This is a genomic window from Agrobacterium vacciniicorymbosi (genome assembly GCF_040427045.1).
GTDB lineage: Bacteria > Pseudomonadota > Alphaproteobacteria > Rhizobiales > Rhizobiaceae > Agrobacterium.
On record NZ_JBETMF010000011.1, the window covers coordinates 115344 to 173014 of the forward strand.

The following is a 57671-nucleotide window of genomic DNA, read 5'->3' on the forward strand; positions in this document are numbered from 1 at the left end:
AGCCGCCGTCCCCAGATATCCCCTCCTCGACCTTTCGTTCACAGCAATGCTACAGCTCGTAAGAGCGCGCTCGCTCTACGCCCGAACGCTTTGGATAGAGGGAGAGACGGACAGGGCCCTTCAGGAAGTCGAGCTTGCGCTAGAGGAATCTCGCACATACGGCAATCCCGTCTGCCTCGCGATCGCGCTCACGCATGGAGCGGGCGTTCTTCTTTGGGCGGGATATCTCGACAGAGCGCAGGAACTCGCCGCGGACCTTCACAAAATCACCACAAGCAACGGACTTCCTGCCTTCGAGGCCTTGGCAATCGGCATAAAGGGTGAATTGGCTTTGTCGGATGGTCGGCTGGAAGAAGCCGAGGCGATGCTTAACGAGGCTCTCGTCCGCGCCGACGCGCAAATGCATGCTAACACCGCGACCACCATCGCCGCCGCCCAGGCCGAGTGCGCATTCCGTGCGGGACGAACGAGAGAATCCCTTGATCTGATCGACAGCGCGATCGGCCGGGCGACTGAAACGGGTGAGCGGTTCCAGGTTGCCGAGCTCCTGCGGCTCAAGGCGACGTTCATCGCTACATCGAATGCGGAATTGGCGGTCGAGACCTTTCGCGTTGCGATCTCAACAGCGCACCAGCAGGGTGCGCGTGCCTTCCAGCTCAAGGCCGCGGTCAGCTTCCGCGACGCGCTACTACCGGGTACGGAGGATGAAGCACACGCCGCGGTGGCTGAAGCTTCCAGCTCCACGCGACCGGATGGTGCCTTGGAAGCGGTCGATAGGCCGAGCGTCCCGGCCGCTTGAAATCAAAACCCTTTCTCGAACCTTCGGCTGATCTCGGCCTCGTCAACCATGTCTGCGGTCAAACGGTCGCCCGGACGGATGTCGAGAAGGAAGGGATAGGTGCCGGATGTCACTATATCCCCTTTTTTCAGCCGAGAACCGTCTTCCCGCAGACGTTCGGCGGTCCACAGCAATGCCCTCAGCGGGCGAACAAGGATGGAGGTCACATCCAATGCGGTGCGGCCTTCTCTATGCACAACAGCACGCACGTCCACATCCCCGGAAATGTCCATGCACGGGATTGGCATGCGCTCCATAGTGAACTCCGCGTGATCAATACGCGTAAGACGGCCTGAGTGGTGTCGGGAGCCGTTAAAGGCAACCAGGACCGGATACACGCCAGCGATGGCCTTCGAACCGGACTCGGCGGTGATATCCTCGCCGACAAACGGATATTCACGCGCGATTTCGAAAGCGATGTCGATCTGGTAACCGACGGTGTTCTCGTGAACCGACCTGTCGTGGTCCGTAAGCCGTCTACCGCCGTCGGCCTGCATAAGCCGGGGGCGTGACGCTCCGAAATGGCGCTGGACGGGTTCGGAGAAACCGAGGACGGCATAGTCCGTCCTCCTCGCGCCGTCATTCCCGCTGCCGCGGTGATCTTCACCGCTTGAGCCGGGTTTTTCCGGCCTCCCAACAGCGAGAGAAGCGTCGTTCGACTTGCGACGAGACCGCAACGTATGAGCGGGAAGTTCAAAGAGGCGTCGGTCACGAACACGGTTTTGAAATTGATATTCCCTGCCAATCTGGATTCCTGATGCAGTCGTCATGTACGTCGCCCTCACTGCGATTTGGTTCGCTGAAACTGCTCGGAAGCAACGCTTTGCAATCCGGCGGAACCACACTGACGTCGAACCACGGGTTACGTAATTGAACTTAGGTATGCCATCGGGGTCAAGGGTGTATCCCATGCTCGTTCCATGGTGATTTTCTATGCGCGAGCGCTGAATACACCAAAGTATGCTAGCCGGGCGGTTCTCGTTAAATTAGTCTGACTTCGTTCGGCGACAACCTTTGTTCATCGGACTGCAGCCCGTTTACAAGGGAAAAGACGATGACGGCAACGCTCACCACCCATCCGCGATCTTCGGCCTTCGACTGGTCGGTTATTGACGCGCTCCGGATAGCCGATAACTGCGCCAGTGGCGATCAGGAGCTGCCTTTGCATTCTTTGCCTCATCATTCGGTACGGTTCAATTCGCCGATCGTAGAGTTGACCCTGATAGACCTCATCCACGACCCTTTGATCGCCAGCCTCAACCGGGCGGACGGCGTCAGCTTCGAAACGTACATGCAGATGCTTCTGAGCGCGGCACGGGTCAAGGCAGAGCGCCTTTTTTAAGCGAATTCTTTCACTCTCCCACGAAGATCGGCGAAGTGATCGACGCCCAAACTGCTAGACGTGATTCATTCGGAACAGTATAAAGCTTCCGTCCAGGTCGGGAGAAGCAGTTGACCGAAATACCGTCTGATGCCTTCTACGAGCTCCCGATCCCACTTCGCGATAGACTTCTCGCCTTTTGGGGCAAGGCACAGAAAGCGTTAGACAGTAGCGCGGGCTTCACGGGTGAAATCGTCTTTCTCGATAACGGCGATAGCGCCTTTCCCCGACTGACCTGCGCCAAATTTCCGCAACGGCGCGAAGACCTTTCACCAGCTGAACGCGCGGAGCGTTTCCTGCGTGAGATCAAGCTGCAGACGGCGGCACATTATCACCCTAACGTACATTGGCCGTTTGACGTCATGTTTATCCTTGGCGCGCCAGTCGCCTTTTTTCGGCGCTGGGAGGGTGATCTGTCCGATTTCATCGAGGATAGTCATTGGGGTGATCTCGGGCGATTGTCGTTGTTAATCCAGCTGTCGGCAGGTCTCGCGCACTGTCACAGTCGCGGCTTGGTTCACCAAGACCTGAAGCCGCAAAACATCTTCGTTCGAGACCTCCAGACGACCTTTTCATTGCCACCGTCCGATTTATGGTTTCGCCCTTTGGTCGCGGACTTTGGCAGCGTCAATCTTGCCGCGGATATCGGCGTGTTTACGGGTTCGCGCCCGTACATGGCACCCGAACAATGGCACAAGACTGAGCTTGGTGAATGGACCAGCGTGTTCGCGTTTGGAATTATGCTTCACGAGATTATGTCGCGTGGAATCCATCCGACGGGCGAGCGCAGTCGCGACTGGCATCGTCAGATCAACCCCGGTTTCAATCGCTGGCAGAAGAACGATCGTTGGCGAAGATGGGTGGGAGACGGCTGCCCGATCGCGCGACCGCTCCCCGATCACGATCTGGCGGAATTGGTGGCGGCTTGCCTCGTAGCGTCCCCCGCCGACCGCCCGTCCCTGCGCGAAGTCCAGGCAGTGTTGCTTGACCTGCTATCCAGACGATCTGCCACCGTGGCGCAAGAAGTCCATCTTGTTCTGAATCTGGCCGAAAGCCAGAGCGCGGCAGAGGAGTGGCAGCATCTTAAAGGCCGTGTCGAAGGCCTCGAGCGGGAAATCAATGATCACTACGCCCGATACGCGGGATAGGCATTGTCTTCTGGCCACCGAGACACAAGCGGGAAACACCTTTCCCGGCACGGTCAGGCCAGCGATGGAATAACGCAGAACCATCAACCCGTGCTGGCTGTCGACTGCGGTCTGACATCCGGGGCTATCGTTCTTCGCGTCTTCGTTTGCGGGTTCGTCTTCGGCTTCCTGAATGACCTTCGTCACGTCATTGGATTACTGCTCCGTTAGCTCATGCTGATCCTGGGCCCGTTTCCAATGGTCTTCATAGGCAACATCCGGGCGGCTTTCCCTTTTTTCAAGTTCCTTACGCACGTTCGCAACGCTAACGCCCTACGTGGTCCAAAACAGTTTCCTCCTGTTGACTTGGAACAAATCCGGTCTCTGCTGCACCGATGGTCACGGTTGTCGGCAGAAATCCCTCGAGTTACGGCTATGTAACGACGGTGGCAAGACCGAGAGTTATCGTCCGCTCCTCATGGCGTCGAAGGGCCACCTCTCGTGTCGATGCTCGGAACCACCGACATACCCGATCGCAGACGGCCGACATACTCCTGGCTATCGATCACGATCTTTACTGGGATACGCTGAACGATTTTGGTGAAGTTCCCCGTGGCGTTGTCGGCGGGCAACAACGAAAACTCGAGTCCGCTTCCCGGTGAGACGCTATCGACGCGCCCGTTGATAATCGCATCCGGAAAACTGTCCACCTTGACCGCGACCCGCTGCCCCGGCACGACGTCGGTCAGCTGTGTTTCCTTGAAATTGCCCACGACGTAGACAGCGTTGAGCGGCACGACTGCCATGAGCTGTGTGCCGGCGCTTACGAGTTGCCCCAGACGTATGGTACGCGCGCCGACCGTTCCGTCGATCGCCGATACGATCTTGGTATAGGATAGGTTTAGCTCGGCTTGGTTTACTCCGGCCTTTGCGCGGTCCCTCTGGGCGATGGCCTGGTTGCGTTGGGTCTCAAGCACTGGAACCTTGTTTTCCGTTGCCACGACGGCCGCCTTGCTGTTGTCCACCGCCGCCTTTGCCTGTTCGCTCACCGACTTTGTTTGCTCGGCTCGCGAGAGCGTCCCGGACCCGCTTGTGTAGAGATACTCGGACCTCTTGGCATCGGACGACGCAAAGGCGAGATTGGCTTCCGAAGAGGTAAGCGCCGCTTTCGCCTGATCGATCAGCGCATTCTGGAGCACGATTTGCGCATCGATGTTTGCGATGGCCGCCTCGGCGGCTGCGAGATCACCGCGCGCCTGCGAGAGCGCGGACTGGAAGTCGCGATCGTCGATCCGCGCGACGATCTGCCCGGCCTTCACGTGCTCGTTGTCCGTCACGAGGACCTCGCTGATATATCCGGAGACCTTCGGCGCGACCGACGTAAAGTCTGCCTTGAGATACGCGTCGTCGGTCGTGATAATGAAACGGCCGAGGGTGAAGTACTGGAACCCCGCGTATACGCCATAGGCTCCGGCAAGGAGGATCGACCCGCCGAGCATGAGACGTCGTATCAATCCACGAGCTTTTGAACATGGCTTTACGGGAGGGTTGATCGTCTCCGATGCCGGAGAGGGCTTCGCTTCCCGATCCGGCTGTGGCAGCCTTATGACGTCGGGCGAAGATATGACTGAAGACTCTGCCATTGAAATTCTCCTCATCTAAATGACGTTGATCGCATTCTGGAGAAGTCGGCGTGGATCGACAGCTATACATTCGGGTACTGGGGTCTCGGCGCTGAGCGGAAGCACCATGGATGATCAGCCCCGCGAAGCGGCGCGACCGATGGATTCATGGATCAACTGAAGAAGCAGTGAAGTATCGATCGGTTTGGCAAGGAAGCCTGCCGCGCCGTGTTTTAGGGCCGTCGCCTGCATTTGATTGTCCGAGTAGGATGTCATGATCAGGATTGGAGGGCAATCTTCCCGAGACTTCAGCAATCTGAGCATTTCGATGCCCGAAGTGCCGGGCATCCGCACGTCGGCGAGGACGCAACGAAACGATCGGTAGCGGCCACTGTCCAAGAAAAAGTCGGCTGAGCCGAAAAGTTCGCTGATGTATCCGGCGGTATCGAGAAAGTCCTTGATCGAATTCCGTAGGTGAACGTCGTCTTCGATGATCGCGATATGTGCGGTTTGCAAGCCAGCCATTTTTGAAACTTATCACTTTCCGCAACGGGACTTCAGATAAACGTGTAAAAAAATCTGTGCTTGCAACGCGTGACGGCACATCAGGTCTTTTTTAGGTCAGCATGGAAAGCGCTACGGTATGGGCCCAAACCCCTGTGGCGAACCAAGTACCACGCAACAAAGGCATGACGGTATATATACCACCGTTTGGTTCCCGGTAGGGAAGCAGCTGCGGACGAAGATCGAAGGTGTCCAGGGATGTGCGGATACGACCGTGGCTCAGCGCCGAACGCTTTAGCCCAGTCCGGGAAGAAGCCATCTGAACGCCTGTGGCGGTACTTGAGGGAGAATGACGTCCGCGTGGCGAAGAGCCGTTTCACTGTCGCCCTCACGTCCTGCTGTTCCTCGGGGTGAACAGCATCCATGAGCAGGCTCTCCAGCCATTCGACATCCCTTCCCCCTGTCGATAAACCAAACCATTCGATCAATTGGTCATTCACGTAGGTCGTGTTCCCGTCCGGCCCCGCGTGCCAAATGAGTGCGGGGACAGTGTTGATAAGCTCGCAAAGCTGCTGTTCGCTGGCTTTCAACGCCGCCTCAGCGTTCTTTTGTCGGTGACGTCGACCGTCGAACCGTACCAGGCGGTGATCTTCCTGTTTTCGTCCCGAGAGGCGATCGCGAAATCCCGGAACCATCTGTAGGTCCCGTCAAAGCGGCGCACGCGTTGCTCGTCGCTAAGGGGTTCACCAGTCTTGAGCCTGTTGCGCCAAAGTGCCAAGCTTCTTTCCCGGTCATCGGGATAAACGAAGGGTATCCACCAGGCGGTGTCGGTCCCTTTCGCTCTCTTCTTCATTTCCTCTCGGGTGATCCCGACAAACTCCGTGGCGGCGGGGTTCACAAACCTCATGCGGCCGTCGGGAAAGGCCGACCAACTAAGTCCGGGGATGTCCTCCAACGTCGGGCGGACCGTCTTATAGACCTGGTCGTAGAATGATATCGTCCGATAGGAGGTGATGACTGCCCAAATGCCGAATGCGCTTTTCGCGTAGACAGACCAGCCGCTGATGCTCAAGCTGGCAAGATCGCCCTCTGCCCAAATGAGCGCGGCGGCTGCTGCGCTCATGAAGATGGCCATAGCGACACCCCACCTCAAGCCAAAGCATATCGTCGCGAAAGCAAACCAGCGGCGCTGCTGTGATGTCTGGAAATCCATCACGCCTTCCAAGATGATGACAGGACGCGCCGGGCTACGGTAGCGGATCGTTTATGACCGACTTCAAACTATACGGATGGTTCGGTCGTCGGAACCTATCTCGTAGGACAGGTAAGAGACACTGTCAGCGCCGCTATTCGACGTTTTCTCGTATATGGGAGGGTAGCGCCTGCCAGGCGGTGAAGAGCTGGTTGAATGTCGTCACCTGCATCTTCTTCATCATGTTGCTGCGGTGCAGCTTTACCGTGACCTCCGAAATGCCCAACTCGAAACCGATCTGCTTGTTCAGGCTGCCTTCGACCACAAAGCGTAGTACCTGACGTTCGCGGGCGGTGAGACCTTGATAGAGCGTGATATGCTTTTGCGAGTTCGTGTGAGCTTCGCGCCGTTCGAGATCGGCGCTGATCGCCCTCGAAATGGCATCCAGAAAAGTTTGATCTCTCACAGGCTTCGTAAGAAAGTCTTTAGCTCCGGCCTTCATGGCCTCGACGCTCATGGCGATGTCGCCGTGGGCCGTGAGAAATATGACCGGGGTGTGGTTGCCTTGTTTCAGGAGATGATACTGTAGCTCTAGCCCGCTCAATCCCGGCAAACGGACGTCAAGCACGAAGCATCCCGGCCGATCCGGCAAGGTGGCGTCGATTACCTCGCGGGCTGACGCAAAGGATACGGTGTCGATGCCAACTGAGCAAAGTAGATTTTCCATCGCCTCCCGCACGCGCGCATCGTCGTCAACCAACGTCACGATCGGTAGCTCCGATGGCCGCGCTACAGCCTCCTCCATGGTCATCCCCTCAAAGCAGCGCGCGCCCACGCGAGTCTATCGGACGATGATTTTAACAAGAGACGAGTCGTTTTGGAACCCTACCCCACCCTCTTGGATCCGAGGTCCGAACAGAACAAGGTTACCCGCGGAAACAAACACTGACATCGGATGAATGCGGCGTCACCGTGGAACCGCAGAAAAATTAGTGCATATCGCTCAGCTTGACGAGGCCGTTGATTTCAGGCCGTATAAACAGGCGATTTACAACTTATTAGTTTTTTACGGAAAAGTGCGAGCATCAACGTGGATCGAAGAACAGACAATTGTCCGTAACGATGCAGGGCCTCCAGATACCACCAAAACGACGATCCCGTCTGGACGGTCAGGTTGGACCTAGATGAGCTTTGACGAATAGCCTGCTAGCTATGGACGACACCCCAAAAACCACGGCGGCGACACAGTGTATGGCATATTTTTTTTCAAAGCCTTTGAAACCGAGATCGGTGCTTTGATAGGAAGTAGTGAAGTCCATGAGTTATCCCTACACATAGCAAACTTCGAGGAAATGCCACACGATATTCACGAGGTTTCGACACATCGGTTCGACCTAGCCGACACGCTTGAAAACAGGCCTGTGCGGTCAGTCGTACCGATGATTTCAGCGTGGAAACGCCGACGTTCGTGTTACTAGGATTACAGTTTTCTCGCTAAGGCGACAGCCGGCAAAAGGGTCGGGGGATCAATGCAGATGCTCTTCGGTCTTGCGATGATCGAAGTCATCGGTGCTTCCGCGGCCAAGTTGATCACGAGGAAATCAGGCCCAAGATCGTCTCGTTGGTAAGGCACACGATCTCGTGATCTGAACGATGTGTGTCCGTTGAGGTGGCTAGAAGTAGCCACAAACATCTGTATTTATATCTGTGCGCAGCCATTCTTTTCGAAGGGAAATCATATGTCCAAGGTCCTAGTTCTTTACTATTCCGCGTACGGTCACATCGAAACGATGGCAAACGCCGTCGCAGAGGGTGTTCGTTCCGCGGGCTCCGAGGCTGTCGTCAAACGGGTGCCTGAACTCGTCCCTGAAAACGTCGCCAAGTCTTCGCACTTCAAGCTCGATCAACAGGCCCCGATCGCTACTGCCGATGAGCTGACTGAGTACGACGCAATCATAATCGGCTGCGGGACTCGCTTTGGAACAGTTGCCTCCCAGATGCGCAACTTCTGGGACCAGACCGGTAGTCTATGGGCGCAGGGTAAACTTGTCGGCAAGGTCGGATCGGTGTTTACGTCGTCGGCCACACAGCACGGCGGGCAGGAATCCACGATCCTCGGCTTCATTCCAACACTCCTACACCACGGCATGGTAGTCGTGGGACTTCCCTACGCATTCCAGGGTCAAATGGGCGTCGAGGAGGTTAAGGGCGGCTCGCCTTATGGAGCGTCCACGATTACGGACGGCGACGGTTCTCGCATGCCGTCGCAGGTCGAACTAGACGCCGCCAAATTCCAGGGCGCACACGTGGCAAAAATCGCAGCGAAGCTCTCCTGAACTCGATAGGGTGGCAACAAAATCCAACCGACTGAGAACGAACGGAGATAGCCATGGCGAAACCTTGGCTATCCTCTCGCCTCGTCTTGAACCGGCCCGCCTCCGCGAACATTCTCTGTGGCACCCATCGGCCCTGCTCACTGAAAATTCCGCGCCTTCACCTTCAGCGTGTCGATGTGCAGTTCGGGAATGAAAATATCCCTGGCTGAAACGGAAGCCTTCGGGTTATCTCTGGGATCGGGGCCGCCGCCCCTCGAGAACTCGTCCCCCCGCCCGTGTTGCAACGGGAACGCCGTGTCGCGTTCGCCGAGGCTACTGAGGTCGCGGGAAAAGTCAAACAGGCGCTGGGCGACCAGATGAACGACGTCGCCTTCCCGCTGTATCTTACCGTTCACCCCCAGCATCGAAGCCGACAGGACGACCCGCCGCTGGCGTTCGAACAGGCTTGGCCAGATCACCACGTTCACCACTCCAGTCTCGTCCTCGATCGTTGCAAACATCACGCCCTTGGCGCTTCCCGGTTTCTGGCGGACCAGCACGATGCCTGCGGTCCAGAGCCACTTGCCGTCGTGTTGGCTCACGGCTTCGGCGCAGGTGACGATATTCTTCCGCCTTAGGTCCTCTCTGAGGAAGCTCATCGGGTGATCCCGTAGCGTCAGCCCCGTGTGTCCGTAATCTTCGACGACCTGTCGGCCTTCGACCATCGGGACGAGTGAAACCTCCGGTTCGACCATTTCCGGGACCGTCTCGGCTTCACGCTCGGCGGCCGCCGCAAACAGTGGCAGCGGGTCGTTGCGCAGTGCCTTGAGTGCCCAGAGCGCGTCCCGCCGCTCGAGCTTCAGCGAAGGCCTGAAGGCATCCGCCTCGGCAAGCTGGACCAGGGCTTCAGTCGGCACTCCCGACCGCCGCCAGACATCGTCGGCGGAGATGAACGGTTGGTCCGCCCGAGCGACGACAATGCGGGCAGCATCGCGCATGGCCAGCCCCTTCACCATCCGCATCCCGAGCCGAACCGCGTGGCGCTCAGTACCGGGAATGGCTTCCATCGTGCAATCCCATCGGCTGGCATTCATACAGACAGGCCGGATTTCGACACCGTGCGCGCGGGCATCCGCGACGATCTGCGCGGGCGCATAAAAGCCCATCGGTTGGGAATTGAGCAGCGCCGCACAGAACACGTCGGGGAAGTGGCATTTGAGATAGCAGGAGGCGTAGGAGATGAGCGCGAACGACGCGGCATGGCTTTCGGGGAAGCCGTAAGACCCGAACCCCTCCAGCTGTGAAAACGTCTTCTCGGCGAACTCGGGCGTATAGCCGTTGCGGACCATGCCGTCGACGAGCTTCGTCTTGAAACGGGAGACCCCGCCCGTGAACTTGAATGTCGCCATGGATTTGCGCAGCTGGTCGGCCTCGCCAGCGGTAAACCCGGCGCAGACCATCGCCACCCTCATCGCGCTTTCCTGGAAAAGCGGAACGCCAAGGGTTTTGCCGAGGACCGCCTCCAGCTCCGGGGTCGGGTAATCGACGGCCTCCCTGCCCTCGCGGCGACGCAGATACGGGTGGACCATGTCTCCCTGGATCGGGCCGGGGCGCACGATGGCCACCTGGATGACGAGATCGTAGAAGGTCCTCGGTTTCAATCTCGGCAACATAGCCATCTGTGCACGGGACTCCACCTGGAACGTCCCGAGCGTGTCGGCTTTCCGGAGCATCGCGTAGGTCGCGTTGTCTTCCTGCTTGATATTCGCGAGGTCGATCACGTCGTTTTTGTGTTCCTTTATGAGCGCGAACGCCTTCGACATGCAGGTCAGCATTCCGAGCGCGAGAATGTCGACCTTCATCATCTTGAGCGCTTCGACGTCGTCTTTGTCCCATTCGATGATCTGGCGATTGTCCATGGCGGCCGGCTCGATCGGCACCAGCTCGTCCAGGCGGTCGTTGGTCAGGACGAAACCACCGGGGTGCTGGCTCAGGTGTCGAGGCGCGCCCATGAGCTGTTGCGCGAGTTCGATCGCCAGTCGAAGCCTTCGGTCGCCCATATTGAGGTTGTTGTCCTTGACCTCCTTTTCGGAGACACCTTCCTTGCTCCAACCCCAAACACCGGACGACAGCTGACGGATCATATCCTTCGGTAAGCCCAGGGCCTTCCCGACATCCAGCAAAGCTCCCTTGGCGCGGTAGCGTGATACGGCCGAACACAGGGCGGCCTTTGTTCTCCCGTAGGTATCGTAAATCCACTGGATGACCTCCTCGCGCCGCTCGTGCTCGAGGTCCACGTCGATGTCCGGCGGTTCGGCCCGCTCCTGGCTGACGAATCTTTCGAACAGCAGGTCGTTGGTCTCCGGGTCGATGCTCGTGACCCCGAGGGCGTAGCAGACGGCGCTATTGGCCGCCGACCCGCGTCCTTGGCACAGAATGCCCTTGGATCGCGCGAAACGCACGATGTTGAAGACGGTCAGGAAATACGGGGCGTACTTCATGGTCTCGATGAGCTGGAGCTCGTGCCGGATTGTTTTCACAACGGTTTCCGGCACGCCCTCGGGATAACGATCCGCCGCTCCCTCCCAGGTAAACTTCTCCAAGGTGGCCTGAACACCGAGACCGGGAATGATAGCCTCTGACGGATACTGGTATTCGAGTTCGCTCAGGGAAAACGTGCAGCGCTTCGCGATCTCGACCGTACGGGCCAGCGCCTCCGGATAAGCATCGAACAGTCGGTGCATTTCGTCAGCATGTTTGAGGTATCGATCCGCATGCCGCTCGCGGTTGAACCCGATGTCGTCGATGGTCTTGTTATGGCGGATGCAGGTGACGATGTCCTGTAACTGCCGCCTGCCCGGTTCGTGGAAAAGGGCGTCGTTAGTCACGACCGTACGGACACGATGCTTGAATGCGAGGTTCGCAAGGTTGTGGATGCGGAGCTTGTCGTTTGGCCTACGTCTGAGGCATAAGCTGACATAGGCTCTGTCGCCGAAAAGCTTCGACATCTTGCGCAGCTGGATCGCGCACGTCTCGTCGGCCTCGTCCGGGATCAGGATGCCGATCATGCCCTCGGCGTACAGGCTGACATCGCTGAAATCCAGGATGCACTTCGCCTTGCCGCCGCGCGACTTGCCGAGAGAAAGAAGACGGCACAGCCGCGCGTAGGCCGCCTTGTCGGTCGGATAGACCAGGATCGCCATGCCGTCGGTCAAATCGAGGCGACATCCCACGATCAAGCGCACGCCTGTCGCTTTCGATGCCTCCCACGCCCGCACGATGCCCGACAGTGAATTCCTGTCCACGATACCGAGCGCCTCGATCCCGAGTTCCGCCGCCGCGGCGAACAACTCGTCTGCGCTGGATGCTCCCCTTAGAAACGAAAAATGGGTCGTCGTCTGAAGTTCGACGTATCTCATCCAAATATCCCGTGTATGAATCACCTGTGTGAGCCTGTCGTCGTGTCCACGCCGTCGCCTGCGCGGTAGACCCAGAGGCGCTCGCCGCTGTCGTCCTCGACGACGTAGTAATCGCGGACGGCGTGGAACTCGGCATCCCGTAACCACCACTCCCCGAAGACCCTTTCCGGGCCGTCGCCGCGCACGATGCGACGACGCTTGCCGCGCCAGGTCATCGTTCGGGGCGGACTGTCCGGCAAGACCGCCAGGACCTCGATCTCCTCAGGACGCGCGAGGAGCCTGCTGGGCCGCGGCCAGTTCGACGGCCAATCGAGGCCCTTCTCTTCCGACATGGGACCGACACGCTGGAAGCTCCGTTCGGGGACGTCGCTGGCGACGGGGGCCATCCTGTAGATGCGGTGGCCGCGGTTTCCGAGGATATCGACCAGCGGTGTCACGTCGACGACCGTCTCCTCGATCAGGGACGACGACTGCTGTCTTTCGACCAGAGGCTCCGCCCATGTCGGGACGAGCGAAAGCTTCTCGATACCGAAACCGGGATCGATATTCTCGATCCTGTCGGTCAGCAGGCGCGTCAGTCTCTTGTCGTCACGGACGGGTTTCGCGAGGCCAGCGCGGATCGCCTGTATTGTATTGTCGACACGGTGGACAATCAGGTCGCAACGGCGGACACCAAGGCCACGGGTCTCCAGCTCGAAGCAAAGCTGCTCGACGAGGCGGCCGACGTATTTCGCTATGGTCTCCGCAGCCCCGATCGGCTCGGCGAACGGGCGGTGGACTTCCACGATCTCCGGACAACGGATGGGTTCGATCGGCTCGGCCGCGCGACCGAACAACTGGTCGAGCCGTCTGCCGACCTCCGGGCCAAAGCGCAGCGTCAACGGCGCTCTCGGCATGGCCGACAATTGCCCGACGGTCTCGATGCCGAGAACCCGTAGGCTATTCACCGTTTCCGGCGCGAGCCGCAGACAGACGATAGGAAGCCCCAGAACGGCCTTCGTCGTCTCGGACACGGGAACGACCGTCCATTCGGCTGGAGTGCATCTGGCGATCGCGTGCGCCGCGCCCCACGTCTCTGCCACGGCGGCCCGCGCGACCACGCCGACACCGCGGAGGCGGTTGACCATCCCCGACACCATGCGTTCTTCGCCGCCCTGGAGATGATCCGCGCCCTCGGTGTCGATGACGATGCCGTCAATGCCGTCCACTGCGACGACGGGGCTGTATTGCCGGAGCATCCAGAGCGCCATTTTGTCGAGCGCAGCCAGATCGCCGACCGGGTCTGCATCGTACATGGCGAGATCGGCGACCAGCGCCTGGGCCTTGCTCGCGGGCATGCCGATGCGCAGACCGAGCTTTCGCGCGGCACCATCGGCTGCGCAGACGGTCCGCCTGGACCCTGACCGGGATATCACGACCATCGGCTTGTCAGGAGGCGGTGTGCCATCGGCCCCTGCCCTCCGTATCCTGTCCGTAGGCCATCTTGGGAAATATAGAGAGACGACCCTTGCCATCACATGCTCCAACGCAAAACTCTGCACACTCGCCCGCACGCGATCTCATCAACTCCGCCAGCCATCTCGGCCTCCCGACACCCGCAACGGGGATGTCTTCAGAAGGCAATTGGCTTATCCGCCATCTGGTCACCGAAGCGGTCGGCTGGCCGTAGTCGTTGGCTTCGGTCTGCCGTCGCCAGCGCCTCAGCGCCAACCCCATGGTTCCCGACTTCTCGGCCGCCAGCTGAAGCCGTCTCGAAGCCGTCATCGGCAACCGGACTATTTCACCAACGACCGCACCGAGGCCGCCGAAGCTCAGGCCCTCTTCAAAGGAAGCCAGGACATCCTCTTCCTTGTCCGCCTCGACGTAGATCACGCGGTCGGGATGTAGGCCTGCCTGCGAGATCGAGGGAGCGAACAAGTCGGGCCTGCTGAGGCACCAGAGAATTTGCCCCTTCGTCCTCGCGGCGATCCCGACCACCATCAGGGCTGCTGCCGCGCCGTCCACCGTTCCCGCACCGCCGCCAGCGAACTCGTGGAGCGCACCGAAAGCCAAGCCACCGCCAGGTAACTTGCCGTCGATCTCCGGAATTCCGAACGGTAGGCATTCCGCCTTCCTCGCGGACCCGCCTTCGAGCTTGGCTATCTGCTCGCGCAGGTCGTCGATAAGACCCGAAGACCGGACATGCGTTCTCATTCACGGACCTCCTCGGTTCGCGCTGGCAGGACTTCATATCCTGAAAATCGGTTGACGTTCTCTATCTGTTCCGTTCTATAAAGAGAGTCAAGCCGGTCAAATCGGGCATTTTAGGTGACGTGCATTTGCCATCGCGGGAAAACCGAGATGAATCAGGACTCTAACATGCCATGCTAAGTGACAGGTCAGATTGGACTTTTTTTCAGACAACCAAGGGAAGTATGGATCAGGAACCAACGTTGCGATCGGTCAAGGGACCAATCATCGCCGTCGAATGCAGGGTCTGCGGGGTCTATACCGAACTTGACCGAGAGAGGACGGTTCGGCGCTTCAAGGCATCGGCACCTATATCTCGCATTCGCCGCGTAGTCGCGGGTGCTTGTGATCGCATGTGCGTTGGTGGGGTGGACAGTTGTGAAGCCAGCCTGAAATCGAAGGGTGCTCCACGGAGCTTTTGATTTGCAAGGGCTGGCGAATGCCTGTGCCGTCGCCAACCATACGACCAGCTGGAAGTCGCATGAAAGCGCAAGTCCTTCTGCGACTTGCTCTCAACGCAGGTTTTCAGCTGCCGTTCTATTGCAGGCTTCCTCGTTGCCTATCTCGGTTTTGCTGATTGGCTTAAAGGCGTCCTTATCGAAATCGAAGAATTCAACGACGCATGTGCTGGTCTCGCTATTCAGCCACTGGGTGGCAACCAGCCGGCTATCGCGACGATAGTCCAGGCTCAAATACATATGCTCCTCGCCTCCACGGGGAAACGACGCGGGTCGACCAGTCTGGTTATCTGCGAGAATGACAAACGAGCAGCCAGCACCGCAACCGATCTGGATCAGGGTGTAACGGCCTGCGAAATTCGGACCTTCACGCATTCCGTCGCGGATACGCGTTCTGAAGCTGTTGAATTCGCGATCACGACCCCTGAATGTTGATTTTCACTGAGAAGTGACCCGGTATTTCCACCGAGATTTGACCCGCCTTTTAGATATGTTTCGGGTCTTGTGATTTGGTCAAGTCGCTGTTTTTCTCCTTTGTATTTTTCGGCTCGTGGGCGGAGCTGTTTTTGAAGCGGAAGCTGTCGTTTCCGGTTTCGAGAATGTGGCAATGATGAGTGAGCCGGTCGAGCAACGCGGTCGTCATCTTGGCGTCGCCGAAGACGCTGGCCCATTCACTGAAGCTGAGGTTTGTGGTTATAACGACACTGGTGCGCTCGTAGAGTTTGCTCAGAAGATGGAAGAGCAACGCGCCACCTGATGCACTGAACGGCAGGTAGCCAAGCTCATCGAGGATCACCAGATCGGAATGGACAAGTCGATTGGCGATCTGCCCTGAGCGACCTTGCGTTTTCTCCTGTTCAAGCGCGTTGACCAACTCGACGGTCGAGAAGAACCGGACGCGTTTGTGGTGATGCTCGATTGCCTGGATGCCGAGAGCGGTGGCAATATGGGTTTTGCCTGTGCCTGGGCCGCCGACCAGCACGATGTTGTTAGCTTCATCGAGAAAGTCGCAGCGATGGAGCTGTCGCACGAGTGCTTCATTGATCTCGCTGCTGGAGAAATCGAAGCCGTTCAGGTCACGATAAGCTGGAAAGCGAGCCGTCTTGAGCTGATAAGCGGTTGAACGAACTTCACGTTCTGCTGTCTCGGCTTTGAGAAGTTGTGACAGGATTGGAATGGAAGCTTCAAAGGCAGGCGATCCCTGTTCGGTGAGTTCACCGATTGCCTGAGCCATGCCGTGCATCTTCAGTTGTCGCAGCATGATGACGATTGCACCGCTGGCAGGATTATGACGCATGGCGCACCTCCGTTGTCTTTCTCAGGGAATCGTAGCGTTCGACATTGGCCTTTGGCTCGTTGGCAAGTGTGAGAGCTTGGGGCGCATCTATCGTCGGTGGTGTGGAAGATTTACCATCGACCAAGCGATGTAGCAGGTTCAGAACATGGGTCTTGGTCGGAACCCCGGACTTCAAGGCCATATCGACGGCCGAGAGCACAGCCTGCTCGTCATGCTGGAGGACGAGCGCCAGAATGTCGACCATCTCGCGATCTCCGCCCGGCTTTTTGAGCAGGTGCTGCTGCAGTATTCTGAAAGCTTCCGGAAGCTCGATAAACGGCGCACCATTGCGAAGAGCACCTGGTTTGCGTTGAACGACGGCGAGATAGTGCCGCCAGTCGTAAATCGTCTGCCCAGGACCATCATGCGAACGGCTGATGATGCGACGGTGCTCGCATATGATCAGACCTTCTGCTGCAACAGCGATACGATCTGGGTAAACCCGAACGCTGACAGGCCGATTGGCAAAGGATGCCGGAACGCTGTAGCGATTACGATCAAAGTGCACGAGGCAGGTCGGGGAAACCCGCTTGGTATGTTCGATAAATCCATCGAAGACACGTGCTGTTGGCATGAGAGCCTGCGCTTCCTCGGCCCATAGCTCAGCGATGGTCCCACGCATCTTTCCATGCGGGGTCTGTTGCCAAAACTCCTTGCATCGAAGCTCCAGCCAGTCGTTCAGGGCTTCCAGCGATGGAAAGCGTGGTGTTGGTTGGAAGAACCGATGGCGTGAATCCTGGACATTCTTCTCGACCTGGCCTTTCTCCCAGCCAGACGCTGGATTGCAGAATTCTGGCTCATAGAGGTAGTGGCTGGCCATTGCCATGAAGCGGACATTGACGTCGCGCTCTTTGCCGCGACCTATTTTGTCGATTGCCGTGCGCATGTTGTCATAAATGCCACGTCGAGGAACGCCGCCAAAGACACGGAATGCGTGGTTATGGGCATCAAACAGCATCTCGTGTGTTTGGAGAAGATATGCCCGAACGATGAACGCGCGGCTGTAGCTCAGCTTCGTATGGGCCACCTGCAGTTTGGTACGTTCATTGCCGATGATTGCCCAGTCTTCCGACCAGTCGAACTGAAAGGCTTCACCCGGATCGAAAGCCAGCGGAACGTATGTCCCACGTCCCGAGGTCTGCAGTTCTCGCTGAAGATCGGCCTTCCATTCCCGAGCAAATGCAGCAACACGACCATACGACCCATCGTAGCCGAGGCTCATCAGGTCGGCATGCAACTGCTTCATCGTCCGCTTCTGCTTGCGGTTCTTCTTCGCTTCCGTCCTCAGCCAGGCCGTTAATCGATCAGCAAAAGGGTCAAGCTTACTCGGTCGCTCTGGAACTTTGAACTTCGGTTCCACACTCCCCAGACGCAGGTATTTGCGGACGGTATTCCGAGACAGACCGGTCCTGCGACCAATCTCCCGGATCGATAAATGCTCTCGAAAATGCCAGCGTCGGATCACGCTCAATAACGCCATGTCGATCACTCCATAGCCCTCGCTGAAAACACGCAGGGCAAAGTTCAAACATGGGTCAATTCTCGATGGAAATATCCTGTGCTACCGGGTCACTTCTCAGTGGCAATCAACACAGATGGAGGCGGAGGAGCTTGCGACATCGATGACCGGCACGCTCATCGGTCACTTGGAGAGCGTGTTAGCAGCGCTGTCCCAGTTCAAGGACTGGCGAGAGTGCTGCGAGAATACCTAACCTTCACCTCGAGCCGGGATCGATTAAAGAACTCTTGGAAAGCGCCTCTCTGCTTTTCAAAGGTTTGCGTGAATACCGACAGTCGATCCTGCCGTGCCGGATGCCTTAGACACGGTGGTCGGCTGGGTGAAGGAGCAGGATGACTTGGATAAGCGGGACGTCCTGCCTCTCGTACGCGCCCTCGAAAATATGTGGTCTGCCGTCGTGTGGGGAAAGCTTTCCTTCGCCAGAGATACGCTTGCCGAGACGGGTAAGCTCGCGGTCGAGGGCGCAGCGGCCGCTCTGCTGATCGCGGCCGCGACCATGCGGCCAATCATCGCCGAATCCCAAGCGCGCAGTGGGTGGAGATCGCGTGCACCTACATCAAGTCCGTTCGCGACAAGCCCTACCAACACAAGCTTCGAAAACAGCTGTCCACGGGAACCAGCTGCCCGCGGTGATGTCCACGGTAACCGTACCAAGCTTATGCGGGCGGTTCGGCCTATGCTTCGATGATCCTGCCATTTTTCGAACAGGACAAACGACCTCAACGGGCGTGCTGAGTAGCGCAGTCTCCGCGAACGTTTCTACACGCGAAGGCCCTTGTTCTTCGCCCCCCGACCGAGCTCTCTAGTTTGTTTTGCCCAGGATGGGCCAACCTCGTCAGTGGAGTTTCAACAAGGGGCAACTCCTTACGGGTGCTAACCAGTAGGCTTTAAGCACCCGACATTCAGCCTTTCGAAGATGGCCGACGGCTGCCATTCTGCAGCGCTGCCAATTTCGGAGGCCTTGCCATATTTTTCCAGCGGCGACAGCTTAGCAAGCATTGTCACGCCAGCGATGAACGCATTCTGCAGGTCCTTCATCGCCTTTTGATCAGCAAAGAACATATCGTTAGACGGGTTGCTGCTGCCGGTGACTGAGTTGCTTTCGGTGTATACGAGGATGCCCGGTACATTGTAGTCGGCATATCGCGATCTTACCCATTCCAGATGTTGATAAACCTGCCCAACTTCTTCGGAGTTTATGGCATTGCCCTCAAGCTTGTCCGTCTTCAGTTCAATAGGAATCGCAACTTTGGCATTGTGATCGATCCAAACGTTGTCGGGGCCATCGTGCTCGTCAGTATCGGGTCGCCTAGAGTCAAAACCTAACGCAGCTCCAAGAACTCTGACTGCCTCTTCCGCTTTCTTATGCGACGGATCACCGTATGCTGGCTCAGCGGCTTTAATAAGCTTCATAAGTTTGCGGTTGGCTTCGGGCACCGTCAGACCACAGAACTCGCGCAGGCCCTCCTCGATCACCGTTTTGCAGGCTGGGAGCACTCCCACGTCCTCCTGCTCTTGGCGTGGCAGTGGAAGTTTACCACCAAGCCGGTTCCTCGCCTCGTCAAACCAGTCGAACATCGCGTCGGGGCGGCCGAGAATAGCGTTAGCTGAGCCTAGCCAGATTGCGTACCAGCCAGCGAGACGAGGATTCTTCATTCTCACATCATCGATGATCTCTTCAAACTGCCTGATCGCTCCGCTATGGTCTCCCTGCCAGAGCATAAGAATGAAATTGGCCTCACGTTTGGCCAGCTCATCATCGAACTTTGTATAGTCCTCGCGCTCGCTGATACGCTTTTCGTCGATCGGGTTCTGGCCTATTTGGGCCTGATAGTAGGAAAGCCAGCCGGTGTCACGTTCGATTATCTGGGTGACGATAGACTCGATCTTTTCGTCCGTCATTTCTTTCAACTGGTCGCAAAACTCTTCTGAAAGCCGTATCTGCTCTTGCAGGACTTTCGGAAAGTAGGCCTGGTTGGCGACATTTCGCAGCCAATTTTCTGCATCGGTCGAGTAGATGAAGTAAATGCCATAATCGTTCTTCCCGCGATTGATACGTCCAAATAGTTGCGTGAACCGATTGGCGACCCGCGGAAAGAAAGTCTGATCCAGCTTGATGCGGTCGAAGAGATATCGTTCCAACTGAGCTGAACCCACCGGCACCCCATCTACCGCCATGACCCGGCAATCATCGTCGGGAAGATCGATACCGTCATATCTACCCAGCAACATGAACGCACCAGTCGTGCTAGCTCGAAACTCGTTGAGCCTCTGGGTAAATGCATCGGCGCTCTTAGGCGGCGACGCAAAGTCGTCCCATTTATCCGCCGCCTTCTCAGTAGGGGTAGCAATCAAGACCTTCACTTTCTTGCTCAGGTCCTGCAGTCCATTCACGTTGTCGCAAAACTTGTTCAAGGACGATCCGAACAACATCAGACGTTCACCGAGGCCGGCGTCAACATCCGGCTCGATAACTCGTGGCGATCGGCCAAAAGCCCGAATGATGTCCCCTTTCGATTGGACCGTGGCAGAAAGAAAGACCTTGGGCACGCTCTTGTCTTCCAAGGCCCGCACATGCAGCGCTGGAATGAAAGGGGGCGTAATTTCTATCACGAATTTACTGATCGTGATTGCGCAGTACTGCAAATGCCCACGAAGATAATCAAACGGCAATTGAAGGCTGATATCGCCATCCACGTGGGGTTCGAGAGCGGACTGGAATTCGTGGCTACGATTGTGGACACCATTGGGCGGGCAGAGAGCGACTGAGCCCGAGGAGAAATCGGAGACAATCTGGTCGAAGTTATATCCCTGACCAATGTCCTGGAAACACGCCTTTATAATTGCCGCAACTTGAGAATAAAGCGCGTCATTCTCCGCTTTCCTGATAGTTATTGTGAACGCGTCCCGAACGAGGCGCTCGCCGACATGGGCATCGTCAAAAATGATGGCTCCAGGTGCATTTTGTCCCCGGAACTTATTCCTTGTGTTCAGCAAGGCCTGATAAGTTGTAATGCAGAAAGACTTAGATTGAGCGAAATTCTGGTCCGAAAATTTCGATTGGTAGAATGTGGTCGGCGTGATTCCTATGCCGTTGGCTTCACGGACTGTTTGATGGATAAGATCAATCGTCGGGCAAACGTAAATTACGTTGCGAACTCCCTGTAAAAGGTAACTCTGGGCGATCAGAACCCCCACAAGTGTCTTTCCGGCACCCGTGTACATAGAGATAAGTGTGTCCTGCTTGGGATTTTTGTACCAATCGTCCAGCGCTTGTGCTTGGCCCTGCCAGAGTTCCTTGATTTTCGCCTTGCCTGACGGTCGGCTGCGAAAAATATCCCGCGGGCTAGGCGAAGCGCTCTTCGCCTTGGGTTTATCCAATCCACCAAAATCAAAAACCATGCGTAGCCTCCCTAAACCACGCGGAGAGTAGCAATCATTTGATCGAAATCAAGAAGGGCGATATCGCCTTACAGTTACATAAGCGATGAGGAATATGCTCTGCATCGAGCTTCGGCGACCGACCCTGAACAACCACATTTTCCATAGTGCTGGTGAATGCAGCGACCGATCAGGCAAAGTCCAGCAGCGGCTCCGTCGTTCAGCCTATGAACGCCAATCGTGATGCCAGCCAGCAGGTCACCGACTTTCGCAACCAAATCAATGTAGGCGTGAATACGATCCTTGCCAGCTTCGTTGATGGTGCCGCGATCAAGCCTGCACTTGACTACGCGAAGAGCAAGGACGTACCGGTCGTCATGTTGACGACAAGCTGGCCGCCGATGACGTGTAAGCAGTCGTGCGTGCTGACAATCTGACAATGAGCGCGCGTTGCCGAAGCACTTCGCGCGACAATGCCTGACAAAAACGCGACCGTACTCCACATCACGGGCGGATTGACCGCTAACGACGGCCACGCTCGCAAGAACGGCTTCGACGAAGCGTTCAACAAGGTTTCGACCGGTAAGGTGGTCAAACACGTACGAATGAGACAGAAAGCCTTGGTTTAAGAAAAAGCTGTTGCCATGATAGCGATGAAGGTCTGTGCCGCAGATGCTGATGAATGCAGTCCTCACGACGATTTCGCCGGTCCAGCGCTGGGAGCGTCTAGGTTTCGTGTCTCCAGCTCCGATTACCAACAACCTGCAGAGCCAACATCACAGTTTCTGCATTCACGGTGGAACCCTCCATTTGCGCGTTAGTGTAGGAAGTTACTCTGTCTCGCAGCTAAGGAAAGAAATCCTCTAGCAAAACACTTTTCCAACGAGTGGGAATATGGGCAAGACCAATCCGTTTCGGCCGCCTATACCACCGAATTACCAGCCGATGCGCCGTCATTCGGACGAAACGTGAATGTGACCAACGCTTTCGCTTCCTTAATGTTTTTACCCGACAATGCTCAATCTAAATCGGGAGAAGACTTTGAAGTATCCAAAAGCCATAGAAGATCAGTTGGCGGAAGTGACCAAAATCATTGGAAACTGGCCGGCAGACGCGGATGTGACCGCGGAAGCTGTGATCAATTGGATACTCCAATTTGACGAGCCCGACTTCGATCTCGCTTTGCGTGTCATTAGAAATTTGAACGTCATCGGCCAAAAAGACATAGACCGTGGCCTTCGCGTGGCGTTCTCCAAGCTCTCACGAAAGGCAATCGAAAAAGGCGCACGGATCACCAGCCGAAACACCCTCTTTGCTGCGATGGGCGACGTCGGCAAGAGCGGAGCGATGATCAGTTATCACTTCAGAATGAATGCTGAAGTGTCCGAGGAAAATTTCCTGAGCCCAGACACCATCGACTACATCAGACAAGGCAAGATTGAGAACATAGTCTTGATAGACGACATTATTGGGACAGGCCATCAGGCTACCAAGGAAATTAATTCGGTCGCGACGGAGCTTATTCCGTTGGGCGTGAAGAACATTTTTGTATTAACGGTATGCGGCATGCGAGAAGCTATCGTTGAAATTGAAGAAAACACAAAGGCATTTACATTTTCAGCCTTTGAATACAGCGCCATAGATACCGCATCATCATTGGATTCTTCATTTTATGCCGACGTTCCGCACGATTCTCGGTCAACTCTCCTTGAACGTCTGACAAGTTACGGGAAAGTTTGCTACCCCAGGTGGCCGCTTGGGTACGGTAAAATAGCAGGTCTCATAGTCTTTCCCTACAACACGCCTAACACCACGCTTCCCGTTTTATGGAGCGATAACAACGAGTGGATACCACTTTTCAGGCGAGTTAAGCGGCTCAATGGAATTGCCTCCTACGAAAAGCAATTTAAAAAGGCTACCGATCAAAAGGCCAACGATCAGAAGACGAAGCAGAACGAGTTCACACCGCCGGAACTTGACTACACGCTGACGTTGTTCGTCGAGGGGAAGCGTGATGAGCAATTCTTCGACTTTTTTGTCTCCCGCGTCGATCTAGCCAAAGCGGTGGGCGTGCCACAAATTGAAGTCGTCAGCTTGGGCTCTAACGTGCTATCCACGCGGTTGGTGAAGAATTTGGTCGACACCAACAAGCATGCGGTATTCGTCGTGGACGATGATTATCCCGGCGCAGCAAAGATGCATGCTCGTGTTGAAGACATCGCGAAAATGCTCAAACTGACGCCAAACTTTTTGGCTTTGGTGGACCTACAGAGAGTTGCACGAGAATTTCCGAAGCTAGGAATTGAAGAATTTAACTTAGCCGAAGGCAGCGAAGTATATCGTAGGCTCGAGCAAACTATCTTTCGTGGGGGTACCGGAGACCGTGTAAACCCGCTTTTGAGGACGTTGGTCGAAAATTGCTTGGATCATCAAGCTGTCAACGAATTCATAGATGAGCTAAGAGCCAAGATCGAAGCGTAAATTCGCATAGTCAAGGGAGGCCCGGCAAACTAGCCGGACCCTCAGGTCTTCAACAGATCACACTCGCTCCAACGCCACAGCGATTCCCTGCCCGACGCCAATGCACATGGAAGCTAGCGCATAGCGACCGCCATTTAGTGAAAGCTCAAGTGCGGCAGTGCCGGCAATGCGCGCGCCAAACATACCCAACGGGTGTCCAAGAGCAATCGAGCCTACGTTCGGGTTGATGTGCTCCGCGTCCTCGGCGAGGCCGAGTTCGCGGAGCACGGCGATGACGTAACGAGGTTTTGCATGGAAGCGCAATGGAACATCGACCGAGACGGTTATCCAACGCGTGAGGAATCGCTCAAGTAAAATGAACTCGCCAAGAAGCTTTGGGAGACACAAAACGACTATCGCCGCTTATGACGACCTCCTACGCACCGGGCATCAGCGTCTTTTATAAACGAATACGCAAGTTCGTTCGGAGTTTCACGCAGATGCCAACACTTCATCATTGATTTTTCTTTCATGGGCATTGAACCTTGGCCCGAAGCAGGCACGCCGAAGAAGCAGTCAATTCAGATACCATGGGTGAATAGAATGGCATGGTGCGGCAACGGCTTCCGAGATAAGCAGCATTGCACGCGAGGAGCTGATTTCTGTACTTGGAAGCGATCAGCCTTTTTGTGCTTGAAGCCGTAAAAGGATGAGGTCGTGAACACAGGCATTCGGCGAGGCGATGGATATACAGCAACTGAGCAGGCTCTTGCGGAATTCGCAGATCAATCTTTCTTGCGTCTTTGGTCATATCCCAACACTTTTAACGATCGCACGAAAAGCTCAAGCGGGAGCGGCCAGGAAATTGCTGATCTTTTGGTGGTGTTTGGTCCGCACGTTTTAATCTTTAGCGACAAAAATATTTCCTGGCAGGAAGGTAAACCGATCGGCTTGGCGTGGAGCCGATGGTACAAGCGCGCGGTCGATTCTTCGATTGCACAGTTGGTGGGAGCTGAGCGGTGGATCGATAAACATCCGGATCGCATCTTTCTGGATAAAATGTGCGAACAGCGACTTCCTATCGCTCTCCCACAGAAAGAAAAACGCATCACTCATCTGATAGCAGTCGCGAATGGAGCGAACACTGCTAGCCGAAAATTTTTCGGACATGCGCGCGGCACATTCATACTACAGCCCTCGTTGAAAGGTGCGGACCATACTAATATTCAGCGCCCAGATTTCCGACCGTTCACGTTGGGCGACACAAATGCGGACGGAACATTCGTACATGTATTCGATCAAGCATCACTTGAACTTCTGATGCGAGAGATGAACACGGTTACCGACTTTACAAACTATCTTGATGCGCGGGCTAAATTCTTCCGATCGGGTCAGCTGGCGATAGCCGCGGGCGAGGATGACCTGATCGCAACGTACATGATGAACCTTTTTGCAGATGGGAAAGCCGCGTTCATCCCAAGAAAACTGAGGATCAAAGCGAGGCGGAGAGCTGTCGTTATTCCCGAAGGCCAGTATGAGACTTACGTTTCATCGCCTCTATATCAGAATTTCATGCTTGCAACTGAATTGTCGCGCCTCTGGGATCGCACAATCGAAATGATATCAGACGATGTTCTCCAAGGAACGTCGATTGAGCTTTTGGGGCATGCTCCGTCCACAGACCTAGCAGAGAGGGGCCTACGCGTTATGGCCGCTGAAAACCGAACGAACCGAATGCATCTTGCACACTCCTTGTCGTCAGCTCTTGAGCGGGCCGTGGATGAAGGGTTCGCGCGTTTCATCCGCCGAGCTATGATCGCAAGGAGCCGAGGAGAACGGAAGGTGGGCTACATTTTCCTTAGCGTGCCGCAGGACAAGAGTCTGGGCACACAAGAAGAGTACCGCGAATATAGAGGTAGAATGCTGGAGACCTATTGCTTGGCATTTTTGTCCGAGCAGCCACAGCTCGAAACGGTGGTAGGTATCGCCCTTGAAGTCTATCGAAGAAATGGAGAGATTCATTCGAAGTCAGAGGATTTGCTGGTGATAGACGCTCCTGATTGGACACCAGAGCTAAAAGAAAGTCTGGCAATCAACAAAGAAGCATTCGGCCTTGCTGACCCAAAGGATTTGGAAGGCGGATACAAACGTGGTCGTCGTATAAAAAGCCCATTCCGTGTTGTTCGTCAAAAGCGCCGTCTGTAAGTGCAGTCCATGCTCCGACTGGATGTTTCGGACGACGGCAGACATGGTTCACTTCTGACTTGGCGGCCCAGTCAATCCCGAGCAGACCATCATCTTTGGTCAAATACGTAGGTCACACGAAGAGACCTGGAAAGTGCGGTCAGCAATTCAGATCGGAACGACCGCTTAGGGCCACCTGCTGCCTTGGCAGCTTTGCGCCAGAAGGAGACATTCCCAATGAACAGGCATTCGGGTGATATGGGTCGTTTGCCGCCGTCATGTCCTACAGGCCAATGGCTCAAAAAACTGGCATTGGTGTCGCTGTGGAACACAGTTCACCATGAGTCGAAACTTCAAGTAGCTTGCTTTGGAAGTGCAAGGAGTGCGGCCAATAAGGACGTAACCAGCCCGAGAATGAACGCTGTAATTTCGTAAAGCGGCGGCAAGAACAGGCCGTTGAACAAGAACACCACCGTACCGCCTGACAAAGATACGAGAAACAAATGCTTTGCGCATCGCCTCAATTTTAAAGTTGCGTAGACGACCGCCAGCATGAGAGACGGTGCTCCGAAAAAAACCAACGCACACAGAGAGACCCAAAGGGTTACTCCTATGTAGGTTGGAAGCCAATAGTACCATTCAAAGGTTCCGATGAACTTTGGCAGATCGAGAAAAAGTAGGACTGCGCTGATAAATGGCGCAGGAATGATGGGGCACAATGTGAAGCGAACAATAACTTTTATCGTCGGGTAATTCATAAAATTTTCGCTGCCGAGGCTGTGAGGTGAACCACACCGGATTCGCCGGATATCGTTTAAGTTATGCGGGCAAGGCTGGTGCGTCCAGCTCATCGTATACTGCTCCTCGGCTTCTCTGGACCGAAACGGGTCTGGCAGGATCGCGCCAACAGTGGACATTGTATTCCATTGGAAAGATTTAGGATAACGTTGTGCTGGTCCTCGCCATCACGAGGTCGATGAGCGTGAGGAGGCTGGACAGTGACTTTTTCGGAAAGTTATCTAGGGAAACTGCGAGCAAAGGTTGGGTCAGGGACAATTCTTGTTCCGGGAGCGCGTGTGGTCGTAACACGTGAAGACGGGCACGTGCTTATGCAGCACAGAAGTGACTTTGACGTTTGGGGAATTCCAGGTGGAAACGCTGAAGAAGGCGAAGACCTTGAGTCTATCGCTATTAGAGAAACGTTAGAGGAAACAGGCATTCGGATTTGGAATCTCCTTCCTTTCGGCTTTGGTAGCGATCCTGCGTTCGAGACAGTCACCTTCCCTAACGGCGACGTCTGCCAGTTCTTTGCCATGATGTTCTACACGTCTCACTATGAGGGCATACCTATCGTAGCGGACGACGAATCCAAAGCGGTAGAGTGGATAGACCCTAGCAACTTGCCTGTCATGCTTCCCAACATGCGTCGAAGTATTGAGGCCTTCTAGGAATTTGAACGTACCCGCGTTTTTCAGATGATCTAGTGCTCTCGAAGACCGGTTTGGGCCAAAAGCGGACTTTAGGCGTTCGTCGCCGCAAGTGGTTCACGGCATCAGAAGCAGTTCGGCTCTGCTATTGGATGCCAACCCGACGCTCCGGCTACGCGGTCGCCAAGACGCGTCTCAGCTCGCTGGTCACGTAAGTCGACAGTCCCGACGTCTGCGGGTTGATGCACGCGAGAAATTTCCAGGCGGCCCTCAGATCATATCCCCCTTGATCGTCAGACCCGCAAGGCGGTTTGAAGTATGCCGAGAGAGACCAAAGCCAATAAGTTGGATCATCGTCGGCGACGCCGCTCCAAGCTCAAGGGCAGGCTTTGGAGCCTGCCCTGAGTGTATCAGCCGGCGGCCTGGACGAATGCCAGGAGGTCTGAGTTGATGATGTCGGCGTGGGTCGTGCACATGCCGTGCGGGTAGCCGTCGTAGATCTTGAGGGTTCCGTTCTTCAGCAGCTTGATGGCGAGCTTGGCGGAATCATCAATCGGAACGATTTGGTCGTCAGAACCGTGAAGGATGAGCGTTGGAACGGTGATTGACTTGAGGTCTTCAGTGAAATCCGTCTCGGAGAACGCCTTGATGCTGTCGTAGTGCGCCTTCGCGCCACCGACCATGGCCTGTCGCCACCAGTTCTGGATGACGCCCTGGGAAACCTTGGCGTCCGGCCGGTTGAATCCGTAGAAGGGGCCGGAAGGGATGTCGAGGAAGAATTGGGCACGGTTATCGACCAGGCTCTTGCGGAAATCGTCGAACACCTCGATCGGCAGTCCGCCGGGGTTGGCCGAGGTCTTGACCATGATCGGCGGAACCGCCCCGACGAGAACGAGCTTGGCGACACGGCCCTTGCCGTGCTTGGCGACGTACCGCGCGGCTTCACCACCACCCGTCGAGTGGCCGATGTGGACCGCGTTGCGGAGATCAAGATGTTCTGCGACGACTGCGGCGTCCGACGCGTAGTGGTCCATGTCGTGACCCTCGGCGACCTGGCTCGAGCGGCCGTGGCCGCGCCTGTCATGGGCGACGACGCGGAAGCCCTTTTCCAGAAAGAACATCATCTGGGCATCCCAGTCGTCACTGCTCAGCGGCCATCCGTGATGGAACACGATCGGCTGACCGTGGCCCCAGTCCTTGTAGAAGATTTCCGCGCCGTCTTTCGTTTTCACAAAGCCCATATCTTGTTTCCTTTCAGGGGTTTTCTGCGTGCTTGCGGCCACCGCAAAATTGGGGACTACGGTTGCGACGCTCGCTCCAAGGCCCAGCGCCAACACCTCGCGTCTCAAGGGGCCCTTGCCCCGTGAGAAATCTCTCTCCGTCATTTGTCTCTCCGTGATCTGGTATTGACGAGCCTTGGCCCGCTCGCCTCGACGGGCAGAGCCAAACTCAGCGCGTAGAAAGTGACGCAGGATCGGGAGCCACGGGAGTTATACATTCGTATGCCGTGGCCCGTAGCAGGAAACGAAAGCTATTCGGCGTCAGGCGGAAAGTGACGCGTGACACTCCCCGTTTGAAAGTCGCCCAGTTTCGTGGGCTTCATCAGTCCTTGACGGATACTCCCGTATATCTTCCTAGCTGCCCGCTCCCGCCTTAGCGTCCGTTCGTCGACGAATTCCCGTTCGACGAAACCCAAAGTAGGGAGTGATAAGATGCAACCCCGTTTCGATATCAACGCTGTCGAGCCCGAAAGCTTCAAAGCGATTATGGGACTTGAGATGTACGTCCAGAAATCCGGCATCGACAAACGCTATCTCGATCTCGTGAAAATCCGCACGTCACAGATCAACGGCTGCGCCTATTGCGTGGACATGCATACCAAGGAAGCGAGGAAAGCCGGGTTCTCGGACCAATGGATTGCCCTGATCGCGGTCTGGAAGGAATCCGCTCTCTATGACGAGAAGGAACGCGCGGTGTTGAACTGGGCGGAAAGCTTGACGAATGTATCAGTTACGGGCGTTCCCGACGCCGACTACGAGCAGCTCAGAAAGTATTTCGGCGAAGCGGAAACCGCCAAGCTGACGACCGCCATCAGCACAATTAACGTTTGGAACCGGATGGCGCTCGCCTTGCGTCTGCAGCATCCGATCGACCATCGGACGGTCCCGGCAGCGGCTTGACGTCAATCCACTATCCAAAGGCATGGTGGCGTAGCGAAGCCGAGTGCGGAGTGAACACCATGCCGGAGTGTGCTACAGGCCGAATAGGCTGCGTATTTTCCCCGATAGGGTGATCGAGGTGCTGTTTTCCATTCCCGGCTGGTCGAGGAGATGCTTTTCCTTTTCAAGCCGATGGGCAAGAACGGACCCGAGCTCCTCGGCAATTTCTGGGCGTTGCCCGAGAAACGGAGCAAGGGCATCTTTCTTGATTTCGTATGCTGTGACCGGGGTCAATGAACGGATTTCACCAGCCTCAAGCGACCCCATCAAGACACCCCGTTCTCCGAAAAAGTCTCCGGGGGAAAGTCTCGTGAGTTCCGTGTGGCGGCCGTTTTCCTCTCTCTCGACGATAACGACACCCTTCTGGATGAGCAGGAGCGAAGTCAACGAGGTTCCCTGCCGGGCGATCACGGCTCCCTTCGGGAAGGCGACCTGCTTCATCGCAGCACCCAAGGACGCTCGCTCGTCTTCTCTAAGCGAATGGAACAGTGGAATGGATGAAAGACAGTCGATCGCACCAGGCCCACGCGAAACTTTTTCCGAGTAGGGGAGCGGCCCCGTCCATTGTCTTGACGAGCTCAGTACCAAGTTCGCGGAGCGCGCGTGACGATAGACCAGATCGTATATCTCGTTACGAGCGTCGGAGACCTTACTGACGTCCCTCACCCGGCTGACAATATCTATCGTGACGCCGTCGCCTTCCAGGGCGGTGATCGCCACGCTCGGAGACGGCGAGCGGACAATGTTCGTGCACCCGAGTAGCGCCGTTTTCATAGTTTCACCGATCACTTCGGGTCTTTCCGTCGGCTGAAAGCGAACGGTCACCACAATGCCGTGGCTCTCGTCCGGGCTGCTGAAGTTCGTCAGTCTCGCTTTCGCCAGAATGCTGTTCGGCAGGATCACTATGTCGTTCGTGCCGTTGAGCAGATGAGTCGAGCGCCAGTTCGTTTCGATCACCCTTCCTTGGAGATTGTCGTCCAGAACGATCCAATCACCCACCACGTATGGGCGGTTGAGGTTTAGGGCGATGCCGCTGAATACGTCGTTGAGGGTACTCTGTAGCGCGAGGCCGAGTACGATTGCGAAGACGCCGGACGTGGCGATCAATGTTCCCACAGGAACGTTGAAGACATATGCGACGATGGACAAGGCGGTGCCGATGTAGATGACGCCGGAGAGTAGGTCTCTGACCAGTCTGCCTTCACGAGGCCGTCGGTTGAAAACAAGGAATTTCCGGACCACCGTCACGAGGAGGAGCGAGATGCTTATCCACCATGCCGCCTTGGCGATCGCCACACTCACCGCGTCTATGCCTCCGACGGCTCCGGGCCTGTAGGGCTCGATACCTCTCGAAAAAAACAGGCCTGAGAGGGCGACGAAAACGACGGCGTCAAGGGTGAGCTTCGCCTTCGTCTGGTGGCGCAGCAGAACTCTCAGCGGGACCGAGACCGCTAGAAGTAGACCGACCTGGATTACGAACTCCGACAACATCGGCATGATGGTTGTTCCCGCAGATGTCGTCGGGGATAGAGCCGCGACCGATGGTGGATTTGTGCAATCTGACCGCGTCACCCGGCGTGGGTGTCACGGTCGGGTCAGGCAACGGGATCTAGGCGGCCCTGGCTGAATTCGCCCATTGCTCGATACCAGTGGAGCCGAGGCGCGCCTGGCCAACGGGGACGAGCGAGTTTTCCTCCAACGCGCTGCCGAAATAACCCGCGCTGGAATCAGGAGTGACTTTGCGGGAATCGCCGATGAACCGGAGGTATCTACCGATGATGTCGCACATCCGGCCTTTTTCGGGTCCGGCGACATCCATGATACCGTTGGCGGGCGCTTTGCCGACGGTGTCAACGAGGAGGCCTGCCAAGTCATTCGCGGCGATCGGCTGGAAGTTCGCTGTCGAAAGGCGCGCCTCGCCGTCTGTCGTTCCTGCATCCGCGATCGTTGCCATGAATTCCATGAACTGGGTCGCGCGGACGATGGTGTAGGGAACGCCGGAATTTTCGATCAAAGCCTCCTGTGCTGCCTTAGCGAGGAAGTAACCGTTTCCCGGAAGACCATCGGTACCAACGATGGAAAGTAGCACGTGGTGCTGCACTCCGGCCTTCTTCTCGGCAGCGAGCAGGTTTCTTGTCGACGTCTTGAAGAAATCCAAGACTTCGCCCGGATCGAAAGAAGGCGCGTTCGTGACGTCCAAGACGACATTGGCCCCCTGCAGTGCGGCGTCCAGTCCCTCGCCTGTACGGCTGTTTACGCCGGTGCTTGGTGATGCGACAACGACTTCGAGACGCCGCGCCGACATTAAGCTAGCGACCTTGGTGCCAATAAGGCCCGTGCCGCCTACAACTACAATTTTCATCTTCATTCTCCTTAAACTTTTTGGCCTTTCGAGGGGGCTCCAGCTGCAGCCTGCCCGCAGTTCGCCTACAGAAAATCGCGCCGCACCCTACTGCCAGCAAGATATACGTTTGGATGCCGCGCGGCCGGTTGCTGGGTCCGGGCTCTCTGCCTGAGCCGTTACGGATGAGAGTGCTGGCTGGCTGGAACGTCGTCGGGCCCGCCGGGGCCGTGCGGATGTTCCACGCTGTAGCTATGTGTCGTCCTCGGAATATCGGCGGCGGGCAGCTGTCCATCCATGCCGTAGAAAGCGACGTGTAATCCCCAGTAGGCCGTGCAGAAAACGACGAGAGCGGTCGAGAGGCCTATGGGGATATTCACGAGACGCCGCTTGAGCGCCGTCATTAGATCGACACCCGTACGGTGATCGGCCGCAACCGCGATGAGGATTGCCATAATCAGGCCGTGCCCGATGAGATCGACCCGGCCGAAAGGCCATACGGCGGCCGTGAAGATGATGAGGAGGGCGATAGCCGACAGCCTCCGTATCAGTGGCGTCCATAGAAGGCCGAACCCGAGAGTAAACTCCGTGACGCCTGCCATCGGTATGAACACGTCCCTCGGCATTCCGAAAGTGAGAAACGGCTTTTCGACGACGAGGGGGTAGAACCAGCTCGGGAACGCGAACTTCTCGAGGCTCGACCACATAAGGGCGATCGCCAGTCCCCAGCGGAGCGCCTCGAAACGGCGTCCCCTCAATTCCTCGTTCTTGAGCGGCTCGAGGAGCAGGTATCCCGCCACGCCGAGGCCGAGCGCGAGATAGTCGAAAAGATGGAATAGCTCGTAGTCTCTCAGTGCGAATATCCAAAGGGCTATTATACCGAGCCCGGCGATCGGCATTGTCAACCGCGAAAATATGCAGCAGGCAATCACGAGCTGAAGCCAGGAAACCCATTCGGCTGGTGTTTTTAGGTCGGGCGTCAGATACACACCGCCGACGGCAAAGATCGCGACGAAAAACGCCGCGATGATCGAACGGATGTAGTCGTCCTGGCGTGCCCAGAGCGGGTCGGTCGCCCAATTGAGCGCTCCGATGGCTTTTGCACCGACGGAGCTGACCTCCACCAGGCGTGTCAAGATAAAGAACACCAGGACAAGACATATGCCGACCCAGAACCAGGTGTCCTGTAGGGTGTTCTCGATCGGCGCTGGCGGCGCGCCCACGATATACGGGGCGAACCACTTGACGTGGGCTTCGGCCGACAGGGGCAGGAACACGATGATGGCAGCTGTGGGCCACACCCACAGCATCGGTTGAATACGGCTTTGCATGGAAGTCGCCTTTTCGGAATGGCAGTTTGATGGATCGATCAGGCGGCGAGAAGCTCGTCCGCCGGGCCGAAGAATTCGTAGTGAACACGCTCTCCCGGCACACCTGCTCTCACCAGAGCGGGAACCAAAGCCCGAAGGAACGGCTTGGGTCCGCAAAGGTAAAACTCGGAGGTTTCGAAGGGTGTCGCGGAGCGCAGCCAGTCGACGGTGATGAACCCATCATAGTCATGGGAGAGCCCGACAGCGTCTTGGGTGGACGGCTCGCTGTAGAAGGTTTTCACATTCACCCGGGGACGGGCAGCAGCGAGGGTCCTGACATGTTTGTCCATCGCATGGGTAGCGCTGTTCAACGCGCCATGGATGAAGTGTGTTTCCAGGTCCGGATAGTCGCGAGTGATCGCCTCGAGCATGCTGACCATGGGTGTTAGCCCTACCCCGCCGGACAACAATATGACCGGAGCCTTTGGTTCTTCTGGGAGGAAGAAGTCCCCTGCCGGAGGTGTGGCGTCGATGACCGAACCGATATCTGTGTGGTCATGCAGGTAGATCGAGCCGCCCTGTCCGAAGGTCTCGCGCTTCACCGAGATACGATAGAATTCGTCGTTCGGACCGCATGAGATGGAGTAGTTCCGCTTGGCGACCGTTCCGTTCTCCAGAGGCAGCCGTAAGGTCAGGTATTGGCCGGGCCTGTGCCGGATGACCCGACCGCCGTCGGACGGCTTCAGCACGAAGGACGTGACGACGTCGCTTTCCTTGGTCTTCGACACGACCGTGAAATTCCGCCACCCGTTCCAGCCGCCGTTCCGGTTCTCGATATCGGATCGCAGATCGCTTTCGCGGCCCTTGAGGATATCGGCAAGAAACCAGTAAGCCTCACCCCAGGCGGTCAGAATGGCAGGAGTTGCCGCATCTCCGAGAATGTCCTTGATCGCCGCCAGCAGGGCTTCGGCAACGTAGGGATAATGCTCCGGCAGGATGTGGTAGCCGATATGCTTGTGTGCGATACGCTCGACGACCGGACCAAGCACGCTGAGGTTCTCGATGTTACGGGCGTAGCCGAGGATCGCTGCGGCCAACGCGTGAACCTGTGAACCGCCCTCGCCCTGGTTGGCGTGGTTGAACAGGTTCCGGATGTGCTCATCCTTGAAAAGCCGCGCGTACATGGCTTTGGTGATGTCGCTACCATGGGCCTCAAGGGCCGGAACACTCGCCTTAACGAGTTCTATGGTTTCTGCGGACAGCTGACGTGGCATGATCTCAATTCCTTCTTGGGTCAGTTGTGATAGGTGCCGAGCGGGTAGCGGTCGTAAAACTCGACGCGCAGTCTCACCGCGCCCACCAGCTCTAGGCTGTGGCTTGTTTCGGGAGGGATGACACCCGGTATGCCGGGTTCGAGGAGGCGTGGCTCGGAAACACCGGGCTCGAGGTAATGGACCGCGCCCTCTTCGACACGAACGACGCCCCATGTCCCGGACTTGAGAGCGTGATCGACGAGAAGCGCGCGCGGCAAGCTTTGCTCGTCGAAAAGAGCCGAGATTTTGTAGGGCGTGGGCGCGAGCGGCGTCGGCTCGTCCGTCACCGATGCGGGAAGCTCCTCGCCGCAGATAATGACCGAAAAACGAGAAGCGATCCTTTTAGCCCTCGCCTGCATCGAGAACGCTATTTCCGGCGCAACGAGCTCGTCGGTCGTCTCGCGCCAGATCTCCAGCCACTTGATGAACATGGACGGCCGGAACTTTTCAGCATGGACAAGATGCATCGATAACGGATTGCCCTTGTAGCGCCCAGTAGTGAGCATCAGCGACGACCAGAATTCCGAGAGCCTCGCCAGATGTTCGTCCCAGTCCTCAACCACCGCGAAAACCGGACCAAGGTCCTCGTCTACCCTTACGCGGTCGTAGAATCTCGCCACAATCCGCGAGATGTCCGTTTCAGTGAGCTCTACCGACATTGCTAACTCCAAAAGGTGCATCTGAGATACACCTATTTCATCTTGCGAAAAGGTGCTATTGAAATGCACTTTAACGCCACGGGCATTTTGACGCAGGATTTTATGAGGCTAACCAAATACACGGACTACGGTATCCGGGTCTTGATACACCTTGGTACATCAGACGGAGAGCTTGGCTCGATCCGCGAGATCGCACGCACATTCGATATTTCCCAAGACCACCTCAAGAAGGTGGTCCAAGACCTGTCAGCCGCAGGTTTCGTTGAAGCCGTGAGAGGAAGAAATGGAGGTATCAGGTTAGCCCGCCAGCCAGACGAGATAAATCTCGGCTCTGTGCTCCGCCATACCGAGAGACTTGATGAGCTCGTTGTATGCGCAGGATGCCCCGCGTCGTCCGCCTGCGGCTTGCCTCCAATACTAGCGGAGGCCTCGGCCGCTTTTGCCGCCGTGTTCGATAAGTACACGGTTGGCGACCTAGTCAGGCGGAGACCGGAGCTTCGAGTCCTTCTGGGATCAGCATAGCCTCAGGTGTGGACCTGACCGTGAAGCTCATCCGAGCACCCACGTCAGTATTTTCGGCCCAAATCCTTCCACCGTGGGAGGTCACGATTGTCTCGCAAATTGAAAGCCCCATACCCATGCCGCTCTGTTTTGTCGTGAAAAACGGCATGAAGATACGTTCGATGTCTTTGAAACCGCCTCCGGTGTCTGAGATCTCTATGACTGCCCCAAGGGTCGACGAACGAGTCTTTACAGTTATCAGGCGTTCTCGCCCCGTCATTCCCACCATCGCCTCGGTGGCATTATGCAGGAGGTTTACGAGTACCTGCTGTATTTGAACGGCGTCAATGAACATCAGACCGAGTGACTTTTCCAGCCTCAACTCTAGGCGGATGCCATTCGATGCAAATTCCTCCGACATAATGTCCTTCACACCTTGGATGAGCGCATTGATATCGGTTTTCTCCCGGCCTTCTGACTTATGCTGGAACAGCGCCCGTATGCGTTTCACCACTTCAGTGGCGATATTTGCGTCACGGACGACACAATCGGCGCTGTGTTTGGCGCGCTGCTTATTCGGCGGTTCCATTTCAAGCCAACGTCTACACGCATCCGCGCTCATTATGACTGCCGCCAGAGGTTGGCTAAGTTCATGAGCGATTGAGGCGGAAAGCTCTGCCATACCCGCATAACGGGACGCCTTGGCAAGTTTTTCCTGAGAGACCCTTAGTGATTCTTGAGCGACAAACTCGTTTTCGATATCAACCTGCAAGCCATACCATTGAATGATTTTGCCACTACTGTCTCGCAGCGGTTCCATTCGCGCCTCAAGCCAGCGCCAGCTGCCATCAGAGCGCCGTTGACGGAACCGCCTGAACCAAGGCTCTCCCGAGCGGAAGCTTTCTCGGATCGTCGTCTCCACGTCTCCCCTATCATTCGGGTGAATAGTCGCGTGGATGATCGACGTCAGAGCATCACCGTCGCGCCCGGCGATCTGATCGACGGTTATACCGGACCACTCCTCAAGTTGCCGACTGAAATAGGTGGGTTGTCCATCAGGCGATGACACCCACAGTAATCCAGGCATCGTTTCGATAATGAGCGCGAGACGTGCTTCACGTTCGGCTATCGCGATCTGGGCAGATACCTCATCGTCGATGTCCTGCGCGACGCCAAGCCATCGTTCGACGGTGCCATCGTCGCCGGTTAACGCGTTCGCTTCGCCTTTCGTCCAACGGTATCTTCCGTCGGCACGTACTTGTCTATACCTCTGTTTGAAGCGAGGTCCGCCAGACAGGGCAGCTTTTAGGCCCGATGTAACTTGCTCGAGGTCATCAGGATGAATAACTCGCGCTAACGCGCCCTCGAGCGAGGACTGCTCTATAGTATGTGAAATGGTAAATCCGACCTGAGCTTTTAGCGCCTCATTAAAGTAAGTTGGATTTCCGAGCGTATCGGCAGCCCAAATTGGGACCGGAACCGCGTCGATGAACTTTTGCAGGGCGCGCTCCCGCGCTTTAGACGCCTCAGCCTCCAGTATCGCTTCGTGGATATCTACACAAGTACCGAGCCAGAAGACGATCTCACCTTCTGCATTGATCTGCGGTCTTGCAGTAGTCCGAATCCACCTGAACTTTCCGGTACTGGTCCGAACTCGATGTGCAACGTTATAGACGTCACCATTACCAACGGCTAACAACCACGCCTCTTCGAGGTCACGGTAGTCGTCTCCATGAACCAATTCGCTCCAAGAAAACTTGCCTTCAACATCTCGTGCTCCGACCTTCGAATTTGGAAATCCGGTGTACGCCTCCAAGGACATACTCTGGCAAATTAGATTTCCGTTCGGCCACGCCGCCCAGCCAAGTCCGGGGATCACGTCCACGAGCTCTTTTATCGCTTCAACCGAGATCCTACCTGAGATCACCCGAGCTTCCCACAGACGCGAATTAGACAGTTCAACGACACTTCCGTGTCAAATCGACAAACAGCGAAGTGCGTGTCGTATCTGGAGCGAACTTATATCCGGTATGCCTTAAACAGGGTAAGGCCGCAAGACTAGGTAGTTGCTCTCGCGGCCTTTAGTCATTATGTTTATCAACGCGAACGCCGCTCAGACGAATTTCAAGTCGATAAAATAGACGCCCACGCTGTCACTTGGGACGACAGCACAATGAATTGATGCAGATGCGCGTTATCAGACACCCCTAGCAATGAATTCATTTAAAGTTGTCTGGCAAATCCGCACACTGCCGTCCGGGACAAGAGTATCAGCCTCCAGACGAGATCCAAAATAAAGCGCGTCCGGGTCTGCTCTGACGACCCTGTCGTCGCCCTTCGCCTTGAGATAGCGAGATACAACTTCATTCATCGGGGCGCGTTCCGGACCGGCGATTTGAACAGTGCGATTGGTTGGTCCTTCCGTAAGGATTTCGCATAGCGCATCTACCAGATCGGACGCGGCAACCACTTGAACATTCGCAGTGGGAATATGGGTTTCGCCGTCGCTGCCACAATGGTCGGCAATGGTACCAAGATACTCCATAAACTGGGTGGCCCTGACGATGGTGAATGGCACTCCTGATCCTTCGACCATGTTCTCCTGCGCTATCTTTCCTTTCGTGTAGGCATTGTCTGGAAGTTTGTGTATCCCGACGATTGACAGCAAAACGTGATGGCGTACATGGGCTTCTTTCTCCGCGAAAATCTGATTTGAGGTGGATTTGTTGAAAAAGTCCAGGATGCCCTGTGGGTCGAAGGTCGGTGAGTTGGTTACGTCGAGCACGGCGTGCGCCCCCACCATCGCCTCATCAAGCCCCTCCCCGGTAACGCTATCAATGCCGTTACTCGGTGAGGCCGCAATGGCCTCATGCCCGGCCGCAGTTAGTTTCGAGACGACTTTTGAACCGATGAACCCGGTTCCGCCCATTATAACGAATTTCATTTACTGGCTCCCTAACCTGGTCCATCGCAACAGCATACTTAGACAGCACTGATAGACCGATTTTGAGTTTCTCGGCGGATTGCGCTGCGATTGCACCACACCTCACCGGTCGGCTTGCGTTCATCCAGTCGACTTATTTTTTGTCTGGAGTGGTCAATTCAATCTCTTTCGTATCGACGACGAAGACGGCCAAAAGCTTGGCTGGTTTTGTTTCGCTTCCATTAGCGCTGACGCCGTGATGGTCGCCGGGATTTTCGATGAAATTCTCTCCAGCTTTGTAGGTCTTTTCTGGGCCGTTGCCCACCTTGCTCCTGATCTCGCCTTCTAGAACAGTCGCGTAGATGAAGGCGCTCTTGGCATGTGTGTGGGCGGGCGAGTATCCGCCTGGGCCGTACTCGACCAATACTCCGCGCATGCTCTTGCCTGGCACATTTGGCAGTTCGTGGTTGAAGACCAGCGTAACCTTCGCATTCTTCGACCCGTCCGCCGCACTTACGGGATAGATGCTCGCCAATGCGAAAAGTGCTGTGAAGGCTGTCTTTTTAAACATGGATATCTCCTCGGGACTTTGAACCGCATGCCGCGGCACCTCAGTGAGAATAGAGGGCCATCCATGCACATTGGAGATATACAAAAGTTTGTGTGAAGGTCGCGGTAGCCTTTGTACAGAACTTAATACAACGCAACGATACAGGTACACTGTTCCGCGTGCCTGACTTCGGGAAGGGACATGCGCGAGCAGAAGCTCTAAGAGATCGCTATTTCCTGTTGGGTGCTACGAACCAACGCAGGCTAATTTTACGGTGACGCAAACGCCTGGCGGATCTGTATTGAGAGAGCGCCGCGGAGCCAACGTCCGGAGAGTTCAGCGGGTCGCTCGAAGGTATGCGAGGAAGGCACGCATCCCTGCCCCGATGTGGCGGTGGCGCGGATAGTAGAGACAAAGCCCCGGATAGGGCGGGGTCCAATCAGCGAGCACCTGGCGGAGCGATCCGTCCCGCAGGCTTTCGCTGGCCATCCACCGCGTAACATAGGCCAGGCCATATCCTTCACGCGCCGCCGCAAGGAGAAGCCGCGAATGATCTACAACCAGATTGCCCGAGGTCTCGACGGCGAGTGTCTCGCCCCGTCTCTGGAATTCCCAGCGATAGATAGAACCGCCCGACATACGCATTTGGACACACTTGTGAAGCGCGACATCGGAGGGCCGCGCTAGCTCGGGCGCATTGTCGAGATAGCCGGGAGACGCAACCACGATGTGCTGCTGATCCGGGCCGATCGGGATCGCGACCATTTCGTCGGGCACAAGCTCCGCGAGCCTGATTCCGCAGTCGAATCCGCCTTCGGCGATATCGACCAATCTCGTATCGCACACGATCTCGAAGCGCATGGCTGGCTGGGTCGCCATGAACTTCGTCAGGAGCGGCATGAGCACCTGCTCGGCCGCGTTTGCATCGGAGTTGATCCGCAGGAGTCCAGCGGGCGCGGCATTCGTGTCTTCGATTTCCTCGACCGCCAACCCTATCTCGCTAATCGCAGGCAAGAGCCTTGAGGCGAACCTGCGACCGGCGTCAGTGAGGGATACATTGCGAGTGGATCGGTGGAAGAGCTTCACCTTGAGACGCTTCTCGAGCCCTGCCACGGCGTGGCTCAGTGCGGAAGCGCTCTGATCGAGCGTCCTGGCTGCAGCCCTGAAACCACCGTGCTCGGCGACAGCAAGAAAGGCGGCCAGTTCGCCCGGTGGAAGCGAACTGACTGTACGGAATATCTCATCACTGCGTACATCTCTGACCATCTAGTTCACGAATGCCACGGGTGTATCTCTACGACAAGCCATCAATTCAAAGGAGAATGACTATGAGCGCATATATCCCGTTCGGGTTCGCTTCGACCGCAAGCGAAGTGCTGGAGGGTGTAGACCTTTCCGAGCAAAACATCATTGTCACCGGAGGTGCGGGCGGCATCGGTCTCGAAACCACAAGGGCCCTTGCGGCCGCCGGCGCTTCCGTGACGATCGCCGCCCGTCGTCCGGACGATGCCCGCGCCGTTGCCGACAGGATCGCGTCGGAGATCACAAAGGGGAGTGTGAGCGTTCGTCAGCTCGATGTCGCGGACTTGTCGTCCGTGCGCGCGTTCGTAGACGGTTGGGATAGCAAGCTCGACGTCCTGGTGAACAACGCTGGCGTCATGGCCATCCCCGAGCTGCAGCGCACGCCCGAAGGGCGCGAGATGCAGTTCGCGACCAACTACTTGGGACACTTCGCTCTCGCCCTCGGCCTGCGCCCTTATCTGGCGAAAGCGAACGGAGCGCGCGTGATCTCGGTCGCATCTGTTGGTAGCCTGTTCGCACCCGTTTTCTGGGACGATCCGGACTTCCGCTTCATTCCGTACGATCCCCTGCTCGGCTATGGCCAGTCGAAGACAGCTTGCATACTAATGTCCGTGGGGATCACACGGAAATGGGCAAGCGATGGCATTACTTCGAACGCCCTAAATCCGGGAGCGATCGCGACCAATCTGCAAAAACATACGGGCGGTCTCCGCACTCCGGAACACCTGCGCAAGACTTCGGAACAGGGAGCGTCGACCACGGTGCTTCTGGCCGCCTCGCCTCTCGTCGAAGGCCGATCCGGCGAATACTATGACGACTGCCAGAAAGCTCCGGTCGTCCGAGAGCGCGGCAACGGTCCGTTCAAGGGGGTCGCGCACTACGCGATCGACGAGGACAACGCCGAACGACTTTGGGGCATGGCAGAAACCATGCTGGGCGTGAAGAAATGAGCGGCAAGCTGAACGTGGGCTTCATCGGCATCGGCGACCAGGGCGCGCCGATGGCGGTCGCCATCTCCGAAAAATTCAACCTGCACGTCTGGGCGAGACGAGCTTCCTCCTACGAGAGTCTGGAGGGCAGTTCCTTCACTCGGCATGGATCGGCGGTCGAACTGGCGAAGGCGGTGGACGTGCTCTGCGTCTGCATACGGTCCGACCACGACCTGCGTGGATTGCTGCAAGGGGGAGTGCTTGACGCCCTGTCCTCCGGCGCGATCCTTATAAACCATGCCACCGGGGACCCAAGTGAAGCGAGGGCCTTCGAGGAAACCTGCAAAGCAAAGGATATCCGCTTCGTTGATGCTCCGGTCAGCGGAGGACGGCCCGGAGCAGTCGCCAGGACGCTCACCTGCTTCGTGGGAGCGGATGCCGCCACTCTCGAAAAGTGCGGCGAAATCCTTTCCACCCACAGCACGCACGTCGTTCACATGGGTGGACCGGGAACCGGGCAGGCCAGCAAGCTCTGCAACAACGCTCTCACCGTCTCGAACCTGCGCAACGTCGTTGAGGTTTTTTCGATCGCCGACGCGTTTGGCGTGTCCCCAGCAAGCCTGCAGAAGGCTTTCTCCCACAGCAGCGGCGGAAGCTTCATCCTTGACGCTCTCGGCACAAAGGTGACACCGCAGATCGCGGCCCACATCGCGAAGCTCAACCGCACCGACGTCGAAGAGTTTGCAGCGGCGGCGAAAAAGCTAGGGCTGGATGTCTCCGCCATCGAGGCTTGGGCTCTCGGAGGCGCTGCTGGCCTAGAACGTGTGGTCGCTAGACTTTCCGCACAAAGCTGAAGACCGACTACATTTATCTAAAGCAAAACACCCCGACGGCGAAAGCTGCTAGCGGGGTGTCTTTTCCATCCGGATGCGTTCTTCCGCCGACGCGCCGGCGCGATCACGCCGCCTCGTCCACCGGGTTTCCCTGGTCGATGATCTGCTCGGGTCCGCCTGTCTCGACCGCCTCCGGCTTGATCCGGAACCAGGCAACATACAGCGCCGGCAGGAAAATCAGCGTCAGGACCGTCCCGACGACAATGCCGCCCATCATCGCGTAGGCCATGGGTCCCCAGAAGACTTCACGCGAGATCGGTATGAGCGCCAGCGTCGCGGCCGCGGCCGTCAACATGATCGGCCGCATGCGATGTTCGGTCGCTTCGATCACCGCTTGCCAAGCTGGTGTGCCTTCAGCTTTCAGCTCTTCGATCTGAACGACAAGGATCACCGAATTTCGGATCAGAATACCCGCCAGGGCGAGGATTCCGAGGATGGCCACGAACCCCAACGGGGCATGACTGAGAATCAGCGCGGCCACAACTCCAATGAGGGCGAGTGGCGCGACGGCAAAGACCAGAAAGAGCCGATTGAAGCTTTGGAGCTGGATCATAAGAACCGTCGCCATGATGAAGAGCATGAGCGGCACGACTGCCGCGATCGGACCCTGCGACTTCGCGCTTTCTTCGACCGTCCCGCCGACAGCGAGGGAATACCCGGGTGGCAGGCTCTCCGAAAATTTCTGGATCTCGGGTCCAAGCTGTTTGACGATGGTGTCCGGCTGGGTCGGCCCGGAAACCGCGGCCTTGACCGTGATGGTCGGAGTACGGTCCCGCCGCCATATTTTCGGCGGCTCGAGTTCATACCGCAGCGTGGCCACTGCCGAAAGGGGAACCGCTTTGCCGTTGGACGCAGGGACGAGCACGCTGCTTAGCGTCTCGAGCGAACCCCGTTCCGCGGCGTTTGCCCGGCCCACAACATTGATCAGGTAGATGTCGTCCCTGATCTGCGTGACAGGCGCGCCTTCGACAACCGAATCGAGGGTAGTCGCGATTTCCTGGGACGTGACGCCGAGCTGGCGGGCCTTGTCCTGGAGCACGTCGATCTTGACGACGCGCTCGGGCTCGTTCCAGTCGAGGATCGTGTTGTGGAGCAGCGGATGCCTGCTGACCAGGCCGAGCAACTCCTGACCAAGCGATCTCAACTCGTCGATATCGGGCCCGCTGACCCGGTAGTGGATCGGTTTCCCGATTGGCGGCCCGATATCGAGGAGTTTTACGTAGGCATCGGTGCCGGGAAACATGTCCTTGAGATACTGCTGCAACTTGGGGCGCAACCTGTCGCGCGCCTCGAGGGACTTGGAGACGATGACCGTCTGGCCGAACGAGGTGTCCGGCGTCTGGACGTCGAATGCTAGGATGAAGCGGGGAGCTCCCGTGCCGACGTAGGTCGACCAGTGAGCGACGTCTTCGTTGCCCGAGAGGGTGTCCTTCTCGAACTTCTGCATCTGACGATTGATCTCCGCGAACGAGGTGTTGTGCGGCAGATTCCAGTCCACGATCAGTTCATGGCGATCTGAGTTCGGAAAGAACTGCTGCTGGACGAGGCTCATCCCGGCAACGGACAGTCCGAAAACACCGACGGTAAGGGCGATCGTCACCCATCTCCACCGAACGGCTGCGGAAAGTACCCGCGAGAAAACTCTGGCGGCAATTCCCTTTCGCGCCTTGTGGCTTGCCATCGTCTTGGGAAGCAGGGTTACCCCGAGAAGTGGAGTGAAAAGGACAGCGACGATCCACGACACGACGAGCGATACCGCGATCACGACGAATAGCGTGAACGTGAACTCCCCGGCCGCGCTGCTGTTGAGGCCGATGGGGATGAAGCCCGCCACCGTCACCAGCGTCCCGGTCAGCATCGGAAACGCCGTTGTCGTGTAGACGTGGGTCGCAGCCTTCCTGATGTTGTCGCCCGCCTCCAGCCTGGCGACCATCATTTCGACGGCGATCATGGCGTCGTCAACAAGAAGTCCGAGGGCGATGATGAGCGCGCCGAGTGAAATACGCTGCATCGAGATGCCCGTGTATTCCATGAAAACGAACGTTATGGCCAACACGAGCGGGATAGACACGGCCACCACGAGGCCTGCGCGCACGCCGAGGCTTATGAAGCTGATAAAAAGAACGATCACCACCGCCCCGAACAGGGCCCTGGTGAAACCAAACACCGCTTCTTCGACGACGGCGGGCTGGTCGGAAACCAGATGGACGTCCGCGCCCACGGGCATGTTCGCTTCTATCTCCGAAACCTTGTGCTTGAGCGCCTCGCCAAACTCCAGCAGGTTGGCTCCCGTACGCATGCCGATTGCCAATCCGAGTGCGGGCTCCCCGTTGTAACGGAACAGCGTGGCGGGAGGGTCGGCGTAGGCTCGTCGGATCGTGGCGATCTCGCTCAGTGGAAAAAATCGGTCCCCGATCCGGAGGTTGATTGCACCGAGGCTCTTCTCGGATTCAAATGATCCGCTGACCCTAAGGGCGATCCTTTCGGCCCCGGACTCGATGACGCCCGAGTGCGTCAGCGCGTTCTGAGCCTGAAGCGTCTCGATCACGGTCTGACGATCTACGCCCAGCGCCGAAAGCTTACGAGTGGAGAACTCGAGGTACACCACTTCGTCCTGTGCTCCGAGTATTTCCACCTTGCCGACGTTCGACACCGTTAAAACTTGGGCTCGGGCGTTCTCGACGAGGTCACGCATCTCGCGCTGTGTCACGCCGTCTGATGTGAAAGCGTAGATGTTGCCGAAAACATCGCCGAACCTGTCATTGAAGAACGGACCCCGCACTCCGGCGGGAAGGGTCGCCTGGATGTCGTTGATCATGTTCCTGACGAGGATCCAGTTTTTCTCGACCTCGCTCGCTTTTGTCGACGGGAGAATATCCAGAAAAATGGTGGTCCTGCCGGATACCGTCATGCTACGCGTGAAGTCGAGTGCCGGGAGTTCCTCGAGCTTCTTCTCGATTCTGTCGGTGACTTGCCTGGCCATTTCGCCGGCGGATGCGCCCGGCCATTCTGCTTGTATGATCATGGTCTTGATCGTGAAGGAGGGATCCTCTTCTCTCCCGAGCTTGACGTACGAGAACGCGCCTGCGATCACGAAGACGATCATGAAATACCAGACGAGCGATCTGTGCTCCAACGCCCAGTCGGATAGGTTGAACAACTTCATGGCTCGCTCCTCTTGGAAAATCGGATGGCCTGGCCTTCCGCCAGACTGTTTACTCCGGCCAAGACGACACGCTCTCCGTCGTCAAGACCCTTCAGCACCGTCACCTCGTCTGTGGAGAGACTGTCTTCGTCTACCTCGATCACTCGTTTCGTGACGGTTCTCCTGTCCTCGTCCACGATCCACACGAAGACGCCGTCGCCGGTCCCAACGGCCCGTCGAGGCACCGTGACCGGGGTAGTATCTGAAGGTGCCAGATAGGCCGTCGCAACCGCACCGATGCGGAAGCCTTTGCCCGGCGACAAAAGGGTAATGCGCACGCGGCGGGTTCTGGTGAGCGGGTCGGCCGACGGCGCAAGTTCCCGGACTACACCGCGCACCGCCTGCTGATTGTCAAGCTGCAGCCTCAGGACAAAAGGGGTCCCGATTCTCAGCCCGCGGTACACCTCGTCGGGAACGTCGATCACGACCTCGCGCTCGTCCGGTTGGGCGACCGTGACGACGGGTTCTCCAGCGTCTGCGGTCTGCCCCACCTCGGTGGACGTCCTCGTCACGATACCGTCAAATTGCGCCCGCAATGTCGTATAGAGGAGTTGTTCCCGCGCTTTTGCAAGGATGGCTTCCGCTTTGCCGACATTAGCTTGCGCAGACTTCAATGCCTGCTCGGCCTGCTCGAATATGGCGGTGATCCCGAGCCCGCCGTCCGCAAGTGTCCGCTGCCTGTCCCTCGTAACCTGAGCGTTGGCCATTCTGGCCTCCGCGTTTCGAAGATCGGCCTCAGCGGCGCTCACCTTGAGCGATTGCGAGGACGATTCAAGGGTGGCCAGGACCTGACCGCGAGTCACGAAATCACCAACTTCGACTGGCCGGGAATTGACGTTGCCGAGTACCCTGAACCCTAGATCGGAAGAGACGCGGGCCTCTACCACTCCCGGATATCCCCCGGTGCTTCGGCTGATACCGACGACTGCCGAAATGATGGGTCTGGGACTGATTGTTTTCTGCTGCTGGCCTTGATCTGAACACCCGACAAGGGTGAGGGCCGCCAGTAGGATGATGGTTTTCTTGACTCTCATCTCTCTTACTCGGGTTTGACCAGGACCGCCCGGCCAGGTGAAAGAAATTTCCCGCCTTCGACGATGACTGCGTCGCCGACGGAGATGCCGTCGGCGACTTCGACAGAGGACGTCCTGTGTTTGCCGATCGTGATCTTCCGGAGTGAAACAGTTTGCGTGGCCGGGTCCACGGTCCAAACCGCCGGAGCGTTGCCGACAACCGTTAGGGCCGACCACGGGACCTCGATCGTCGACCTTTGCGGAGATTCGAACGCGCCGACGATCGGCGCTCCGAGCGGCCAGTTCTGCTCCTCGCCCATGTTGACCTTGACCTTGATAGTTCCGGTCAAGCCGTCGATGGTCGGCGAAATCTCGCGGACCGTTCCCGTGATCTCGCGTGTCGGGTCGGATATCAGACTGAGGGCAAGCCTATCTGCCGGGGGATAGCGGAGGTACAATGCCTCCTGGACATCGAAGACGCCGTCACGCTGGCCGTTTCGCGCCAGCGTAAAAATGGGTTGGGCCGCTTTCGCGATTCGTCCGACCTCCGCGTTCCTGGCCGTGATGATTCCATCGGCATCGGCTGTCAGCTCAGTGTACCCGTATAGCTGACGGGCATTATCCAGCTGCGCCTTGGCGGCGGCGACATTCTCCCTGGATGTCGCGAGGTCCTCTTGCGCCTGATCAATCGCCGCTTGGGTCGTCACGCTCGTCTTGCTGAGGTTACGCTGCCTTTCGAAAGCGAGGTCGGACAAGTTGAGTTGCGCCTCTGCTGACTCGAGATTGGCGCGGGCGACGTTGATGTCCGCTTTCTGCTCTTCGGCATCCAACCGAGCGAGGAGATCGCCCGCCCTCACCCGGTCTCCGACGTCAACGTATCGTTCGACAATCCTCCCGTTCACGCGAAAAGAAAGATCGCTCTGCACGCGGGCCCGGACCTCGCCTGTAAGGTAGGTGGCCTCGACTGTCGAGGTCGGCCGGACCGTAACGGCCCTGACCACGATAGGAGCCGGCTCGGGCTGCGCTTTGCCTCCGACCACGGAGAGCGCCGTGAAGGTGGCTGCGATCAGGATGAACCCGACTTTTTTGAACATGGTCGAACCTCGCGCGAAGTAAATTCGAACGTCGTTTGAGTGGCCGCGGGATCGCGGTGGTAATTTCGGGCGTTCCGGGGCGTGTACCCCCCTGTCCATCCGATAGAGGCTGAGTTCGCAACTTACCTGGTTCCGCCGTCACCAGTCATCGGATCGCGGTCGAGGCTCACTGCTGTCTCTACTGTGAATGGATTTTAGCGTCCCCTGCCCCGACATGAAGATATACATCGGTTGGGGTTGTTTCGATCACGCCGGAGCGTGGCACGGATATGCGCCAAAGGCTTAGATGAGGCGCAGTCGTGTGACGATATCCATTGCGATCAACGTCTAGTGAGGTCAGCAAGGCATGACGAGAGAACCACCCTAGGCAAGTACCGCCGGAGAGGCTACGACCCGGAAAAAATCCTTGGGCTCCGCGCTCGATGAGGTCGGCTGGACGCCCATTGGGAAGCGCATCAAGGTGAAAACGGATAAAGATCAGCCGCCTCTATCGAAACCCGATGGCAGTGCGGTTTTAGCGCCTGATCTGGCGACTGGACGGGTAGCTCAGCGAGCTGGACCAGCGTTGTAAGTGTCGTGGACTTGGGCAGGTTGGTCTACCCCGCAACGCGCCCTCGATGGCGCAGCTGGGCCAGCCATCGCCCTTGAATTAGGCCGGAGAGGCGTTGACGGAATGATGGGGATATCGCGTCCTGCGACGCAGTAGAAAGGGCTACCTCTGAATCCGCCACCCTTTCGCGGGAAGTCCTCTCCGTTGTCCACTCGAAGAGCTGCGTGCCCTTGTTTTGGCCGGTTACGAACAAGTCGTGGTCGATCCCGACCGTGAAGTCCGCGTGGATCGGATCGGAAAAGCCGATGAAAAGCATCCTCTGGTGCCATGTTGTCAACGATGTTTGGTATTTGACTTCTACAAGGGCCACGGTGCCATCCCAATGTCCTCTTATCAGAGGCGAACGCTCCACACTCAGCGCCGCGTCCGAATAGGCATAAATCACCGGCAGAGCGAAGAATGCTTCGATTTCGCGGGCTGTTTCGCCACCTAGATCAGGCTTGAGATCGCTCTTCGAATTCAGCGGACCGTACGAGGTCTGACGGCTCCATGATGTCCCGACCGTTTCGGCGCTCCTGTAACAGAACGAATTACGGCAGACCGCAATCTCGATCGAGCCCACTGTGTCTGTCGAGCGACGCAGGTTCTGAATTCTGCTATAAAGCTCAAAAGCGTAGTCCCGGTAAGATATGGCCGTCATGGAGCTGCCTCATTGTTTTTCATTGGTGGGCGGGCCAATAGCCGGTATGCCGTGTCCCGGGGCTGCCGTCTTTTATGTCAAAACCATAAGGTCACCCGGCAGCCAGTCGATATATACGATCGTTTAGGATCGCCCTTGGCGATAGCCATCAGGTGATGCTCATCCCGCCGTCGACATGGAACTCGACGCCGTTTACGAAACTCGCTTCCGGCGAGACTAGGAAGAGCGCCGCATTGGCAATTTCCCTCGTCTGCCCAAGCCGTCCGACGGGGATCATGTTAGACATTGCCTCCAAAAAATTGGGCCGTTCTCGTTCGCTTATCCCGAGCTTCGCCAAAATTTCGGTGTCGACGGGTCCTGGGCTGATAACGTTCACCCGGATGTTCCTCGATTTGAATTCCTTCATCCAGTTTCTTGCGAAGGCGCTCACAGCAGCTTTTGTACCGGCATAGACACCATGGTTGTCCAGAACCTTGGTGGCGGCCAACGAACTCGTCAGAAGAATAATGCCACCGTCGTGCATAAATGGAACGATCGTCTGGACGCCGAAAAAGACACCACGTGTGTTAATCGCGAAATGACGGTCGAACTCCTCAGGAGTAACTTCACTGGAGGGTTTGAGATCGATCACCGCGGCATTCGCGACGTAAATGTCCACCCCGCCAAAGCGACGCTTGGCTTCCGAGACTATCGATTTGTGATGTTCAAGATCGGCTACATCCCCTTGTATACCTATCGCGCCGTGGCCGATTTCGAGTACCGCGGCGTCGAGAGCGTCTTGCCGACGCGCCGTGACGATGACCTGCGCTCCGTTTGCGGCAAAGAGTTTTGCCGTTTCCTTGCCTATACCGCTGTTGCCGCCGGTGATGATGGCGATTTTGCCTTCAAGCTTTTTCATGGTTTGACGCTCCTTTGTTGGAGCTCGAAGTAGCAACTCGGCGTGACGTCCAGTAGGTATATGTCAGGCACATCAATTTTGCGTTGGAGTTCGCAATGCGGAATCTACTCGAAGAGACACCTGGGCTGCTTGCATTCGTGAGGGCCGCGGAAAGTGGCTCCTTTACCTCAGCTGCCAAATTGCTCGGGACGGCGGCATCGCGAAGCATTTCCAGACTTGAGAAGCAAATCGGGGCCCGGCTCTTTCTGCGATCCACGCGGGCTCTTACCCTCACACCCAATGGCCATTTGTTTCTCGAACGCGTCGCCCCTCTCCTAAAAGAACTGTCGAACGCGGGCGACGTTCTCTCGAGAGGCCTCTCGGGACGGCTCAAGATCAGTATCCCGAATGAGCTTGCCGCGATGCTGATCGACGCGATCATGGAGAAAATCGCAAAGCCCAATCCCGCGCTTCGTCTAGAGATTGGCATTTCCGATCGGTTCGTCGACGTAATTCGTGAGGACTACGACGTCGTGTTCCGTGTCGGACGTCTGCCGTCGAGCGAACTGTCTGCCAGGAAAATCGCCGACATGGAGATGGTTATCGTCGCGTCTTCCGAACTTCTCGCGTCACTCGGCAATCCGCGTACCGTGGACGACCTGTCTTCTTTCCCGTTCGCACGTTACGCACAGGGAGGAAAAGGTTTCCAGATTACGTTCGAGGACGGATCGATAGCTGCGCCGCCCAGTGTGATCGACTGCGACTCGGGCTTTGGCCTTCATCGCGCGGCGCTACATGGTATTGGAGCGGCGTATCTCATGCGGTGTATCGTGTCGGACGACATAGAGCGGGGTCGATTGGTCGCCTTAAATGTCGGAGCCGATCTCCCGATCCTCCCACTGAGCGCAGTCCACGCCTTCGGGCTACACCCGCCCCATAAAGTGGTGTCGTTGTGCGATCTGATCGAGGCTATGCTTCGAAGTGCAGAGCGGGGGACAAGCCCCTGAAAAGCGCCGCCGCGGTTAGGCGACGGCGCGCGCGTGCCTGTTCAGGGCTGCGCCTTCACCGGCAGCCGGAACGGAGCGCCAAGCCGATTAAAAGCATTCATAGCTGCGATTGCGATCGTGAGGTCGACCAGATCTTTCGGCTCGAAAACCGCCGATACGGCAGCGTAGGCGTCATCGGAAGCATGGGTCTCGCTGACAAGTGTGACCTCTTCGGCCCAAGCCAGCGCCGCGCGATAATTGTCGGGAAAAAGGTATGGCACCTCTTCCCACACTGGGACCAGAGCGACCTTGTCAGCGGCCATAGTCTTGAGAAGGTCGCGGGTATGCAGGTCGATGCAATGCGCGCAGCCGTTTATCTGGGAGACACGCAGGAACACGAGGTGGATAAGTTCCTCGGGAAGATTCGTGTTGTGCGACACGTAATGATGGACCCCGAAAAGCGCTTTGGCTCCAGCTGGAGCTATTTCGTGCCAGTTAAGGCGGGTGGTTTGTTTCATGATGATCTCCTTTGACTGCGCCGGTGGTCGGCACTGATCCAATGACGAGATGGAGATTGAAGGCGTGACATGACGACGTTATTTATTTTCCGATTTTGATGCAGCAAGCGCAGATTAGCCGGTTCATCATGAGGAAATTTGAGTCCAAGGAGAGCGATATGTGGCACTACGGCGATAGCGAGCCGGACCAGATTCGAAGCAGTCCTACGGGGACGACAGCGTTTGAAGAGAGCTCCTCGGTATCGCCTGAAGATCGGAAACTGAGGGAATTTACGCTGCAGCGAAAGCGCCTGCTGCGCCTCGGATACCGGATGCTGGGCTCCATCACCGAAGCGGAGGATGTCCTGCAGGATGCATGGCTGCGTTGGTCACACGCTAACGAGGACATTCAAACTCCGACGGCCTACCTCACCCGTATTGTCACGCGGTTATGCCTCGATCGAATGAAGTCGGCGCGAGCGCGTCGCGAGCTCTATGTCGGTCCATGGTTGCCAGAGCCGCTAATTGAATGCGCCGACACGTACGACATCGTTTCCGACGATGTTACTGTTACGCTGATGTTGGCGTTGGAGCGACTTTCACCGCTCGAAAGGGCGGCTTTCCTGCTCCATGACGTATTCGACATGGCGCTGACCGAGGTGGCGGTTGTGCTTGAACGTGAGCCGACCGCTGTTCGACAACTTGCTTCCCGAGCGCGTAGGAATGTTCGAAATGCACGTCCACGTTACAATATCGGAAAAGCGGAGGCCGATGAGATTGTGCGCGCTTTCTTTGCCGCGTCGCGCGACGGTGATGTCGCGGCGCTTTCGGAGTTGCTGACACGCGACGTTGAAATACACACAGACGGCGGCGGAAAGGTTCGCGCATTGCGGGCTGTTATCTACGGCTTGGAGCGTGCACTGCGCCTCTTCGTTTCCGCTCGAAAGAAGGCGGTGCTTCTACCGACTTTCCTTCGAACCGTCACCATTGATGGCCTAAAGGGATTTGTGGGCCTGGACTCAAATGGCGTGCTTCAAACTACGGCTTTGGACATCCGCGATGGCAGGATCTCGGCGATCTTTATCGTGAAAAACCCCGACAAGCTGACGCGTGTTAAAATTTAGGGTCTGAGCAGGCCTTTCGCCTCGGACGTCGCATTTGCCTCTTTTCGATGGGAACGTACGCGCGCACTGGCACGCCCACGTTGGCGCAGTGATACCGGACTGACCGTATCTCTTCTTTGAATGATTCCATCACCCGGCGGCTATACGAGACTGGCCGCATACCAGCGTATAATTACGCGCGGAACGCGTTTGTTTCATATCTGGCCTATCGACCAACGATCACGACGCTAAGGCGCTGATCAAGCCTTGAACGGAGATATCAGGATACGGCCACGTTTTGACATTGTTGACTGCCGAGACAGCCCTCTCAAACTGCGTCTACTGAACGAACTTGAGATCGAATTTGGCGTAGATCAATTTCGCATCGCGCTTATCCGCATCCGGGTGCACGCACAGGCGGCTGTGGAAGCTCCATCAGGTTTCACAGCCAGAAGGCCCGAATGCTCGGCAAAGCCGAACCTTGGACTTCGATGACCCCACAGAGGAGAGCGGCGTCGATCTACAATCGCTTAGAGCGGTGCCGATCTGGAGCTCGCGGAAACTCTGATGCGGACCGCCGAAGGCATTTCGGACCAGGCTTATGACGCGATCCGGGATTTCTTCATGCCAAATATCGCACATCTGATGGTCGCGGTGAGTACAGCACGCAGGTGAGATCGTCTGGTATTGCTTGCGCAATGCGATCCTCGATCCTGCAAAACCTACATGACAGCAGCACGGCCAAATATTGAGCCGCCAACGGCTCCGGAGCGACTTGTCTCCAAGCCCGGACACCCCCAATCGAAATTCATTTTCCGCCAGCAACATCAACGTCTCAGAGAGTGTTAAGACATGCGCTCGAGCTATTCGGAGCAGAGTCCTTCTGTCCCACTTATTCCGGCTTCCTTCTACTTTACCATCATCCTGATGATGGCGGGTCTCGCGTCGGCGGCGGTTTACATCGCGGCTACGGCTGAGCCGCAACGGACGCGTGTATATGTGGCGGAGAACTCCACAGACCGGCAGACAAAGGGATCTCGTCGCAAGGTCGCATCCGGCTCGCTGTTGGTGTCACCAGCAGCGAGCCGAAAGATCGAAAAAGCTGTCTTGGACGGTTCGTCAGCCGCAGCTCTATCCGATGTCGCTTCCCGTTAGGGCCACACTCACCCGCCATAGCCGATCGGCAGCTTCCGGGTCGATGGCATATGGACGCACGCCTTTGCGCTCGGTTTCTTCGATCGCCGCGACGTCGCTGTTCTCGCAATAGAGGCCTCCCAAGCCATCGAGTAGCGGCGAGGTCGCACACCAGACGGTCGTCGCAGCGCCTTGGGCAAAGTTCTTCATATCCGCCTCGGGGTCGATGATGGGCTGCGCATTCTGGTCAAGCGCGCCGAACCCGTCGATCTCTTGAGGCGACAGATGGCGGGCCAGCGGCCCGACGATCGAGCCGGGATGCACTGAAAACGCCCTGATTCCGTGAGTTCTCCCTCGAACGTCGGCAGCGACGGTGAATAGCGCGTTCGCGGTTTTCGACTGTCCGTAGGCTTGCCACTTGTCGTATAGCCGCTTTTCGAACCGCAAGTCGTCGAAATGGACACCGTCGATCAGGTGTCCACGGGACGACAGTACAACGATCCGCGCACCCCTCGCGGCCTTGAGCGCTGGCCATAACAGTGTGGCGAGCCTAAAATGGCCGAGATGGTTGGTGGCGAACTGGCCTTCGTTGCCGTCCTCGTCGCGAAAGAGCGGCGTCGCCATTACGCCCGCGTTCAGTATCAGTCGATGGATGGGGCGGGCCGTTTCCAGAAATCGCGTCGCGAAGCGCTCCACGGACATTCTATCCGTGAGTTCCATCTCATGGACTTCCGTTCCCGGAATATCTTTGAGAGCGCTTTCGGCATCCACCACGCGCCTCGCGGGTACGACCACTTCGGCCCCCTTGGACGCGAGAACCCGCGTCGTCTCGAGACCGAGCCCTGACGCGCCGCCCGTGACGAGGAAGACCTTGCCTTGCAAGTCGATGCCGTCGGCCACCAACTGAGCGGTAGCAGCCGGACCCCATTTGGTTCCGAGTGGTGTTTGAGCGTTGTTTTTCATGAGTGCCTCACTTTCGTCTGGCACCTGATATGGCAAATCGAGACAAGACAAACTATGTTTAATGCTCCTGTAATCTGTAGCGAACGTCCGAAATGTCGTCCGATCCCTTTTCAAACATCTTGCGGCTGACCCGAGCCCGTGGAGTTTTGTCGACAGGTCTCCGCGCGAAAGGGCACTTTGCTGTCCGCGTCGAAATGCACGACGGCATGAAATTCAACGCGGTCACGGAAGGCGCATGCTTCCTTGATGTGGATGGGCATGAAAGCTACAATCTTCAAACCGGGGACTGCTTCCTGCTGACAAGGTCCACGCCCTTCACCGTCGGCAACCACCGTTCAAGCAGGGTGCTATCCGCTGACCAGGTATTTGCCAATGCGACTGCCGGATTCGCGCAACTCGACAATGGCGACGGGCCGACGGTGACATTCGTCGGCGGCAGGATGACATCGGACAGGAACCTGGAGTTCCTCACCTCGTCCCTTCCAGCGGTTCTCCTGTTGAGGGCCGGAACTGCGACCGCGGAATGGATAAGGGGGCTGCTGCTGCGGCTGGAAGCCGAAATGACCGAGGGACGCCCCGGGGCCGAGATCATATGTGAAGAGATCATGCATATGATCTTCGTGGAGATGATCCGGAGCCATTCCAACAACGGGCAGGCAGTCGGTTGGATTGCCGCCCTTTCCAACCCTCAAATCTTCAAGGCGCTTTCGGCCATGCATGCCGCACCCGGAAGACATTGGCGTGTCGGTGACTTGGCCTCGACAAGCGGTCTCTCGAGATCGCAGTTCGCCGAACGCTTCGCGCGGGTCGTCGGAGAACCTCCGCTGGAGTACCTTACGCGGTGGCGCATGACGCTAGCCCGCGAAGCGCTCAGAGATCGGACCGCAACAGTCGCGCAGATCGCCAACGACGTGGGTTACGGCTCGGAGGCGGCTTTCGGAGCCGCCTTCAAGCGCGTTTACGGAACCTCGCCGAGACGATCTGTTGAAGGCGATCGTGTAGTTAAGCGGCAACACGATGCCGCTGCGCTCGAAAGCGGCGGGACTGCTAGGCGGAGTTGATTGAGACCTGAGTGTGATGCGCGGTGGCGTCAGACCTTGATCTGCCGCTCCAGCTCCGCCGAGGCGGTGGCATAGCGATTGCCACCAAGCGCCAGGCGAGCCGACGGGGTCGTGGACCACCGGTCGAAAAACATGGTACCCATGCGATCCGGATGGGTCGGAACCAGGGATTCCTGTTCCAAAGGTGCCCCGAACCAGGTCGCCGTCCTGTCGGCGGTGACTACCCTCGTGTCGTTCGTTACCGAAAACGCCCTGCGCAGCCAGTGCGCGATGGCGTCGCGCTCGGGGCCCGCGATCTGAACCACCGCATTTCTCGGCTTTTCCAATGCGATCTCGGCCAAAATACCACCCACATCGTCGGCGGCGATAGGCTGCAGAAGCGCGTCGGGGGGATTTACCGAGTTCTGCTTTGCGAACCCCCCGGAAATGGTTGGCAGGAACTCGAAAAACTGGGTGGACCTGACGATCGTAAAAGGGGTCCCGGAAGATCGGGCCACCTGCTCCTGTCGCGCCTTGGCGGCGTAGTATGGGTTGCCGGGCAGATGATCTACTCCCACGATCGACAACGTCACATGGTGCTTGACGCCCGCCTCCATCTCCGCCTTTGCGACGTTCCTTCCCGAAACGACGAAAAAGTCCCGAAGCGTCTCCTCGTCGAACGAGTGGACATCTGACGCGTCGACGACGACGTTCGCCCCGGAGAGGGCCTCCAGGAGTCCCTCCCCAGTGGCCGTGTTGACTCCGGTTCGGCGGGAAGCGGCGACGACCTCGACGTCGAGACCCTTCAGCCTTTCGACGACCCTTGCTCCGATCATGCCGCTTCCGCCGAGCACGACTACTTTCGAAAATTCGGACATTTTAATTACTCCTGTGACTGAAGATTGCGTTTTGTTGGGCATCTCGCAAAATACCGTAGGTCCGGCGGATCACACGCCGCTCCTCAGGATAATGAGTTGATCGATGAGGTTGTCGCTGAGCACGAAGTAAAAGAGCAGGATCAGCGGTTCGGGCAGACCGGGGGCGTCGAAATCGCCCGTGATTTTCGCTGAAACGATCGCACCAGAGGGCCGGAGTCGTATATCCAGGATGGCCGCACGAACATGAAAGCCGATGATGTCCTGTTCGGCCCAGCCGATGATCTCTTCGATCCCGGACAACTCCTGCATTTGGTCGTTGATGACGGCATCACTGGCGAAGCCCCTGACAACTCCGGCGAGATCTTCGTCGTTCAGGGCGGTAAAGAAATTGTTGATCGTCTCCGGCAGTACCTGCACCGGGAGGATGACCTGTAAGTTTAGTGATTGTCGGTAGGCCATTGATCTGTCTCCGGGCTTCTATGCCCTGAGGAATACGCCATCATCGCGGAGTGTACGCAGTTAATGGTCGTTAAATTTCGTTATGCGTCTGATAAAGCATAATCTTTTCAAGAATTCGGCGCGCGACGCGCCTAGCCGTTACCTTTTGTTTTCTCACCCCAACAAAACTTCAGACCCACAACAAACCTTTTCGCATTCCAACGTCTCTAAACTCGCCGACACGAACTCTCTCGCCGAAAGTGATGCGGTCAACAGCGAGGAGATTCATACATGCAACTCAGCACCGACATCCATATGGCCAACCAGTCGCCTGAACCGCAACAAACTGTACACTTGGTCGAAAGCGACCTCGCAAGCCGCGCCACAGTGGCCCTCTTGCTTCGTGACAACGGCTACGACGTGGCTGAATACGATGATCGCGAGGAATTCGCGTCCGCTTCAGATGAACCCCGCGCCGGGTGCGTTGTGATCAGCGCGGATCAGGGCAGCACGGATTGCGGGATGGTCCAGCACCGGCCCGGTGGTCCCCTCCCCGTTATTTATGTCAGTCAGGTCGACGATGTTCGCGCCAGCGTCGATGCGATGAAATCCGGTGCGGTGGACTTTCTGCTAAAGCCGATCGACAAGCACGCCTTGCTCCGGGCCGTCGCTGCGGCGTTCGAGCTGGACCAGCGGGAACGGAGCGCCTCCATTGCCCGCCAGTCGATCAGGACCTGCGCGGTCAGCCTCACCCCCAGGGAACGCCAGGTTTTCGAAGCCGTCACGAGCGGCCTGATGAACAAGATTATCGCTTATGAGCTCGGTATCAGCGAGATCATGGTCAAGGTACATCGCGGGAGG

The 57671-nt window shown here is 57.1% G+C and carries 49 protein-coding genes and 1 pseudogene (2 of these 50 cut by a window edge); 16 read left to right on the top strand and 34 right to left on the bottom strand.

Translation table 11 applies throughout. The annotated features are described in order from the left end of the window. Positions 1 to 799 carry the 3' portion of an ATP-binding protein gene (locus tag ABUK73_RS17545; RefSeq protein WP_353578401.1) on the top strand. 2003 nt of this gene lie to the left of the window's left edge, so 799 of the gene's 2802 nt are visible here — the last part of the coding sequence; its start codon lies off the left edge, out of view; the stop codon is at positions 797 to 799. A 2-nt stretch (positions 800 to 801) separates the two neighbouring features. On the opposite strand, the gene ABUK73_RS17550 is transcribed toward ABUK73_RS17545, so the two are convergent. Continuing rightward, positions 802 to 1608, bottom strand: a complete 807-nt coding sequence (locus ABUK73_RS17550; RefSeq protein WP_353578402.1) for a hypothetical protein — start codon at positions 1606 to 1608, stop codon at positions 802 to 804. A gap of 284 nt (positions 1609 to 1892) precedes the next feature. Between ABUK73_RS17550 and ABUK73_RS17555 the strand changes: the two genes are divergently transcribed. Then, positions 1893 to 2180, top strand: coding sequence for a hypothetical protein (locus tag ABUK73_RS17555; RefSeq protein ID WP_353578403.1), 288 nt, complete (start codon positions 1893 to 1895; stop codon positions 2178 to 2180). 110 nt (positions 2181 to 2290) lie between these two features. Continuing rightward, a complete protein-coding gene (locus ABUK73_RS17560; protein WP_353578404.1) occupies positions 2291 to 3367 on the top strand; it encodes a protein kinase domain-containing protein in 1077 nt (358 codons plus the stop codon). Between the two features lie 455 nt (positions 3368 to 3822). On the opposite strand, the gene ABUK73_RS17565 is transcribed toward ABUK73_RS17560, so the two are convergent. The 5 genes from ABUK73_RS17565 to ABUK73_RS17585 all read right to left on the bottom strand — a co-directional run bounded on the left by ABUK73_RS17565 (position 3823) and on the right by ABUK73_RS17585 (position 7469). Continuing rightward, the gene (locus ABUK73_RS17565; protein WP_353578405.1) at positions 3823 to 4989 is read right to left on the bottom strand and encodes an HlyD family secretion protein; all 1167 of its coding nucleotides are present in this window, start codon (positions 4987 to 4989) and stop codon (positions 3823 to 3825) included. Positions 4990 to 5103: 114 nt separating this feature from the next. Continuing rightward, complete coding sequence (locus tag ABUK73_RS17570) at positions 5104 to 5493, bottom strand: response regulator transcription factor (RefSeq protein ID WP_353578406.1); 390 nt, start codon at positions 5491 to 5493, stop codon at positions 5104 to 5106. A gap of 80 nt (positions 5494 to 5573) precedes the next feature. Then, positions 5574 to 6167, bottom strand: coding sequence for a PAS domain-containing protein (locus ABUK73_RS17575; RefSeq protein ID WP_353578407.1), 594 nt, complete (start codon positions 6165 to 6167; stop codon positions 5574 to 5576). Beyond that, positions 6059 to 6685: a PAS domain-containing protein gene (locus ABUK73_RS17580; RefSeq protein ID WP_353578408.1), complete on the bottom strand. Its 627-nt coding sequence runs from the start codon at positions 6683 to 6685 to the stop codon at positions 6059 to 6061. Before ABUK73_RS17580 ends, ABUK73_RS17575 begins: the two co-directional genes overlap by 109 nt. Before the next feature lie 133 nt (positions 6686 to 6818). Next, positions 6819 to 7469, bottom strand: a complete 651-nt coding sequence (locus ABUK73_RS17585) for a response regulator transcription factor (RefSeq protein ID WP_353578409.1) — start codon at positions 7467 to 7469, stop codon at positions 6819 to 6821. Positions 7470 to 8403: 934 nt separating this feature from the next. Here ABUK73_RS17585 and wrbA point away from each other — a divergent pair. Then, positions 8404 to 9000 (top strand): NAD(P)H:quinone oxidoreductase type IV, encoded by a 597-nt coding sequence (gene wrbA, locus ABUK73_RS17590; protein ID WP_353578410.1) that lies wholly within the window; start codon positions 8404 to 8406, stop codon positions 8998 to 9000. Positions 9001 to 9137: 137 nt separating this feature from the next. On the opposite strand, the gene ABUK73_RS17595 is transcribed toward wrbA, so the two are convergent. From ABUK73_RS17595 to ABUK73_RS17625, 7 genes are all read right to left on the bottom strand, one after another. Continuing rightward, positions 9138 to 12398, bottom strand: a complete 3261-nt coding sequence (locus tag ABUK73_RS17595) for an error-prone DNA polymerase (RefSeq protein ID WP_353578411.1) — start codon at positions 12396 to 12398, stop codon at positions 9138 to 9140. 20 nt (positions 12399 to 12418) lie between these two features. Further along, positions 12419 to 13912, bottom strand: coding sequence for a Y-family DNA polymerase (locus tag ABUK73_RS17600; protein ID WP_353578412.1), 1494 nt, complete (start codon positions 13910 to 13912; stop codon positions 12419 to 12421). Further along, on the bottom strand, positions 13827 to 14591 hold the full coding sequence (locus ABUK73_RS17605; RefSeq protein WP_353578413.1) for an ImuA family protein: 765 nt from the start codon (positions 14589 to 14591) through the stop codon (positions 13827 to 13829). Before ABUK73_RS17605 ends, ABUK73_RS17600 begins: the two co-directional genes overlap by 86 nt. A gap of 548 nt (positions 14592 to 15139) precedes the next feature. After that, the gene (locus ABUK73_RS17610) at positions 15140 to 15460 is read right to left on the bottom strand and encodes a hypothetical protein (RefSeq protein WP_353578414.1); all 321 of its coding nucleotides are present in this window, start codon (positions 15458 to 15460) and stop codon (positions 15140 to 15142) included. Positions 15461 to 15569: 109 nt separating this feature from the next. Next, positions 15570 to 16382 carry an IS21-like element helper ATPase IstB gene (gene istB, locus ABUK73_RS17615; protein ID WP_052818378.1) on the bottom strand — a complete coding sequence of 271 codons (813 nt, stop codon included), beginning with the start codon at positions 16380 to 16382 and terminating at the stop codon, positions 15570 to 15572. Further along, entirely contained in the window at positions 16372 to 17901 is a 1530-nt protein-coding gene (gene istA, locus ABUK73_RS17620; RefSeq protein ID WP_353578473.1) for an IS21 family transposase, read from the bottom strand. Before istA ends, istB begins: the two co-directional genes overlap by 11 nt. 912 nt (positions 17902 to 18813) lie before the next feature. Next, complete coding sequence (locus ABUK73_RS17625; protein WP_353578415.1) at positions 18814 to 21342, bottom strand: DEAD/DEAH box helicase family protein; 2529 nt, start codon at positions 21340 to 21342, stop codon at positions 18814 to 18816. A gap of 152 nt (positions 21343 to 21494) precedes the next feature. Between ABUK73_RS17625 and ABUK73_RS17630 the strand changes: the two genes are divergently transcribed. Continuing rightward, positions 21495 to 21758 (top strand): substrate-binding domain-containing protein, encoded by a 264-nt coding sequence (locus tag ABUK73_RS17630; protein WP_353578416.1) that lies wholly within the window; start codon positions 21495 to 21497, stop codon positions 21756 to 21758. A 604-nt stretch (positions 21759 to 22362) separates the two neighbouring features. Continuing rightward, positions 22363 to 23802, top strand: coding sequence for a phosphoribosyltransferase-like protein (locus ABUK73_RS17635; RefSeq protein ID WP_353578417.1), 1440 nt, complete (start codon positions 22363 to 22365; stop codon positions 23800 to 23802). 57 nt (positions 23803 to 23859) lie between these two features. Here ABUK73_RS17635 and ABUK73_RS17640 read toward each other — a convergent pair. Continuing rightward, positions 23860 to 24075: pseudogene (locus ABUK73_RS17640) on the bottom strand (3-oxoadipyl-CoA thiolase); the annotation flags it as partial. Between the two features lie 423 nt (positions 24076 to 24498). Here ABUK73_RS17640 and ABUK73_RS17645 point away from each other — a divergent pair. Further along, a complete protein-coding gene (locus tag ABUK73_RS17645) occupies positions 24499 to 25986 on the top strand; it encodes a hypothetical protein (RefSeq protein WP_353578418.1) in 1488 nt (495 codons plus the stop codon). A gap of 332 nt (positions 25987 to 26318) precedes the next feature. Here ABUK73_RS17645 and ABUK73_RS17650 read toward each other — a convergent pair whose 3' ends face one another. Then, on the bottom strand, positions 26319 to 26816 hold the full coding sequence (locus ABUK73_RS17650; protein ID WP_353578419.1) for a hypothetical protein: 498 nt from the start codon (positions 26814 to 26816) through the stop codon (positions 26319 to 26321). 147 nt (positions 26817 to 26963) lie between these two features. On the opposite strand from ABUK73_RS17650, the gene ABUK73_RS17655 reads away from it, so the two are divergent. Beyond that, positions 26964 to 27413 (top strand): NUDIX domain-containing protein, encoded by a 450-nt coding sequence (locus ABUK73_RS17655; protein WP_353578420.1) that lies wholly within the window; start codon positions 26964 to 26966, stop codon positions 27411 to 27413. A 389-nt stretch (positions 27414 to 27802) separates the two neighbouring features. Here the strand turns inward: ABUK73_RS17655 and ABUK73_RS17660 are convergent, their stop codons facing one another. Continuing rightward, positions 27803 to 28633: an alpha/beta fold hydrolase gene (locus tag ABUK73_RS17660; RefSeq protein ID WP_353578474.1), complete on the bottom strand. Its 831-nt coding sequence runs from the start codon at positions 28631 to 28633 to the stop codon at positions 27803 to 27805. A gap of 471 nt (positions 28634 to 29104) precedes the next feature. Here ABUK73_RS17660 and ABUK73_RS17665 point away from each other — a divergent pair, with 471 nt between their 5' ends. Continuing rightward, positions 29105 to 29572: a carboxymuconolactone decarboxylase family protein gene (locus ABUK73_RS17665; RefSeq protein WP_353578421.1), complete on the top strand. Its 468-nt coding sequence runs from the start codon at positions 29105 to 29107 to the stop codon at positions 29570 to 29572. A gap of 72 nt (positions 29573 to 29644) precedes the next feature. Here the strand turns inward: ABUK73_RS17665 and ABUK73_RS17670 are convergent, their stop codons facing one another. The 5 genes from ABUK73_RS17670 to ABUK73_RS17690 all read right to left on the bottom strand — a co-directional run bounded on the left by ABUK73_RS17670 (position 29645) and on the right by ABUK73_RS17690 (position 35234). Further along, positions 29645 to 31108: a mechanosensitive ion channel family protein gene (locus tag ABUK73_RS17670; RefSeq protein WP_353578422.1), complete on the bottom strand. Its 1464-nt coding sequence runs from the start codon at positions 31106 to 31108 to the stop codon at positions 29645 to 29647. Positions 31109 to 31220: 112 nt separating this feature from the next. Continuing rightward, positions 31221 to 31973, bottom strand: a complete 753-nt coding sequence (locus ABUK73_RS17675) for an SDR family oxidoreductase (protein WP_353578423.1) — start codon at positions 31971 to 31973, stop codon at positions 31221 to 31223. A 158-nt stretch (positions 31974 to 32131) separates the two neighbouring features. Then, a complete protein-coding gene (locus ABUK73_RS17680; protein WP_353578424.1) occupies positions 32132 to 33283 on the bottom strand; it encodes a hypothetical protein in 1152 nt (383 codons plus the stop codon). Positions 33284 to 33321: 38 nt separating this feature from the next. Beyond that, entirely contained in the window at positions 33322 to 34536 is a 1215-nt protein-coding gene (gene hmpA, locus ABUK73_RS17685; RefSeq protein WP_353578425.1) for an NO-inducible flavohemoprotein, read from the bottom strand. A 20-nt stretch (positions 34537 to 34556) separates the two neighbouring features. Beyond that, positions 34557 to 35234, bottom strand: a complete 678-nt coding sequence (locus ABUK73_RS17690) for a DUF1971 domain-containing protein (protein ID WP_353578426.1) — start codon at positions 35232 to 35234, stop codon at positions 34557 to 34559. A gap of 63 nt (positions 35235 to 35297) precedes the next feature. On the opposite strand from ABUK73_RS17690, the gene ABUK73_RS17695 reads away from it, so the two are divergent. After that, a complete protein-coding gene (locus tag ABUK73_RS17695) occupies positions 35298 to 35756 on the top strand; it encodes an Rrf2 family transcriptional regulator (protein WP_353578427.1) in 459 nt (152 codons plus the stop codon). Here ABUK73_RS17695 and ABUK73_RS17700 read toward each other — a convergent pair. The 4 genes from ABUK73_RS17700 to ABUK73_RS17715 form a co-directional block, all read right to left on the bottom strand. Continuing rightward, positions 35713 to 37662 carry a PAS domain-containing protein gene (locus tag ABUK73_RS17700; RefSeq protein WP_353578428.1) on the bottom strand — a complete coding sequence of 650 codons (1950 nt, stop codon included), beginning with the start codon at positions 37660 to 37662 and terminating at the stop codon, positions 35713 to 35715. The genes ABUK73_RS17695 and ABUK73_RS17700 overlap by 44 nt on opposite strands. A gap of 270 nt (positions 37663 to 37932) precedes the next feature. After that, complete coding sequence (locus ABUK73_RS17705) at positions 37933 to 38679, bottom strand: SDR family oxidoreductase (protein WP_353578429.1); 747 nt, start codon at positions 38677 to 38679, stop codon at positions 37933 to 37935. A 133-nt stretch (positions 38680 to 38812) separates the two neighbouring features. Beyond that, positions 38813 to 39229: a cupin domain-containing protein gene (locus tag ABUK73_RS17710; protein WP_353578430.1), complete on the bottom strand. Its 417-nt coding sequence runs from the start codon at positions 39227 to 39229 to the stop codon at positions 38813 to 38815. Between the two features lie 315 nt (positions 39230 to 39544). Next, positions 39545 to 40474, bottom strand: coding sequence for a LysR family transcriptional regulator (locus ABUK73_RS17715; protein WP_353578431.1), 930 nt, complete (start codon positions 40472 to 40474; stop codon positions 39545 to 39547). Positions 40475 to 40536: 62 nt separating this feature from the next. Between ABUK73_RS17715 and ABUK73_RS17720 the strand changes: the two genes are divergently transcribed. Together ABUK73_RS17720 and ABUK73_RS17725 are read left to right on the top strand one after the other, a co-directional pair. Then, positions 40537 to 41460 carry an SDR family NAD(P)-dependent oxidoreductase gene (locus ABUK73_RS17720; protein ID WP_353578432.1) on the top strand — a complete coding sequence of 308 codons (924 nt, stop codon included), beginning with the start codon at positions 40537 to 40539 and terminating at the stop codon, positions 41458 to 41460. Next, positions 41457 to 42293: an NAD(P)-dependent oxidoreductase gene (locus ABUK73_RS17725; RefSeq protein ID WP_353578433.1), complete on the top strand. Its 837-nt coding sequence runs from the start codon at positions 41457 to 41459 to the stop codon at positions 42291 to 42293. The genes ABUK73_RS17720 and ABUK73_RS17725 overlap by 4 nt, the downstream gene beginning before the upstream one ends. A 103-nt stretch (positions 42294 to 42396) precedes the next feature. Here ABUK73_RS17725 and ABUK73_RS17730 read toward each other — a convergent pair whose 3' ends face one another. From ABUK73_RS17730 to ABUK73_RS17750, 5 genes are all read right to left on the bottom strand, one after another. Next, complete coding sequence (locus ABUK73_RS17730; RefSeq protein WP_353578434.1) at positions 42397 to 45498, bottom strand: efflux RND transporter permease subunit; 3102 nt, start codon at positions 45496 to 45498, stop codon at positions 42397 to 42399. Continuing rightward, a complete protein-coding gene (locus tag ABUK73_RS17735) occupies positions 45495 to 46571 on the bottom strand; it encodes an efflux RND transporter periplasmic adaptor subunit (RefSeq protein ID WP_353578435.1) in 1077 nt (358 codons plus the stop codon). Before ABUK73_RS17735 ends, ABUK73_RS17730 begins: the two co-directional genes overlap by 4 nt. A gap of 5 nt (positions 46572 to 46576) precedes the next feature. Further along, complete coding sequence (locus ABUK73_RS17740; protein WP_353578436.1) at positions 46577 to 47644, bottom strand: efflux RND transporter periplasmic adaptor subunit; 1068 nt, start codon at positions 47642 to 47644, stop codon at positions 46577 to 46579. Positions 47645 to 48240: 596 nt separating this feature from the next. Further along, positions 48241 to 48894, bottom strand: a complete 654-nt coding sequence (locus ABUK73_RS17745) for a response regulator (protein WP_353578437.1) — start codon at positions 48892 to 48894, stop codon at positions 48241 to 48243. Between the two features lie 148 nt (positions 48895 to 49042). Further along, positions 49043 to 49792, bottom strand: a complete 750-nt coding sequence (locus tag ABUK73_RS17750) for an SDR family NAD(P)-dependent oxidoreductase (protein ID WP_353578438.1) — start codon at positions 49790 to 49792, stop codon at positions 49043 to 49045. A gap of 95 nt (positions 49793 to 49887) precedes the next feature. On the opposite strand from ABUK73_RS17750, the gene ABUK73_RS17755 reads away from it, so the two are divergent. Then, a complete protein-coding gene (locus ABUK73_RS17755; protein ID WP_353578439.1) occupies positions 49888 to 50778 on the top strand; it encodes a LysR family transcriptional regulator in 891 nt (296 codons plus the stop codon). Positions 50779 to 50819: 41 nt separating this feature from the next. On the opposite strand, the gene ABUK73_RS17760 is transcribed toward ABUK73_RS17755, so the two are convergent. Next, on the bottom strand, positions 50820 to 51275 hold the full coding sequence (locus tag ABUK73_RS17760; protein WP_353578440.1) for a carboxymuconolactone decarboxylase family protein: 456 nt from the start codon (positions 51273 to 51275) through the stop codon (positions 50820 to 50822). A gap of 158 nt (positions 51276 to 51433) precedes the next feature. Between ABUK73_RS17760 and sigJ the strand changes: the two genes are divergently transcribed. Continuing rightward, positions 51434 to 52378, top strand: coding sequence for an RNA polymerase sigma factor SigJ (gene sigJ, locus ABUK73_RS17765; RefSeq protein WP_353578441.1), 945 nt, complete (start codon positions 51434 to 51436; stop codon positions 52376 to 52378). A gap of 1110 nt (positions 52379 to 53488) precedes the next feature. Here sigJ and ABUK73_RS17770 read toward each other — a convergent pair. Continuing rightward, a complete protein-coding gene (locus ABUK73_RS17770; RefSeq protein ID WP_353578442.1) occupies positions 53489 to 54454 on the bottom strand; it encodes an SDR family NAD(P)-dependent oxidoreductase in 966 nt (321 codons plus the stop codon). A gap of 92 nt (positions 54455 to 54546) precedes the next feature. On the opposite strand from ABUK73_RS17770, the gene ABUK73_RS17775 reads away from it, so the two are divergent. Continuing rightward, the gene (locus ABUK73_RS17775; RefSeq protein WP_353578443.1) at positions 54547 to 55515 is read left to right on the top strand and encodes an AraC family transcriptional regulator; all 969 of its coding nucleotides are present in this window, start codon (positions 54547 to 54549) and stop codon (positions 55513 to 55515) included. Between the two features lie 29 nt (positions 55516 to 55544). Here ABUK73_RS17775 and ABUK73_RS17780 read toward each other — a convergent pair whose 3' ends face one another. Next, positions 55545 to 56372 carry an SDR family oxidoreductase gene (locus ABUK73_RS17780; RefSeq protein ID WP_353578444.1) on the bottom strand — a complete coding sequence of 276 codons (828 nt, stop codon included), beginning with the start codon at positions 56370 to 56372 and terminating at the stop codon, positions 55545 to 55547. Positions 56373 to 56441: 69 nt separating this feature from the next. Continuing rightward, the gene (locus ABUK73_RS17785) at positions 56442 to 56831 is read right to left on the bottom strand and encodes a nuclear transport factor 2 family protein (RefSeq protein ID WP_353578445.1); all 390 of its coding nucleotides are present in this window, start codon (positions 56829 to 56831) and stop codon (positions 56442 to 56444) included. Positions 56832 to 57101: 270 nt separating this feature from the next. Here ABUK73_RS17785 and ABUK73_RS17790 point away from each other — a divergent pair, with 270 nt between their 5' ends. Continuing rightward, positions 57102 to 57671, top strand: partial view of a response regulator transcription factor gene (locus ABUK73_RS17790; RefSeq protein ID WP_353578446.1) — the 5' portion only. Its footprint extends 114 nt past the window's final position; only the first 570 of its 684 coding nucleotides appear in the window; it begins with the start codon at positions 57102 to 57104; its stop codon lies off the right edge, out of view.

Bases quoted from the DNA above. Each gene is read 5' to 3' on its own strand.
- ABUK73_RS17550 (WP_353578402.1), bottom strand. From the start codon at position 1,608: ATGACGACTGCATCAGGAATCCAGATTGGCAGGGAATATCAATTTCAA.
- ABUK73_RS17555 (WP_353578403.1), top strand. From the start codon at position 1,893: ATGACGGCAACGCTCACCACCCATCCGCGATCTTCGGCCTTCGACTGG.
- ABUK73_RS17565 (WP_353578405.1), bottom strand. From the start codon at position 4,989: ATGGCAGAGTCTTCAGTCATATCTTCGCCCGACGTCATAAGGCTGCCA.
- ABUK73_RS17570 (WP_353578406.1), bottom strand. From the start codon at position 5,493: ATGGCTGGCTTGCAAACCGCACATATCGCGATCATCGAAGACGACGTT.
- ABUK73_RS17575 (WP_353578407.1), bottom strand. From the start codon at position 6,167: ATGGTTCCGGGATTTCGCGATCGCCTCTCGGGACGAAAACAGGAAGAT.
- ABUK73_RS17580 (WP_353578408.1), bottom strand. From the start codon at position 6,685: ATGGATTTCCAGACATCACAGCAGCGCCGCTGGTTTGCTTTCGCGACG.
- ABUK73_RS17585 (WP_353578409.1), bottom strand. From the start codon at position 7,469: ATGGAGGAGGCTGTAGCGCGGCCATCGGAGCTACCGATCGTGACGTTG.
- wrbA (WP_353578410.1), top strand. From the start codon at position 8,404: ATGTCCAAGGTCCTAGTTCTTTACTATTCCGCGTACGGTCACATCGAA.
- ABUK73_RS17595 (WP_353578411.1), bottom strand. From the start codon at position 12,398: ATGAGATACGTCGAACTTCAGACGACGACCCATTTTTCGTTTCTAAGG.
- ABUK73_RS17600 (WP_353578412.1), bottom strand. From the start codon at position 13,912: ATGGCAAGGGTCGTCTCTCTATATTTCCCAAGATGGCCTACGGACAGG.
- ABUK73_RS17605 (WP_353578413.1), bottom strand. From the start codon at position 14,591: ATGAGAACGCATGTCCGGTCTTCGGGTCTTATCGACGACCTGCGCGAG.
- ABUK73_RS17610 (WP_353578414.1), bottom strand. From the start codon at position 15,460: ATGCGTGAAGGTCCGAATTTCGCAGGCCGTTACACCCTGATCCAGATC.
- istB (WP_052818378.1), bottom strand. From the start codon at position 16,382: ATGCGTCATAATCCTGCCAGCGGTGCAATCGTCATCATGCTGCGACAA.
- istA (WP_353578473.1), bottom strand. From the start codon at position 17,901: ATGGCGTTATTGAGCGTGATCCGACGCTGGCATTTTCGAGAGCATTTA.
- ABUK73_RS17625 (WP_353578415.1), bottom strand. From the start codon at position 21,342: ATGGTTTTTGATTTTGGTGGATTGGATAAACCCAAGGCGAAGAGCGCT.
- ABUK73_RS17650 (WP_353578419.1), bottom strand. From the start codon at position 26,816: ATGAGCTGGACGCACCAGCCTTGCCCGCATAACTTAAACGATATCCGG.
- ABUK73_RS17660 (WP_353578474.1), bottom strand. From the start codon at position 28,633: ATGGGCTTTGTGAAAACGAAAGACGGCGCGGAAATCTTCTACAAGGAC.
- ABUK73_RS17665 (WP_353578421.1), top strand. From the start codon at position 29,105: ATGCAACCCCGTTTCGATATCAACGCTGTCGAGCCCGAAAGCTTCAAA.
- ABUK73_RS17670 (WP_353578422.1), bottom strand. From the start codon at position 31,108: ATGCCGATGTTGTCGGAGTTCGTAATCCAGGTCGGTCTACTTCTAGCG.
- ABUK73_RS17675 (WP_353578423.1), bottom strand. From the start codon at position 31,973: ATGAAAATTGTAGTTGTAGGCGGCACGGGCCTTATTGGCACCAAGGTC.
- ABUK73_RS17680 (WP_353578424.1), bottom strand. From the start codon at position 33,283: ATGCAAAGCCGTATTCAACCGATGCTGTGGGTGTGGCCCACAGCTGCC.
- hmpA (WP_353578425.1), bottom strand. From the start codon at position 34,536: ATGCCACGTCAGCTGTCCGCAGAAACCATAGAACTCGTTAAGGCGAGT.
- ABUK73_RS17690 (WP_353578426.1), bottom strand. From the start codon at position 35,234: ATGTCGGTAGAGCTCACTGAAACGGACATCTCGCGGATTGTGGCGAGA.
- ABUK73_RS17695 (WP_353578427.1), top strand. From the start codon at position 35,298: ATGCACTTTAACGCCACGGGCATTTTGACGCAGGATTTTATGAGGCTA.
- ABUK73_RS17705 (WP_353578429.1), bottom strand. From the start codon at position 38,679: ATGAAATTCGTTATAATGGGCGGAACCGGGTTCATCGGTTCAAAAGTC.
- ABUK73_RS17710 (WP_353578430.1), bottom strand. From the start codon at position 39,229: ATGTTTAAAAAGACAGCCTTCACAGCACTTTTCGCATTGGCGAGCATC.
- ABUK73_RS17715 (WP_353578431.1), bottom strand. From the start codon at position 40,474: ATGGTCAGAGATGTACGCAGTGATGAGATATTCCGTACAGTCAGTTCG.
- ABUK73_RS17720 (WP_353578432.1), top strand. From the start codon at position 40,537: ATGAGCGCATATATCCCGTTCGGGTTCGCTTCGACCGCAAGCGAAGTG.
- ABUK73_RS17725 (WP_353578433.1), top strand. From the start codon at position 41,457: ATGAGCGGCAAGCTGAACGTGGGCTTCATCGGCATCGGCGACCAGGGC.
- ABUK73_RS17730 (WP_353578434.1), bottom strand. From the start codon at position 45,498: ATGAAGTTGTTCAACCTATCCGACTGGGCGTTGGAGCACAGATCGCTC.
- ABUK73_RS17735 (WP_353578435.1), bottom strand. From the start codon at position 46,571: ATGAGAGTCAAGAAAACCATCATCCTACTGGCGGCCCTCACCCTTGTC.
- ABUK73_RS17740 (WP_353578436.1), bottom strand. From the start codon at position 47,644: ATGTTCAAAAAAGTCGGGTTCATCCTGATCGCAGCCACCTTCACGGCG.
- ABUK73_RS17745 (WP_353578437.1), bottom strand. From the start codon at position 48,894: ATGACGGCCATATCTTACCGGGACTACGCTTTTGAGCTTTATAGCAGA.
- ABUK73_RS17750 (WP_353578438.1), bottom strand. From the start codon at position 49,792: ATGAAAAAGCTTGAAGGCAAAATCGCCATCATCACCGGCGGCAACAGC.
- ABUK73_RS17755 (WP_353578439.1), top strand. From the start codon at position 49,888: ATGCGGAATCTACTCGAAGAGACACCTGGGCTGCTTGCATTCGTGAGG.
- ABUK73_RS17760 (WP_353578440.1), bottom strand. From the start codon at position 51,275: ATGAAACAAACCACCCGCCTTAACTGGCACGAAATAGCTCCAGCTGGA.
- sigJ (WP_353578441.1), top strand. From the start codon at position 51,434: ATGTGGCACTACGGCGATAGCGAGCCGGACCAGATTCGAAGCAGTCCT.
- ABUK73_RS17770 (WP_353578442.1), bottom strand. From the start codon at position 54,454: ATGAAAAACAACGCTCAAACACCACTCGGAACCAAATGGGGTCCGGCT.
- ABUK73_RS17775 (WP_353578443.1), top strand. From the start codon at position 54,547: ATGTCGTCCGATCCCTTTTCAAACATCTTGCGGCTGACCCGAGCCCGT.
- ABUK73_RS17780 (WP_353578444.1), bottom strand. From the start codon at position 56,372: ATGTCCGAATTTTCGAAAGTAGTCGTGCTCGGCGGAAGCGGCATGATC.
- ABUK73_RS17785 (WP_353578445.1), bottom strand. From the start codon at position 56,831: ATGGCCTACCGACAATCACTAAACTTACAGGTCATCCTCCCGGTGCAG.